Consider the following 56,103-nt stretch of genomic DNA (forward strand, 5'->3'; position numbering starts at 1 on the left):
ACCGCGAAAAGCTGCAGGAACGTCTTGCCAAGCTCGCTGGCGGCGTTGCCGTCATCCGCGTCGGCGGTTCGACGGAAGTCGAGGTGAAGGAACGGAAGGACCGCGTCGATGACGCGTTGCATGCAACTCGCGCCGCCGTCGAGGAAGGCATCCTTCCCGGCGGTGGTGTTGCCTTGCTGCGCGCGATCAAGTCTCTCGACAGTATCAAGACGGCCAATGACGACCAGCGGGTGGGCATCGATATTGTTCGCAGGGCGATCGAGGCACCGGTTCGTCAGATTGCCGAAAACGCAGGCGCCGAAGGTTCCATCGTCGTCGGCAAGCTCAGGGAGAAGACCGAATTCTCCTATGGCTGGAATGCTCAGACCAACGAATATGGCGATCTCTATGCCATGGGGGTCATCGATCCGGTCAAGGTCGTCCGGGCAGCGCTCCAGGACGCCGCGTCCATCGCCGGTCTGCTGGTGACGACCGAAGCCATGATCGCCGAGAAGCCGAGGAAGGAAACTACCGCTCCTGCAATGCCCCCCGGCGGAATGGACTTCTAGGCCATTAAATCGAGGCCCGTCCTTTCCGGCGCCGTTCGCTTACTTGCGGACGGCGCCGAGCCGCGCGAGGACTTCATTCGAGATTCCGTACCTCGAGATGACATCCCTGTTGTTCCGTAGGCCGCAGATTTCCCGCTGGATGAAGAAGGCCCAGACAGCATCTGAGGCCTTGTCGACGAGGGCCTCCCGGTCGATACACGCTGGCTGTTCGGATTTCCAGGCTGCCAGCGCCGCAAGAGCTGCCTCCACCTTGCGCCCATGGCGGCCAAGCGCGTCGGCGCGTTCGGATGCCAGCTCGTATTCCAGCACGTTGAAACCGGTCTCGGGTGATGCTTTAAACGAGTGCGGCGGACGAAAACTCAAGATTGGCCCCTTTTTGTTGGCGGACACTGCCAGCTTCCGGAGCGCGCCGTATCCAGTTTGGGTAACCGCACTTCGGTTTCTGCCGTTCAGCGCATAGTGGAAAAAATCGCTTTTCCCCACGATCCGAAACTCGCAGATTGCCACGTCGACCCTACATAGGGACGACTTGAACTCTTTTCTGTATCTAAATTCGATGCGAGCATAGGCTCGCGATCTGGAGGAAATTTGTCATGTCCCTGAAAAAGCAACTGTTGGGTATTGCCCTTGCGCTTGGTGTTTCGGCCAGCCTGGCTCAGGCGCAGGTTGTCGTTTCCTCGAAGATCGATACGGAAGGCGGTGTGCTCGGCAATATCATCCTTGCCGTGCTGAAGGCCAACAACATCGAGACCACCGATCGTATCCAGCTTGGCGCCACGCCCGTCGTTCGCAAGGCGATTGCGGCTGGCGAGATCGACATCTATCCCGAATATACGGGCAATGGTGCCTTTTTCTTCGAAAAGAGTGACGATCCAGTCTGGAAAGATCCCCAGAAGGCTTATGAAGCGGTCAAGAAGCTGGATTACGATGCCAACAAGATCGTCTGGCTGACGCCGTCTTCGGCCAACAATACCTGGGCGATCGCGATCCGTGAGGATGTCGCCGCGGCCAATAACCTGAAGACCCTCACGGATTTCGGCAAGTATGTTGCAGATGGCGGCAAGATCGTGCTCGCCGCCTCTTCCGAATTCGTCAATTCGGCCGCGGCGCTGCCGGCCTTCCAGACGACCTATGGATTCAAGCTGGAGCCGGAACAGCTCATCACCCTTTCGGGAGGTGATACGGCCGCGACGATCGCGGCGGCGGCGAACCAGACCAACGGCGCGAATGCCGCCATGGTCTATGGCACCGATGGCGGCATTGCGCCGTCCGGCCTTGTGGTCCTCGAAGACGACAAGGGTGTGCAGCCCGTTTACCAGCCGGCGCCGATCATCCGAGAAACGGTGCTGAAGCAGCATCCCGATATCGAGACCCTGCTGAAACCCGTCTTCGAAAAGCTCGACCTGGTCACCCTGCAGGACCTCAATGGCCGCGTGCAGGTGGGTGGCGAGCCCGCCAAGGCGGTTGCCGAGGACTTCCTGAAGAAGAACGGTTTCCTCAAGTAGTTCCTTTTCGGCCGGATTTCGTACCAACATGGGCCGGGCACGGCTCTTATCAGTCGCGAGGCAGGGGAGCGGTTTGAAGATTCGGTTCGACAAGCTCGGCATCGTTATTGCTCTTCTTGTTGCCTATGGAGCATTGGACGCATCCTTCGCGGTGCTCAAGCCCAACCGTATCGTGCAGGGGGAGGCAAAGATGATCCTTGCCGCTCTGCCGGCCTGGGCGGGATGGGGGTTGATTGTCGTATTGTTCCTTGCTGCGGCTGCTTCTCTGTTCCGGACGTCGCCATGGCTCAAGCTGGTTGCCGCGTTTGCGGCGCTTGTGGCCCTGGCGCTTGCGATCGGATCTGCTGCGAGTTTCCTCACACCGGCCGGCAATACCTATGCCCGCGTCTCGCCGGCCTCCGGCTTCTGGCTACTCCTGTTCGCCTTCATGCTTCTGGCGGCCGATGCGATCACGCGACTGAAGCCGCCGCCGTGGATGCGGGTCTTGTTCCTTGTCCTTACGGCCGGTGGCGTTGGCGCCATCCTGTTGTCAGGGAGCTGGAACGGACTATCGATCATGAAGGAGTATGCTGGCCGCACCGATGTCTTCTGGAGCGAGGCTGGCCAGCATGTGAGGCTGGCGCTTGGTTCGCTCGTCGTGGCCGCCGCGGTGGGCCTGCCGCTCGGCATCCTGTGTCACCGGGTGGCCGCTCTTCGGGCCGGCGTGCTCAACACCTTGAACCTTATCCAGACGATACCGTCGATTGCACTGTTCGGCATCCTCATCGGCCCCCTGGCATGGATTGCAGCGACGGTGCCGGGTGCTGCGGAAATCGGCATTCGAGGCATAGGAACCGCGCCGGCCTTCGTCGCGCTCTTTCTCTATTCGCTGCTGCCGGTGGTTGCCAACACGGTCGTCGGGCTTGCCGGCGTGCCGCGCGAGGCCAATGACGCGGCCCGCGGCATCGGCATGACGGATCGGCAGCGGCTCTTCCAGATCGAGTTTCCGCTGTCGCTGCCGGTGATCCTGACCGGCATCCGCATCGTGCTTGTCCAGAATATCGGGCTTGCGACGATTGCGGCGCTGATCGGCGGGGGCGGTTTCGGCGTCTTCGTCTTCCAGGGCATCGGACAGACGGCCATGGACCTCGTGCTGCTCGGCGCTGTGCCGACAGTGGCGCTCGCCTTCGCCGCAGCCGTCATCCTCGATGCGCTGATCGAAATGAATTCCCGCGTTCTGATCGGAGCAAGGTCAGCATGATCGAGATCGATGCCATCACCAAGCTTTATGACGATGTTGCCGTGGTCGATGACGTCTCGATGGTGATCGAACCGCGCACCGTCACGGTCGTGGTGGGCACGTCCGGTTCCGGCAAGACGACGCTTCTGAGGATGATCAACCGCCTCGTGGAGCCGAGTTCGGGTGCAATCCGGCTGGATGGTGAGGACAACCGCTCCATCCCTGGCCATGAACTGCGCCGCCGGATCGGCTACGCCATCCAGGGCCACGGTCTTTTTCCCCATCGCACTGTGGCAGAGAACATCGCGACCGTGCCGGGCCTGCTTGGCTGGGAGAAATCGCGGATCGATGCCAAGGTCGAGGAATTGCTGACGCTCTTCCAGCTTGACCCGAAAATGTTCGGGTCCCGCTATCCGCACGAGCTCTCCGGCGGCCAGCAGCAGCGCGTCGGGGTTGCCCGGGCGCTCGCGGCCGAACCAAATGTCCTCCTGATGGACGAACCCTTCGGGGCGCTCGATCCGATCATCCGCGCCAAGGCGCAGGACGACCTTCTGGCGATCCAGAAACATTTCGGCACGACCATCGTGCTCGTCACGCACGACATGGACGAAGCATTTTATCTGGCGGACAAGATCGCCGTGATGGACAAGGGCAGGGTACTGCAATACGGCCCGCCGGCGGAACTCGTGCGCGCGCCCGCGGCTCCCTTTGTCGAGACGTTGATCGGTGACATCGAGCGGCCGTTCCGGCTGCTGTCGGTCGCCAAGATCGGTGCGGCGGTGGAGCCGGGCGAGGCCGATGGCGAGCCGATTGGCGAGGACCGGACCCAGCAGGAAGCGCTTGCGGATCTGCTCTGGTCCGGCAGGAAGGCTCTGCCCGTCGTCTCCGCAAGCGGTGCGCCGATGGGGCGGGTCACGCTTGACGCCCTTCTGAAATGCGCCGCGAGGCCGCAATGAAAGTCTGGCTTCCGACGATCCTGAGGGGGCTGCTGCTTCTCGTTCTGGTCGCCTTCCTGGTGACGCCGGCAAGCTTCGAACCGCTCCTGAGGCCGTTGGTGCAGCCGAACGCGCCAGCGATCTACAACCAGGGCAGCCTGCTCGATCTCACGCTCCTGCACCTGAGGACCGTCTTCATCGCGACATTGGTGGCGACCGTCATTGCGGTGCTACTTGCGATCCTCGTCACCCGGCCGTTCGGGGCGGAGTTCCTGCAACTTTCCCGTAGCCTCGTGAATATCGGCCAGACCTTTCCGCCGGTTGCGGTGCTGGCGCTCGCCGTGCCCGCGGTCGGATTCGGTGAAAAGCCGACACTGATCGCGCTCTTCCTCTATGGCCTGCTGCCGATCTTCGAGAACACGCTGACGGGGCTCACCAACCTGCCGCGTTCGGTGATGGAAGCGGCACGCGGCGCCGGCATGACCGATTTCCAGCGGCTTCTTCAGATCGAATTGCCGCTGTCCTTGCCTGTCATCGTCGCGGGTATCCGGCTTTCGGTGGTCATCAGCCTTTCCACCGCGACGATCGGCTCGACTGTGGCAGCAAAAACGCTCGGCGAGGTGATCATTGCCGGGCTGCAGTCGAACAACCTTGCTTTCATATTGCAAGGGGGATTGATCGTCGGCGCCCTGGCGGTCCTGATCTATGACGGGCTTTCAGCGGCGGAGGCCATGCTGACGCGTCGGGCGGGCTCCACCTGATCTGCGCGCTTAGCCGTGGCTTGAATCCGTCGGGACGATCGCTTCGGCATCCTGTTTCAGGTTGCCGCGATGGAAAATGAAAAGGCCGGCGAGCACAATGATGCCCGCGCCGATCCAGGTCTGTACGTCAGGCAGATCATCGAAGAACAGCCAGCCGAGCACCACCGCCCAAAGAAGCAGCGTATATTGCAGCGGTGCAAGCACCGAGGCTGGCGCAAGCTTCAGCGAACGGGTGATCAGCAGATGGGCGATGCAGGCAACGATACCGAGCAGCAACAGCGCGAGCAGTTGGCCGAAGTCGAGTGGGCTCCAGTGGCCAATACTCAGAAAAATACCGGCGATTAGCGCCGCGATGGTTTGCCAGGTCACAAGCGTAGCATCCGAGGTCGCGCGCAGCCGGCGGTTCAAGACAAGCGTCAGGGCAAAGGAGAAACTGCCGATCAGTCCAAAGATCGACGGCCAGGACAGCATCGCCGAGGAGGGGCGCAAAGCGATGATAACGCCGACAAAGCCTATGAGAACAGCAAACCAGCGCCGCCAGCCGATCCGCTCTCCGAGCAGGAAATGCGAAAGCGCGGCAACATAGATCGGCCCGGCCATATAGAAGGTCATGACATCGGCAAGCGGCAGATAGACGACAGCGGCATAAAAGAGCGCGAGATCGCCGGTAGCGAAGACGACCCGCATTACCTGGAGTGTTGGACGCTCCACACAATAGAGCGCCGATATCGGCTGGCGGGCGAACATCGGGCCGAGCACGAAGAACGCGCCGAGCGAACGGATGACCAGGACCTGGCCGACCGAGAAGCTTGCAACCAGCCATTTACCCATGGCGTCGTTCAGCGAGAACATAAAATCGCCAAGCAGCATCAGCAGCACGCCGATCAGGATCACGTTGCCGCCGAGGGCGGAAGACACTCTTTTGTCCATGAGATTCGAGTGCTCCTCCGACTTCGATCCTTTGCAAGCTGCGGCTTAGCCGGCCAGCCTGCCTCCTTGCAAGGGTTTTGGCGCCCCGGTGGTCGTCGGGAAGCTGATCGGCAGACCCCGCAGGACACGGACTGCAAGAAATGCGAAGCATTCCGCCTCGACCGCATCGCCGCGCCAGCCGAACTGGTCGGCGGAAACGGCGGTCACGCCCGCGCGGCTTTCGAGCATCGCCATGATCGTCGGGTTGCGGCGGCCGCCGCCGCTGACGATCAGCCGTTTCGGGCGGTGCGGCAAAAGGTCGAGGGCCTTGCCGACGGCGGATGCCGTAAAGGCTGAAAGTGTCGCGGCCCCCGTCGCGTCGTCGAGTCCGTCCGCCATGGCGGCCGTGAAATCGAACCGGTCGAGCGACTTCGGATAAGGTGCCGTGAGATACGGGTGCTCCAGCAGCTTTGCGAGGCGTTCTTCATCCACCTTGCCGGAAGCGCCCAGTGCGCCGTCGCGGTCCATCTCGCCCAAACCGCGCATCTTCATGAAATCGTTGAGCGGCGCGTTGGCCGGGCCGGTGTCGAAGGCAATCACCAGATCCTTGCCGTCCCACCAGGTAATGTTGGCGACACCGCCGAGATTGAGCACGGCCGTATCGCCCGACGTATCCAGACTGCGCAGCAGGGCCGCGTGATAGGCCGCGGCGAGCGGCGCGCCCTGGCCGCCGGCCCGCACATCCGCCGTGCGGAAATCATAGGCGACCTTGGTGCCGAGGATCGAGGCCATGAGTTCCCCATCGCCAAGTTGGCGGGTGGCGCCGATCCGTTCCCTGGTAGGCGCACGGTGCAGCACGCTCTGGCCATGGAACCCGACGATGCCGATATCTGCCATAGTCAGCCCGGCGCTTGTCACAAGGTCTTTGACGGCCTGCGATTGGGCGCGGGTCAGAGCTTCTTCGGCCTTGCTGAAAATCGCTGGCTCCGGACCTTCGAAATTCCAGGCACGGGCCTGTTGCAAGGTCTCTTCGAGCAGCAAACGGATTTCTGGTGGGTAGGGGGCGAGCGTGTAGGCGCCAAAGGTGTCGATCGCTTCGCCGTCGGTCTTTAAGAGCGCGACGTCGATATTGCCATCGAGAACGGTTCCGGTCATCAGGCCTACAGCCCAGATTGGTTCCATGGCAGAATCCTCACGCTTGATTAATGAGATCGCCGACAGTCTGGCGAAGCGCCAGTATGCCGCTATCGGAATGGCGGGTCGGGTGGACGCGATTGGTGAGCAGTGTCCAGGCGCGACCCTTGTCGAAGTCGATCCAGAGGCCGGTGCCGGTGAAGCCTGTATGCCCGATCGTCGCGGGGCTGCAGGCATTGCCGCCCGACCATTCGGGATAGGGGTGCTCCCAACCATGGGTGCGGCGATTGGAGAGGGGCGCGCGCATGAGCGCGATGGCGTTTGCGGAAGCGCCTGTTCCGTTCAACAGGCTCTCGGCAAAATCGAGGACGGAAGAGACGGCGCCGAACAGGCCCGCATGGCCGGAGCCTTGCAGGGCAAAGCAGTTCTCGTCATGCACCTCGCCGCAAAGCACGCGATGCCGGAACTGGCAGTCCTCCGTCGCGGCCGTATTCTCCGGGTTGCCGGACCATGCAAAGCCCTGACCGGGGTCGAGGTTGCGGATCGTCTTGCCTGCCAGCCGCTCCAGCACGAAACCGAGCAGGATGAAGTTGATGTCCGAATAGGCTGGTGGACCGGGCCGCCACTCCCGCTGCAGGACGAAGGTGCGGAGGAGATCGGGATCGCGGCCATAGGTGTAGATCGGCTCGACGCCGGGGAAGGGCGTCTGGTGGCCGATGCATTGGCGGAAGGTCACTTTCCGTTCCCAGGCATCGGCATTGTACTGGCGGAAATCCGGCAGCAGCGCGGTGAGCGGCGCGTCGAGATCGATCACGCCTTCATCGGCAAGTTTCAGGATACGCGGCGTGGTGAAGATCACTTTGGTGAGCGAAGCGAGGTCGAACCAGGTGTCGAGCGTCATTGGCCGGACGACGGGAACGATCTGCGCCGAGCCGACCGCGCGCGTCACGCGGCCGTGTTTCAGGTCAACGATGCCGAGCACGCCGCCCGGGACGCGTTTCTGCGCGACCGACTTTTCCAGCGGCGCGAAGGCACGCTCGAAGGTGGCGATCAGCTTTGCATTGGCTGTTGTACGCATCCGGTTGTCCATGACCATCTCCTCACGCTTCCGCCCGTGCGCTGTGGTCCGGCCCGAAACTGCGCCATTCGGCAGGCGGCGGCTCGAAGCCCGGCGGCCGGACAAGCGAGGGGACTTGGCGCGTGTCGATCTCGAAATGCTGGTTGCGGTGATCGATGCTCGGCACGGCGGAAATCAGCCGCTTTGTATAGGAATGCCTGGGATTTGAAAGCACCGAAGCGGCATCGCCGATCTCGACGATCTCACCGGCATAGAGGACCGCAATCCGATGGGCGATGCGTTCCACCACCGCCATGTCGTGCGAGACGAAGAGATAGGCAAGCCCATATTCGCGCTGGAGATCGACCAGCAATTCGAGAACCTTCGCCTGCACCGAAACGTCGAGCGCCGAGACAGCTTCATCCAGCACCACCACGGAGGGATTGAGCATCAGCGCGCGGGCGATGCAGAGCCGCTGCCGCTGGCCGCCGGAGAACTGGTGCGGATAGCGTTCCAGACTATCCTCCGGCAGGCCGACGCGCTTCAGCAGTGCCTTCATCTTGTCGCGTGTTTCGGCATTGACGCGGCCGCCGGCGGCAATCACCGGTTCGGCGAGGATGCTGTCGATCCGAAGTCGCGGATTGAGCGAGGCATAGGGATTCTGGAACACCATCTGGACGCTCGGATCGGTCGCATCGGCGATGCTGCCCGTGTTGCTCGCGAAGCTGCCGCGGGTCGGCCTGACGAGGCCGAGAATGGCGCGCGCCGTGGTGGACTTGCCCGAACCGCTTTCGCCGACAATCGCCAGCGTCTCGCCGGGCATCAGGTCGAAGCCGACGTTTTCCACCGCGTGGACCGAGCCCGGCGAGCGACTGAGCAGGCCGCCCGTGACCTTGAAGCGCACCGTGAGGCCATCCACCGTCAGGGCAGCGGAACTGGCCTCCTCTCGGTGAAAATCGGAACGGACGGCTCGGCCGGATTCGAAATGCGGCACGGCACTCAAGAGATGCTGCGTATAGGGATGCTGTGGCCGGTCGAGAACATCATTCAGGGAGCCTTGCTCAACCGCTTTGCCAGCCTGCATGACCATGATCTTGTCGGCAATGCCGGCAACGAGACCGATGTCGTGGGTGATGAAGATCATCGCCATGCCGGTCTCGCGCTTCAATTCGCCGAGCAGCGCCATGATTTGCGCCTGCACGGTCACGTCGAGCGCGGTGGTCGGTTCGTCGGCGATCAAGAGGCGCGGATTGCAGGCGAGCGCGGTCGCGATCATGACGCGCTGGAGCATGCCGCCCGAGAGCTGGTTCGGGCAATATTTCAGGCGCCGGGCCGCGTCGGGAATGCGGACCCGGTCGAGCGCGTCCTTGGCGGCGGCCGTCGCCTGCCTACCGGTCAGGCCGTGGTGAAGGCAAAACGATTCCTCGATCTGCGTGCCGATGGTCAGCACGGGATTGAGCGAGGTCATCGGCTCCTGGAAGATCATGCCGATCTCCGAGCCTCTGATCTTTTCGAGCACGGGTTCGCTGGCCTGAGCGAGATCGAAGACGCTGCCGTCACGCCGTCTGAGGTTGATCGAGCCGTCGATGATGCGGCCGCCTCCGAAATCGACGAGACGGTTGATGGAAAGGGCCGTCACCGATTTGCCCGAGCCGCTTTCGCCGACGATCGCCAGCGTTTCTCCGGCATCTAGGTTGAAGCTGACGCCCTTGACGATTTCGTTTTTCATCGGGTCCCGCCCGAAGCCGACGCGCAAGGCCGAGACGGAGAGAAGCGGTGTCATGCAGGCCTGCTCCGCGTCTTGGGGTCGAGGATGTCGCGCAGCGCGTCGCCGAGCAGGTTGAAGCCGAGAATGCTCACCATGATCGCCAGCGCCGGGAAGATCAGCAGCCAGGGGGCCGTCTCCATGAGGTTGCGGCTGTCGGCCAGCATCAGGCCGAGCGAGGAGGCGGGCGGCTGGGTGCCGAGACCGAGGAAGGACAGGCCGGCTTCCGTCAGCAGCGACCAGGCGAGCGCCAGCGTGACTTGCACTGTCAGTGGCGCGACGAGGTTCAGGAGAAGGTGGCGGGTCAGGATATAGTATCGGCTCGAGCCGAAGGTGCGGGCGGCATCGACGAATTCGCGCGACTTGATGGAGAGCGCCGGGCCACGCACCACGCGGGTAAAGATCGGCGTATAGACGATCGCGATCGCCGCGATGCTCGTCCAGGTGCCGGGGCCGACGATAGCGATGATCAGGAGCGCCAGCAGAATCGCCGGAAAGGCGAGCAGCACGTCCATGACGCGCATGACGAGACCATCCCAGGCCTTGCCGAACCAGGCTGCGGTAAGGCCGAGCACGGAGCCGGCAAGCGTCGCAAGCGTCACCGAGCAGAAACCGACGAGGAAGGACTGGCCGACGCCTTTCATCAGCCGGCTCGCGACGTCGCGGCCGAAGAGGTCGGTACCCATCCAGTAGACCGCGTTCGGTGCATGCAGCCGGTCGATGCGGAATTGCTGCAGGGGATTGTGCGGAGTGACATCGAACATGCCGAGCAGTGCGACGACGATGTACATCACCACGATGGTGCCGCCGATCCTGCCGCTTGCATGAGAGAATATTGCACGCAGCATCGCCATCAGCCGCCTTCTCCGAGACGGATGCGGGGATCGAGCGTGGCATAAAGAAGATCGACGAGCAGATTGATCACCATGAAATTGAAGGCAATGAAGAGCACACAGCCCTGAACCAGCGCGTAGTCTCGCTGCAGAATCGCGTCGAGAACGAGGCGACCGAGGCCGGGCAGGGCATAGATCTGTTCGACAAGCACGGCGCCGCCGAGCAGGTAGCCGAATTCGACGCCACTCAGCGTGACGACCGGGATCAGGGCGTTCGGCAGTGCATGGCGCCAGATGACGCTGCGCTTCGGCACGCCCTTGCTGCGGGCCGTGCGCACATAGTCGTCGCTCAGCACATCCAGCATGGCTGAACGGGAAATGCGGGTGACGGAGGCCGCGAAGGCAAAACCGAGCGTCACGGCCGGCAGGATCATCTGGCCGAGATTGCGCAGCGGATCCGTCAAAAGCGGTGTGAACTCTCCCATGGTCGGCAGGATGCCGAAACCGGCCGACAGCGCATAGATGATCAACAGGCCGACCACGAAATTGGGTGTCGACTGGCCGATCATAGCGAAGATGCGAACGCCGAGATCGGACAGCTTCTCATTGCGAGTGGCTGCGAACACGCCAGCCGGCAGGCCGACGGCCAACGCGATGCACATGGACATCAAGGCGAGCTGCAGCGTCAGTGGAAAACGCTCCAGGATGACGCCGAGCACTGGCTTGCCATAGGTGACGGAAATGCCGAGATCGCCCTGAAAGACGCCGAGCAGCCAGTGCCAATATTGCACCAGGATCGGCTGATCGATACCGAAATAGCTCGCCAGGGCGTCTCTTTGAGCCGGTGTGAGAAGGCCGGCCTCCGTGCCAAGCATGGCGGTGATCGCATCGCCCGGCACCAGACGGATCGCCACGAAGACGAGGATGGAAACTCCCAGCATGACGAGCGGAAAGGTAAGCAGCCGTCGCGTCAGGTAACTCATGGGTGGACCAACCTCGTATTCGTCGTTGCAGGCATCAGGGCTGGATGCTGACCTTGCTCAGGCCGAACAGCGAGCCCTCCGGCGTCGGAACAAAGCCCTGAACGTTCTTCTGTTGCGCCGTATAGCTGTAGGACGTGTAGAGCCAGACCCAGGGCGAGACCTCAACGAGGTGCTTCTCAAATTCTGCGAAGATTGCCTTGCGCTTGGCGGGATCGGTTTCCTCGCGTCCTTTCTGCATCAGGCTGTCCAGCGTGTCATCGATATAGTTGGCGACTTTCTGCAGATTGCCGGCCCTGGTCCAGTAGCGGTTGTACATGGAGTAGGGATCGGCACGCCCGCCGTTCAGAGCGACGGCCATATCGAAATCGCCCTTCAGCCAGGCGTCGACATAGACGTTCAGTTCCATCATCTTGATGTCGAGTTTGACGCCGATCTCTGCGAGCTGCGACTGGATGACCTGCGCTTCGGCAGCCGCCGTCGCGGGTTCGCCATTGGCGGCGATGACGGTTGCCGAGAAGCCCTCCGCAAAACCCGCGTCGGCCATCAGCTTCTTGGCCTTTTCAACGTCGCGCTTGTAGCAGAAGAGCTGGCTGGCGTCGGTCGTGTAGCCCGGCATGGTCAGCGGGCCGGTCACTTTGCCTTCGCCGACGGAGGCCGTGTCGAGGACGTCCTGGCGGTCGATCGCGCAGGAAATTGCCTGCCGGACGGCAAGTTCGTTCATCGGCTTGCGGGACGGGTTCAGTTGGAGAACGTGATAGGCCAGCACCGGGGTGCGGTTGAGCGTCAGGTTTGCTTCCTTCGGCACGAGGGTGGCGACAAGCGGATCGTTCAGAAGCGCGAAATCGATCTGCTTGGTGCGCAGGGAAGCAAGAATTGCCGTTTCGTCCGGCAGGACGCTGATGTCGATGCCGTCGACTGCCACTTTCCCGCCGGCCCAATCCTTGTTGGCGGTGAGCATTTCCTTGGAGTTGGGGTCCCACTTTTCCAGCTTGAAGGGGCCGGAACCGAGCGCTTTCGTGCCGATCGAACCGGCAGCGATCTCGGCTGCAGGAACGATGGCCGCGTTGATGCTGGCCATTGCGGTCAGAAGCGGCACATCCGGCTGCGAGAGCTTGAAGACGACCGTCTTGTCATCGGGCGTCTCAATGCTGGCGATGGACCGGAAGTTGGCGCGTGCCGCGGCGGCCGTTTTCTCGTCGAGGACACGCTCGAAGGAAGCCTTCACATCCGCGGGGGTGACCGGTTTGCCGTCCTGGAATTTGGCATTCGGGTCGAGCTTGAAGGTCAGTTCCTTGCCGTCGGCGGAAAACTGCCACGAGGCTGCAACCGCAGGAACGAGCTGCAGATCCTTGTCGAAGCGCACCAGCGGCTCGTAGATCAGTTCAAGCAGGCGGATCGAAGAAAATGCAGTCTGCTTGTGCGGATCGAGACCCGTCGCGTCCTGCGACCAGGCCATGCGCAGTGTGGCCGCCGAAGCAGGAGTGGTTACGATCGCGGTCCCCAGTGCCGCGGCGAGTGCCAGGCCGGAAACCAGTCTTGTCGAAAAAATCCTTCCCATTTCCATTCTCCCTCTCGAGATTGTTGCCTTCCGCCGATCCGCTGCAAGCGACCGCGGCCTTCATTCAGCAGCTTTACGCTGTCTTCCCATTTATTGCTTTCCGAAGGAAGCCTCCGGCATTGTTAAGCGCTGTGCGAGCCGCATCGACATCCATTCCCGTAAGCTGGATCAGGATCGCCAGCTTGACGTCATTGCCGGTCAGGTCGAGGACGCGCCGCGCCTCTTCCGGTTCACAGCCGGTCGCCTGCATGACGATACGCGCGGCGCGCGCGACGAGCTTCTGGTTGCTCGCGTGCACATCGACCATCAGGTTCTGGTAGGTCTTGCCGATGCGGATCATGCTCGCCGTCGTCAGCATGTTGAGCACGAGCTTCTGCGCCGTGCCGGATTTCAGCCGCGTGGAGCCGGTCAGGATTTCAGGCCCGACCACCGGCGAGATGGCGATATCGGCGATTGCCGCGATCACCGACACCGGATTGCAGGACAGGGCAACGGTCTTGGCTCCAATTTCCCTGGCGTAGTTCAAGGCACCGATGACATAGGGGGTACGACCGCTCACAGCGATGCCGACCACGACGTCGTCCGCAGTCAGCCCGATGTCGACAAGGTCCTGACGGCCCTGATCGGGGTCATCTTCTGCTCCTTCGACGGCGTGCTGAAGGGCATGCGTGCCGCCGGCAATCAGGCCGACGACCATGCCCTCCGGCACGCTGAAAGTTGGCGGGCATTCCGATGCATCGAGGACGCCCAGACGTCCGCTGGTGCCGGCTCCGATATAGACGAGCCGCGCGCCCTTCTGGAACGCCTTGACGATCTCATCCACGGCCTCGGCAATCTCGGGGACTACTTTTTCGACTGCGGCAGGGACGCCCTTGTCTTCCTCGTTGATCTCCCGAAGCACGTCGATCGTCGGCAGGAGATCGATATCCATGGAACGGGGGTTGCGGCCTTCCGAAACGAGTCTCTCCAGTTCGGATATCAGTCGTGCGTCCGTCATGACCCTGCTTTCGAGATCCGGCCGAGGTTTTGCATTCCGCAATATCTGCGTCCTGCCGTCTCCTCGTCGCCCTTCGTTACGTTTCGTAAACGGTTAGGATTATCCATTCCTGGAGTCAATCGAAGAATGGAATATATTATTCCATTCTGGGCGATAAATTTCAGATCGACAATGGATCGCTCAGAGCGCTTCGGCGGCCTTGCGGGCGAGGATGATGGCGCCTGATACGGCATCGCCATCGGCGGGCTTCAGGCGGCGGCGGACGTCGGGCGCCAGCCAGGGTTCGAGCGGGGTCGAAAGGCCGCCAAGCAAGGTCACGCGCGGGGCACCGAGATCGAAGAGGGTGCGTACCAGCGTGTCGATCTGTTCCGCCGCACTCTGGACGATCCGGCGGCCGACGGAATCCCCCTGGTCCGCATGGCGCATGACCATGGGCGCGAGTGCTGCATAGTCCGTCGCGGTGGCGCGATCCATCCAGGCAACGGCCTCCATGGGATCGTCATGGAAGCGTTGCATGATCTCCGTCAGAAGGGCAGTCTTCTCTATCCGACCGTCATTGGCACGAAGCGCAAGCTGGATTGCCTTCAGTCCCAGATCCGCGCCGCTACCCTCGTCGGAGATCGGAAAGCCGTAGCCGCCGATGCGCAGGTTGCGCCCTTCCACAAAGCCCAGGCCGATCGAGCCGGTACCGGCGATCACGATCGCGCCGTCGCGGCCCGAATGCGCGCCGAGGCAGGCGCTCATGCCGTCGTTGACGAAATCCAGACTGGCGAAGGGGTGAGGGATCGCCTTCAGGGCCTCGAATACATCCCTGCGGCTCGCTCCCGCCAGGCCTATGCCGACATGGGTATAGGCGATCTCATCCTGGCCGAACCCGGCCTCATCAAGGGCGGCGTTGAAGGCGCGAGATATCGATGCCCAGGCTTCCTCGATGCCGAGCCGCGTGGTGGCGGGGCCTGAGAGACCTTGACCCAAAACCGCGCCGGAACCGTCCTCGACGCGGGCTCGGCAGCCGGTGCCGCCGCCGTCGACTCCCAGGAAATAGTGCGGAGTACCCGTCATTCGCTCAGCCGCTCGATGTCGGCGCCGCAAAGGCGGAGTTTGCGATCGAGCTGTTCGTAACCACGATCGAGATGATAAACGCGGTTGACGACGGTTTCCCCCTTGGACACGAGCCCAGCGAGAACGAGAGAAACGGAGGCGCGCAGGTCTGTCGCCATGACCTGGGCACCTTTCAGCGGTGCGCCACCGCGCACCAGCGCCGTCGTGCCCTGCAGTGCTATATTGGCGCCAAGCCGCATCAGTTCAGGCACGTGCATGAACCGGCTTTCGAACACGGTTTCGCGGATCAGCGAAGCGCCTTCCGCGCAGGCAGCCAACGCCATGAATTGTGCCTGCAGGTCGGTCGGGAAGCCCGGATAGGGTTCCGTGGTGATGTCGGTCGCTCTCAAAGGTCCGTCGCGCGAGACGACGAGACCGCGGTCGCTCGGCCAGACGCTGACGCCCATGGCCTCCAGCACCTGCACGACCGAGGCCATGTTCTCCAGCCGGGCGTTGATGAGCTCCAGCATGCCGCCGGTGATTGCTGCCGCCACCGCATAGGTGCCCGCTTCGATGCGATCCGGGATGCTGTGATGCTTAGCTGGCTGCCAGCTCGTCGAGCCTTCGACGAGTATGCGATGAGTGCCGGCACCCTCAATACGTGCACCCATGGCGATGAGACAGGCGGCGAGGTCGGCGACTTCCGGCTCCCGCGCGGCATTCAGGATCTCCGTTTCACCCTTTGCAGAGGTCGCCGCCATCATTGCGGTTTCGGTGGCGCCGACGGAAGGCGAGGCGAGCACGATGCGCGCTCCCTTGAGCCCGCCTGGTGCCGAAGCGACGATCAAGCCGCTTTCTACGTCGATATCCGCACCGAGCGCTGCCAGTGCCTTGATATGCATGTCGACTGGCCGAGCGCCGATGGCGCAGCCGCCCGGCATCGACACGCGAGCATGGCCGAAGCGGGCGAGTAACGGCGCAAGGACGAGCACAGTGGCTCGCATCTTGCGCACGGTATCGTAGGAGGTCTCCTTCGAGACAATTGCCTTCGGGTCGATAATAGTGGAATGGGGGGATCGGGTTATCTCGGCGCCATGCAGGCTGACGACGCCCAGCATGTTTTCCACGTCGCTCACCAAAGGAAGGTTGGTAAGTTCAACGGGATAGGGGCTGAGCAAGGTGGCCGCTATCTGCGGCAACGCGGCATTCTTGGCACCCGCAATGCTGACGGCGCCTTCCAGTCGATGCCCCCCCACAATCCGCAATCTGTCCATGACGAAACCTGCCGAAAAGGCGCGTAGAGCCTGAGTGATCCTATCCAGTTTCCGAAACTAAACCTCCGGGCGCTTCTGTCAATCATTTGGAATTTTTTATTCCCAAGTATGATGTAATCTGTGGTAATTCATGATGCCGTCGGTGGCAGAAAGGGTGTTGCAGCGGGATGCTGCGGTGTTATCTTTCGCGGCCTGATGGACAGGGTCGGTATCGCGAGGCTTCCGAAGAACGCATGTCAATCTTAAAGAAGATCAACGCGCAGCTTGATGCCATGGCGCCGGCAGACCGGCAGATCGGCCAGTTCATTCTCGACAATCCGGACCAGATGCTGAGGCTCTCTTCCGCAGCACTTGCCGCCGAGACCGGCCGCAGCCAGTCGAGCGTGGTGAAGTTCAGCCAGAAGCTGGGTTTTGCCGGATATCAGGAGCTGAAGCTCGCCGTCAGCGAGGCAAAGGCCCAGGAATGGCATGCGCCGCCCGGCATGATCCACGGCACGATCGAGGTCGGCGACAGCTATCTCACCATCCTGCAGAAGTTGATTGGCAGCAAGATGCTGTCGATGCAGCAGACACTCGCCGTCAACAGCGAGCCGGAGATCGAGCGGGCATTGACGGCACTCGACAAGGCGCGTCGCATCCATATGGCGGGCGTTGGCGCATCCTCGCTGGTTGCGCGCGATTTCTCCTATAAGCTGATGAAGCTCGGCCGCAACGTGTTGCATGACAGCGATAGTCACGTGCAGATGGCCAATGCCTCAACGCTCGGCAAGGAAGATGTGCTCTTCGCGCTCTCCTATTCGGGCACGAGCATCGAGACGTTGCGGATCGCCGAACTGGCGAGAGAGCGGGGAGCGACCGTCATCGCGGTCACCGGTCTCGACGGCGGCCCGCTCACGCAGGTGGCCAATATCCGGCTCTATACCGTCGCGGACGAGGAGCGCGTCCGCTCGTCGTCGATCACAGTGCGCGACGCGCAACTCATGCTGACGGACCTTCTATTCATCCTGCTCGTCCAGCGTCAGCCGGATGCCAACGAATATGTCCACAACAGCGAACTCGCGGTCTCGGTTCTGAAGGCTCGGTAACGGTTCTTAAAGCGGGTCGCAATCTTTCAGATTCGCTTGAGCCGCTTTAAGCTCTTGTTTTCATGCATGTCTTTATCGCAAAACCGCTGCACACTTTTGCGCGACATGCTTTAGGCGGTGAGTCGATGCTTCACGCGCATGACCTTGAAGAAGCCGTTCGGGAAGACGCGACGGATTTCCGCCACTTCGAAATCGCCACGGCGTTCAGCCCATTCGCAAATCCGGCCAATGCGGAAGGCAGAGCTCCAGCCGACCCGGTGAACGAGCGGAGCAACCGCTTCCTCGATCGCTCCTTGAAGGCCGCGTCCGTCGCCGAGCTTGCTGGCGATAATGATCTCTCCGCCGGGCCTCAGCACGCGGGCGCACTCATCGAGCGCCCGTTCCGGATCCGGGATCAGCGTGATGACGAAAGGCAGGCAGACGACATCGAAGGACTGGTCCGCAAACTGCAGCCGGTGCGCGTCCATCACATGCAATGCGCGGACATGGAAGAGCCGGCGACGGGCAACCTTTTCGCGTGCCTTGGCGATCATGTGTTCGGACAGATCGATGCCGGTGACGTTGCACTGTTGCGGATAGTAGGACAGGGCAAGTCCGGTGCCGACGCCCACTTCGAGAATATCGCGTCCGGCTTCGCCCGCAAGTTTTGCGACCGTTCGATGTCCGTCCCTCAATAGCCCTCGATAGACCCGGTCATAAACCGGAGCCCAACGTTCATACACTTTCTGCTGATGTTCGGCACTGTTGCGGATTTCACCCAAGATCGTCCCCTCCCGATAGTCCCGATTTCGAGTAAACTCAGGAGGAAGACGATAGTTCCTCTCCGTGGATGGGGCCCGCGCTGGCATCCGCGACTGTCTGCATCATTCGGCGCGCATGGCCTCAATGAATTTTCTCGCCTTTTCTGCGACGGATGCGATGTCTGTACCGGGTTTGTAAAGGGACGATCCGATGCCGAAACCGGCCGCACCTGCCTGAACGTAGGCGGGCATGTTTTCCGGCGTCACGCCGCCGACGGCAAGCACGGGAATCTCTTTTGGCAGCACGGCCTTCCAGGCCTTGATGATCAGCGGCGGGATCGCTTCAGCCGGGAAGGCCTTGATGCCGGTGGCACCGGCTTCGATCGCAGCGAAGGCTTCGGTCGGCGTTGCTACGCCAGGGAGGCTTACCATGCCGGCCGCGCGCGCGGCCTTGATGACGGCCGGGTTCGCGTTCGGAGAGATGATCACCTTCGCACCGGTTGCTGCGACATCAGTAACCTGAGTGGGGGTCAATACCGTGCCGGCACCGATCAGCGCCTTGTCGCCGAAACGCTTGACGAGCCTTTCGATGCTCTTCAGCGGTTCGGGAGAGTTGAGCGGCACTTCGATGATCCGCCAACCGGCCTCGATCAGGACTTCGCCGATGCTTTCAGCCTCTTCCGGCTTGATGCCGCGCAGGATGGCAACGAGATTGCAGGCCTTGAGCGCCTCTTCGAAGGTCATGTCGGGACTCCTTGTCACTTGGCGGCTTCGGCCGCAATCAGCAGGATACCGCGCTTGGCGGCATTATCGGGGCCAGGTTCGACGGTGAGATCGAAGAGCGGCGCGACGCGGCCGTAACGACTGTTCAACACATTGTTGCCGACGATGCCGATCGTCTCGCCGGCCTTGAACCAGCCGGCGGCGCGGGCCTGGCGGAACTCCGAGCCGATGATAAGGCCGGAGACGTAATCGAGAATGTTTTCGGGCTTCAGCCTACCGTCGAGGACGCCGGTGCGGGCGCTGAAGATCGCCGAGAGGAAGGCGTCGGCAGCAGCACTGTTGCTCGCTGCGAATTCCACGCCGCGCCCGAAGCTCTGCCAGTCGGGCTCAGCGCCGGGCACGGGATCCTGCGCCTTGGCAATGAAGGAGTGCTTTGTCAGCAATGCGAAGACCTCGCCGGTCGCATAGGTCTGGAAACTGTCGATACGGCCCGCCTTGATCCGCGCCCATTTGCTGTGAGTGCCTGGAAGCACGAGCGTCCGATCGCGATCTAGGCCGAAACCGACGATCTGGGTTTCCTCGCCGCGCATGACATCCGGAAAAGGCTTCGCCGCCGGATCGCGCATCCCCGGTAGAAAGGTGATGACAGCGCCGTTCTGCAATGTCAGCTTGCGCGTGCCAGCGGCGAGTTCGGCGACGCCGCCCGGCGTGTCGACATAGGGCACCTCGACCCAGCCGTTGCGGCTGGTGATCATGCCGGTTGCCAGTACCGGCAACGGGCCGTGGGCGGAGAACCATTCGCCGACCGCCTGCATCAGCGCCGCCTCGAATGCGCCGTCTTTGACGAACTGGATGCCGCCATTCGACGATTCCCGAGTATCGAGCGTTTCACCGGTTTCCGAGACCAGCATGGCGCGCAGCGAACTCGTTCCCCAATCGAGGATGATCGAGGTCGGTGTAGGCATATCAGATTCCTCCGGAAGCGATTTTCGCCTCCTCGATAGCCTGTGCCGCATCACCCTGTCGAGAGGCGACGCGGCGAAAACCGGCAGCAATGTCGGGTGTTACGAGAGTCGCTTCAGCATCGAAAAGTTCAAGTGCGGTCTTATAGCGTCCGGCGAGCGGCGTGTGGCCGACAATGCTGATCTTTCCGGATTCGTCTTCGCCCAGCGCTTCGGCGATTTCCGCGCCGATCATGAGGCCTGCGAGGTAGTCTGCGATCTCTTCAGGTCCAAGCTCGTCGAAGAGCACGAGGCTGCGGGCAGAAAAGATACGAGCGAGAATACGGCCGGGTAGGGCGCCTTGTTCACAGGCGGTCTGAACGCCGCGACGGAAGGCGTCCGGCCGTTCCTCATAGGTCGCAGGGATGAGCCGCGAGACGAGCGAATCCTTTTTCAGCAGATCAAGGATTTCGCCGGACATATAGGTCGTAATTGCGCTGATATGGCCGCCTTCCATCGTCACCCATTTGGCATGCGGGCCTGGCAGCACGAAGAGGCCGTCCGTTTCCGTGAGCCCGAAGAGCGATATTTCCTCGCCGCGCATGACGTCGGGCAGGGGTTTCGTCTGGGCGATGCCGGGCAGAAAGACGAGCGGCGGCAGGCCCTCCACGTGATGTGTGACGGCCTGAACGGAGAGATCGGCAGGCCCGACCGGAACCGGTGCGAAGGGGCTTTCGATCCAGCCGTTGCGGCTGGTGACCATACCCGAAAACAGGATCATTTCCGCCTTTTCGACCCAGTCGCCGAGTTCTTCACGGAGTGCCGCTTCGAAAGCGCCGTTTTTAACCCTGTTCGTACCGCGCGCGCTCTTCTTTTCGCCGAGCACGGTCTTGTCGTTGAGAAGCAGCGCGCGAAAGGCGGCGGAAGTCCATTCGATGGCAATATACATGGGGGAATGATCCTATAGGCGAGCTTGAGGTCAGTAGGCGGGTTTCACCGGGAACCAGTCCCTGCGTTCCGTATCGAGGTAGGCGCCGGCAATACCGGTGACACGGTATTTTTCGAGCTCACCGACATCCACTTCGACGCCGAGCCCTGGACCTTCCGGTACCTGAAAGCGACCATTCTTCAAGGCCGGGGGATTGGGGGAGATATCCCCGCCGAGATAGGCGCGTTCCGTGTCGATGGCGATCGACATATTCGGCAGCGAGGCGGCTAAATGGATATAGGCCGATTGGGAGAGCGCGAGTTCGGCGCCGGAATGCAGCGTCACAGGGACGCCGACCGATTCACAGATTGCCGCCGCCTTGATCGTCTGCCAGAGGCCGCCCGCCTCGTGCGGGTCGAGCAGTACCACATCGGCCGCGTTCGCCCGGACGATGTTGCCGACATCGGAGAGCGTATAGGCGCTCTCATCCAGCGCAATCGGCACGGCAGATCGGGCCACCAGTGCCGCATGGCCGGCGAGGTCGTCGAGTTCCAGCGGCTGTTCCACATAGGCGGGATCGAAGGCCTTCAGTTTTTCAAGCTGGCGCTTGGCGGTCGCGGGATTCCAGGCGCCGTTGACGTCGAGCCGCAGCGGATGGTCGCCGATCACCCTTCGCGCGGTTTCCGCGAGTGTGATGTCGCTTTTCTCGTCGAAGCCAATCTTCACCTTGAAGGTCGTATAGCCGAGATCGAGGAAGCGCTTCAGCCGTTCCGACAGGCCTTGCGGGTCGTTGGTGAAGAGATAGGCCGCAGCCTCGACATCCTGGCGCCAGCGACCGCCCCATAGGGCATACAGGGGAAGACCGGCCTGCTTGCCGAGCGCATCCCACATGGCCATTTCCATGGCGCAGATCGCCATCACTGCCGCACGCTTGTGGTGATAGAATCCGGCGCCCAGCACATGCCGGTGGAATCGCTCGGCATCGGCGATCGGATAGCCGATTGCCAGGGGCGCGACGATATCGGCGAAAACGGCTGGCACATTGGCTATCAGCGAAATCGTTTCACCCCAGCCGATGATCCCTGTGTCTGTCTCGATTCGGCAGATCAACCGGGTCGTGCCGATCCGCCGGCCCGAACCCCAGAGGATATCCTCGGTGAAAGGCATACGGACCAGCCAATGGTCCACTTTGGTAATACGCACAATATCCTCCCGTCCGGGCCTCTTCAGCGGCCGCTTCAGTTTCGTTATTGACATGGAACTTAGTTCCAAGATAACTCTCTTGGCAAGAGCGAGGCGGCATGCTGTGCGTACAGGCGAGAGACGGCGCCGCTTGGGAGAGGACATGGCCAAGGTACAATTGGAGACGATCGAGAAGGATGTTGCGAACGATGCGCAGGGCATACCTGGCGTCCAGGCGTTGACGCGTGGCATCCAGATCGTCGATGCGGTGGCGGCTGAAACCCGGGGGCTGCGCTTCACCGAACTGCTCGACCAGACCCAGTTGCCGAAGGGCACTCTGCACCGGCTGCTTCAGGCGCTTGTCGATGAGCGGCTGCTCGCTTTCGATGCGCGCGACCAGGTCTACAGATTGGCCCCGCGGCTCTTTCAGTGGGCGCATAAGGTCTGGGACAATTTCGATCTGCGCGGCGCGGCCGAACCGGAGCTGGCGCGGCTTCGCGATCTTACCGGTGAGGCGATCCGCCTCGGGGTGCTGGATGGCGATAGCATTCTTTATATCGACCAGCGGGAGGTGCCGCAGCCGCTCCGCCTCAACAACGGCGTCGGTTCGCGTGCCGCGCCTCATGCGAGCGGCCTCGGCAAGGCGATCCTGGCGCATTTGTCGCTTGAAAAGCGCCGGGCGCTGCTCGACGGTATTGAGCTCGAACGCTTGACGCCGAACACGATCGTCAATCCGGAGGAACTCAGCCGACAGCTCGACCTCACCAAGGCGCGCGGCTACGCGGTTTCGGTGGACGAGCAGCATATCGGCATTTCCTCGGTCGCGGCTCCTGTCCTCAACCATCGCGGTGAGCCGATCGGCGCGATCGGCATCATCGGGCCATCGTTCCGCCTTCCCGTCGACCGACTGCACGCTTTCGGCCGCGACGTCATCGAGGCAGCACGCCGCACCTCCGGCAATTTTGGAGAATTCCCCATGTCGCTTGCGGTCAAGCCGCGCCCTCTCGGTCCCGATCGCGCCGATGTGCGCTGCGTCATTCCGGCAAGCACGTTCCTCGGCGAGGGTCCGCATTGGTCGCCGGAGCACAAGAAGCTCTATTTCGTCGATATCCTGGCGCCTGCGATCCATATCGGCGATCCGGCTAAAGGCACTTATACCTCCATGCAGGTGCCGGAACTGATCGGCTTCGTGATCCCTCGCGCGCGCGGCGGCTTCGTTGCCGCCATGCATGGCGAGATCCGCGGTATCGATCTTGCAACCGGCGATATCACGACGATCTCGCGGCCTGAATCCGACCGCCCCGGCAATCGCTTCAACGACGGCAAATGCGATCGTCGCGGCAGGCTATGGGCCGGTACGCTGGCGATCGACACGACGCCGGACCAGGGGCGGCTCTGGAGGATCGACCCGGACGGTCGGTCACGGGAGATGGATCGCGGTTTCCACGTCTCGAACGGCCTTGGCTGGAGCCCGGACGACCGTACCTTCTACTTCACCGATACCAACCGGCAGACGGTCTATGCCTATGATTTCGATATCGAAAGCGGGGAGATCGCCAACCGCCGGACCTTTGTTACGGTGCCGGAGGCCGAGGGCAAGCCGGACGGCATGACGGTCGATGCGGAAGGTTTCGTCTGGATCGCCCATTGGGACGGGTGGTGCGTCACCCGCTACGATCCCGAGGGCAAGGTGGAGCGGGTCGTCAATCTGCCCGTGCCGCGCCCGACGAGCTGCGTTTTCGGCGGACCGGACATGCAGACCCTGTTCGTCACCTCGGCGCGCATCCGGCTTTCGGCCGCACAACTCGCGGAAGCGCCGCTTTCCGGCAGCGTGTTTGCCATCGATACCGGCATCAAGGGCCAGCCCGCGCAGATGTTTGCAGGCTGAACAGGACGACATGGGAAGAGATTGGGAAAGAGGAACCCATGGCCAAGCTTGAATTGAAGAATATCCGCAAATCCTTCGGTTCGGCAGAGGTGCTGAAGGGCATCGACCTGACCGTCGAAGACGGCGAATTCGTCGCCTTCGTTGGCCCATCCGGCTGTGGAAAATCGACGCTTTTGCGTCTCATCTGCGGCCTTGACGAGATCACGTCCGGCCAGATGGCGATCGACGGCGAGTTGGTAAACGATGTGCCGCCAGCCAAGCGCGGCATCGCCATGGTTTTCCAATCCTATGCGCTTTATCCGCACATGACGGTGGCGGAGAATATGGGGTATGCGCTGCGGCTTGCCGGCATTTCGAAAGAGGAGATTGCCGCCCGCGTCGCCAAGGCGGCTCAAAAGCTGCGTATCGACCCTTATCTGGAGCGCAAGCCACGCCAGCTTTCCGGCGGTCAGCGCCAGCGCGTCGCGATCGGCCGCGCGATCGTACGCGAGCCGCGCATCTTCCTGTTCGACGAGCCGCTGTCGAACCTCGATGCGGCGCTGCGCGTCGAGATGCGCATCGAGATCGCCCGGATGAAGGAAACCCTCGGCACGACCATGGTCTACGTCACCCATGACCAGATCGAGGCGATGACGCTCGCCGACAAGATCGTCGTTCTGAATGCGGGACGTGTCGAGCAGATCGGTTCACCGCTTAACCTCTACAACAAACCGGTCAATCGCTTCGTGGCGGGCTTCATCGGCAGTCCGAAGATGAATTTTCTGAAACTCGAAGCCAGAAAAGCCGAGGGCATCTTCAGCGTGCCCGGGGGCGACGTGCGTTTGCCGCGCAATCTCAATGCTGCGCCCACCGAAATCGGCATCCGGCCGGAGCATGTGGAACTCGTGAGCCGCGGTGCACCGGATTCGCTGGCCGGCACGGTCACCATCACCGAACATCTCGGCAGCGATACCTACGCCTATGTGGCGCTGGAAGGTTCGGAAGAGATGGTCGTGGTGCGGCTTTCCGGCGACCGGGCCGTCAACCGCAACGAGCCGATCGGCGTTCATGTCGATCCGGCGATGATCCATGTCTTTTCCGCCGATGGCCTGTCGCTTGCGTCCGCGCGTCCCGTCGCCCTGGAGGCCGCATGACCATCCACCCCGAACTCATCGAAAAGGTTCATGTCGAGGTCGCGACCTATCCGAGCCTCAGGGGCAAGGGCGTGCTGATCACCGGCGGCGGCTCGGGCATCGGCGCCTCTCTGGTCGAGCATTTCTGCGCCCAGGGCTGCAAGGTCGGCTTCCTCGAACTGAACGCCGATGTTGCGGCCGAGACGGCGGAAAAGATCGGCGGGAAGACCGGCAATGAACCGCTCTATCGTGCGGCGGATCTGCGCGACATCGATGCGCTGAAAGCGGGCGTCGAAGCGCTGCGGTCCGGGATCGGGCCGATCCGGGCTCTCATCAACAATGCCGGCAATGACGACCGCAGGCCGCTGGAAGAGGTGACGCCGGAATATTGGGATGAGCGATTCCAGACCAATCTACGCCATCAGTTTTTTGCGGCGCAGGCCGTCGTGCCTGAGATGGCGGAAACCGGGGGCGGGTCGATCATCAACATGGGCTCGATCTCCTGGATGCGCGGTGCAGCAGGTCTGATCTTCTACACGACGGCCAAATCCGCCGTCATGGGCATGACCAAATCGCTCGCCCGCGAGCTCGGCACCCGCAACATCCGCGTCAATTCAATCGCGCCCGGCTGGGTGCTGACCGAGCGCCAGGTGGAGCGCGCCAAGCGTGTCTATCAGGGTAAGTTTTCCGAATATCTCGAGGTCCAGTGCCTCAAGGAGCATCTGCTGCCGCCGGATATTGCCCGTATGGCGCTCTTTCTGGCGGCGGACGATTCCCGCCTCATCACAGGGCAGACATTCATTGTGGACGGGGGCGTCGTATAGGGGAGCCAAGCGGTTGCCGGCGCTCGACGCTTGACCTTTTTTGGGTTGAAACAGAGTTCCATCATCGTTTTATTGGGAGGATCTGATGAACAGCATAACCAGACTGATCGGTACCGCGGCGATCGCGCTTGCGCTCGGTACCGGTGCCGTCAAGGCAGCCGATTTGAGCTTCATGAGCTTTACCTATGCGGAGGAGGCCAACAAGGCGATCGTGCAGGGCGTCCTGGATGATTTCCAGAAGACGGACAAGCTGACGGTCGAGCCGCTCGGCTTCACCTGGGGCGACATGCAGAAGAACATCTTTTTGCGCGCCCGCTCCAAGACGTTACCCGATATCGCCCAGCTCTCCGAACGTTGGCTGCCGACCTTCGCGAGCCTCGACAATCTGGTCGACCTGAACACTGTCTACGGCAAGGACAAGCTCGAAGCCGCCTTCGCTCCGGATGCGCTCGCCATGGGCAATATCAACGGCAAGCAGTTGGCAGTGCCGCTTCTGTCCGGTTCGATCGGCATGGTCGCCAACAAGGAAGTGCTCGCCAAAGCCGGCATCAACGAAGCGCCGAAGACCATCGACGACTTCAAAAAGGCGCTCGTTGCGGTGCGAGACAAGGTGCCGAACTCGGTCCCCTACACGATGGCGACCAAGAACAATGGTTCGATCCTGATCGACTTCATGGTCTGGAACTGGGTCCACGGTGGCCGCATTATCGATGACGCCGGCAAGGTCGTGGTCGACAGCCAGCAGGGCCGCGACGCGCTGAACTTCATGGTCAGCCTGATGAAGGATCGCCTGGCCGCTCCGGAAATCGATCGCCCGGATTCTCGCCGCCTGATGGCGCAGGGCGCCTCCGCCTTCTATCTCGACGCGCCGCAGACCCGCACCTTCCTTCGCGACTTCTCCGGTAAAGGGGAAGCATTCGACGCCAATGTCCTGCCTATGCCGACGCCGGTTCTGAAGGCGGGCGACAAGCCGGTGTCTGTTCAATGGGGCCATCTCCTGGTGCAGTTCGCGGCCGGCGGCAAAGGCAAGGCGGATGATCCGGCCGACAAGTTCCTGACGTACCTCCTTTCGGACAAGGTGCAGACGGACCTTCCGCTGAAGATGAGCGCGCTGCCGGTCACCAAGTCCGCACGCGAGGCGGTTGCCAGTGACGCCTATCTCAAGAACTGGTCGGCGGCGACGGGGGATGCCCGCCGCAACGAGGTCGGCATCTGGTCGAATGCGGCGGAGCTTACGCAGATCATCGGAGAGGAAGTGCAGGGCGCGCTGCTTGGCCAGAAGTCCATAGACGATGCTGTCAAGTCGATGCAGGCGCGTCTGACCACCAGCATGGAAAAGGCCAAGAAGTCGGAATAGTTGCCCGGGGTTTGCCCCTCACCCTAACCCTCTCCGCGACTACGGGGAGAGGGGACGTGCTCCGAGCGGCGCTGGAGAACGATGGAAACAATGCGGCATATGTCCTTCTCCCCGCGAGCGGGGAGAAGGTGGCGGCCGCCGGATGAGGGGCGCTTCATGCGCAACCCGCTGGCAGCCAGATACAAGACCAACAGGAAATGACCTCATGGCCGTGATCGAAAACAATCTCGAAGCCTATCCGGTCTCACCGCATGCGAACCGGGGAGGCTTGAAAGCCGGGCAGAGCCGGATGGGTCTCCTTTTGCTCCTGCCGGCGGCGATGGCCTTCTCGGTGGTCATCCTCTATCCGTTCCTTTCCGCGCTCGGCCTGTCGCTCTTCGAATTCACCGTCGAGATGATGGAGCCACGCTATATCGGCTTCGAGAACTTCGCGAAAATCGCGAGCGATCCGGACGTATGGGCGGCCTTCTGGACGACGGCGATCTACGTGACGCTGACGACGCTCGGCACGCTGGTTGCCGGACTCGGCTGGGCGCTGATCATGAACCAGCCCTTTGCCGGCCGTAGCGTGTTGCGGTCGCTGTCGCTGTTACCCTGGGTTCTGCCCTCGACGGTCAGCGCCTTCGTCTGGGGCTGGATTTTCAACGCACGCTACGGTGTGCTGAACGCCTTCCTGATGGAACTCGGCCTCATCGATTTCCCGCAGGCCTGGCTCTCAACGCCGCAAGGCGCCATGCTCGCGGTGGTTCTGACCAAGGTCTGGCTCTCCATCCCCCTCTTCATGTCCTTCTTCCTCGCCGGGCTGCAGAATCTCGACAAGGAGCAGATCGATGCGGCCAGGGTCGACGGCGCCGGAAACTTTGCAGTTCTGCGCGACCATATCCTGCCGCATCTGCGCCCGGTGCTGATCATCGTCGTGGTGCTCGGGGTGATCGGCAATCTGCAGCAGTTCGACACCGTCTACGCGCTGACCGGCGGCGGTCCTGTGCGTGCGACGACGGTGCTTTCCGTCGAGGTCTATCGCCGGGCCTTCGAGCAATGGGACATCGGTTATGCCTCCGCCGTCGGCGTGCTCTGGGTCGCTTCTCTGCTGCCGCCGGCCTTCCTCTATCTGCGCATGCTTGTGAAGGGAAACTGATATGTTCGACCTCTCCTCACGCTCCGCAAAGATCGTCTTCTTCGCTGCTCTCGCAGTGATCGGCTTCTTCCTGTTTTTCCCGCTCTATTGGCTGGTGATCTCGTCGCTGAAGGCGAATGCCGAACTCTATCAGGTCGTGCCGACGCCGTTCCCGACTGTGCCAAGTCTCGAACATTTCATCCGGGCGCTGACTGCCGGCAAGCTGCCGATGTACCTGATGAACAGCCTGATCACCTCGACCTGCAGCGCCGCGCTGGTCACGCTGCTGTCGCTCTATGCCGGGTTCAGCTTTGCCAAATACCGCTATATTGGCCGGCAGCCGGTGATGCTGTTCATGCTGTCGGCGCAGATGTTTCCCTTCGGTCTGCTGCTGATCTCCATCTATCCGCTGATGAGCGAACTGAACCTGCTTGATACGCGACCGGGGCTGATCCTGAGCTACATCGTCTTTGCGCTGCCGGTCTCGACCTATATGCTCTACAGCTATTTCTCCCAGGTGCCGGACGAGCTGATCGACGCCGCTCGGGCCGATGGGGCAAGCGATCTCCGTATCTTCCACACGATCGTCATTCCGATCTCGATCCCGCCGATCGTTACCGTTTTCCTCTATTCCTTCATGTGGTCCTGGAACGACCTTCTCTATTCGATGACGCTGATCGTCTCCGAGGACAAGCGCACGATCGGGCCGGGCCTGCTTCTCACCTATCTCAACGAGGTCAATTCCGACTGGGGCGGCGCTATGGCGGCATCGCTGATCGCGTCCGCACCCATCGTTGCGGCCTTCATGTTCCTCCAACGTTACTTCATTCAAGGCGTCACCGCCGGAGCAGTCAAATGACCAAACCTTTAGCCGGAGCTTTCCCCGTTCTTCCCACGTTATTCCGCGATGACGGTTCGATCGATGAACAGGACTTTCGGTCGATCATCGACTTCGCGCTCGAAAGCGATGTCGACGGCGTCGTTTATCCGGGTGTTGCGAGCGAGGTGGATACGCTGACGCCCGAGGAACGCAAGCGGCAGGTAGAACTGCTGGCGGAACGGATCGGCGGGCGTGTTCCGATCATCATCGGTGCCAGCGATCCGGATCCGAAGGCGGCGGCTAAGCACGTGGCGCAGGCGGCCGAGATCGGGGCAGCGGCAGCCATGGTTATGGCGCCGTTGTCGCTCGGCAACGATATTGCGGCACAGACGGCCTATTTCAGAGAGGTGGCGGCCAATGCCGGCGTGCCGATCATGCTGCAGAACCAGCCGAAGCCGATCGGGGCGGGACTGACGCCGGAAGAGGTGGCGGCGATCGCCAACGCCGTGCCGGAAATCCGCTACGTGAAGGAAGAGACCGCCCCCTGCGGCCAGCATCTCACCCGCATCAAGGCGGCCGCCAACGGTTCGCTGGATGCGATCTTCGGCGGGGCCGGCGGGCGCTACATTACCGACGAACTGGCGCGCGGTGCTGCCGGCACCATGCCGGCCGCCGAGCTTGCCGATATCCATGCCCAGATGATCCATGCCTGGCAGAAGGGCGATGTCGCGACCACGCGAAAACTCTACAACGTCTCGCTGCCGCTCCTGAACTTCCAGGCGATTTTTCGCATGCGCATGACCAAGGAAGTGCTGCGGCGCCGTGGTGTCATCAAGCACACGTTCGTGCGCGGCAAGGGGCCGAAATTCGACGAGGGCGACGCCAAGGAACTGGCGCTGCTTCTGGCCGAGGCCGATCTGCCCTATACCAATCATAAACCGAACTGAGCCGGGACCATGCCGAAAAACGTCGTCGATGCGATCGTCTCGGTGGAGACTTTCATCATCTCCATTCCGCGCGAAGTGCCCTATCTCGGACCGCTGAAGGAAGGCGAGGCGATCAACGAGCGTGGCTATCTGATCCGCAAGGGCAACCGCACCATTTATCCCTCGACCGATATGACGCTGCTCATTAAGGTGATCGGCGAAAGCGGCAAGATCGGTTGGGGCGAGTGTTACGGCATCGTGGCTCCCGAGGCGACCAAGGCGATCATCGACGACGTGCTCGGGCCGGTCATCATCGACCGTGATCCGGGCGATGCGGCGGTCATCCACGAAGATCTCTACGACCTGATGCGGGTGCGTGGCTTCTTCGGCGGTTACTATCTCGATGCGCTGGCGGGCGTCGACATTGCACTCTGGGATCTCGCGGGCAAGAATCTCGGTGTGCCGGTCTCGACGCTGCTCGGAGGACGGCGGCATGACGCGATACGCGCCTATGTCTCCGGCCTTCCGAAGGCGACGCTGAAGGAGCGTTGCGATCTTGCTGCCTATTGGGTCGGCAAGGGCTACAAGGGCATCAAGTTCGCGGCGGTGGTTTCCGAAGAGGATATCGTCAAGGAGATGGCGGCGTTGCGCGAGGCCGTCGGCCCGGATATCGACCTGATGGTCGACCTGCACTGGAAGTTCGAGGCGGGCGAGGCGATCCGCATCATCCGCCGTCTGGAGCCCTATAATCTCTATTTCGCGGAAGCGCCGGTGCAGCCGGAAAATCTCGAAGGCCAGGCGCGGGTTGCGGCCGGCATCGGCGTGCCGCTGGCACTCGGCGAGGAGCTGCGGACCACTTACGAATACCGGCCGCGCTTCGAGGCGCGTGCCATGAGCATCGTGCAACCGGAAATGGGCCATACGGGCATCACGGAATTCATCCGCATCGGCCAGATGGCGCAGGCTTTTCACATGAACATCATGCCGCATGCTTCGATCAGCGTCGGCATCTTCATGGCGGCCAGCTTGCAGGCCGCGTCGGCGCTGCAGAGCGTGCCCTATCACGAGTACCAGCACTCGATCTTCGACCGGAACCTCACCTATACGAGAGGCGACATGGCGTCAGGCGAGGGCACCTATGTCGTGCCAACCGGCGTCGGCCTCGGCGTCGAGCCGAAGGAAGAAGTGTTCGAGTTCGCCATCCGGCGGTGACTGCCTCCCCACTGGCAAGACGACATTGAATTTCCGCCTGTGGAGCGCCATTTTAGGGGCAAATCCCAAACCGAAGGAGGAAAGCATGACGACGACTACCGAACGGGCCGTCCTGGCAGGCGGTTGTTTCTGGGGCATGCAGGACCTGATCCGACGTATGCCGGGCGTGATCTCGACGCGCGTCGGTTATAGCGGCGGCGACGTGCAGAACGCGACCTACCGCAATCACGGCACCCATGCCGAGGCGATCGAGATCATCTTCGATCCGGCCAAGACGAGCTATCGCGATCTCCTGGAGTTCTTCTTCCAGATCCACGATCCGACTACCAGGAACCGCCAGGGCAATGACATCGGAACGAGCTATCGTTCGGCAATCTTCTATGTCAGTGATGAACAGAAGCGTATCGCAGAAGACACGATCGCCGATGTGAACGCCTCCGGTCTGTGGCCGGGCAAGGTGGTGACGGAAGTAGAGCCGGTCGGCGATTTCTGGGAGGCGGAACCGGAGCATCAGGACTATCTGGAGCGCTATCCCAACGGCTATACCTGCCATTTCCCGCGCCCGAACTGGAAGCTGCCGAAGCGCTCCAGTGTCGCTGCCGCTGAATAGCCGGTCATATCCGAACAAGAAAAGGCGCTGCCGTTTCGCGACGGCAGCGCCTTTTTGTTTGAGCCGATCCTATCAGGCGAGCGTGTATGCAGTCTTCACGACGGTGAAGAACTCGGCCGCATATTTGCCCTGCTCGCGCGGACCGAAGGAGGAAGCCTTGCGGCCGCCGAACGGCACGTGGAAATCGACACCGGCCGTCGGCAGGTTGACCATCACCATGCCGGCTTCCGAGTTGCGCTTGAAATGGGTGGCGTATTTCAGGCTCGTCGTAGCGATGCCGGCCGAGAGGCCGAACGGCGTGTCGTTGGCGACGGCCAAGGCTTCCTCATAGTTTTTCACTCGGATGACCGATGCGACCGGTCCAAAAATCTCCTCGCGCGAGATACGCATCTGATTGGTGGCCTCGGTAAAGAGGGTCGGCTGTAGATAGAAGCCGGGCGTGTCGCGCTTGATGACCTCGCCGCCATAGGCGAGCCTGGCGCCTTCCTGCTTGCCGATCTCGATGTAGTCGGTGTCCTGCTTCAACTGCTTGTCGTCGACGACCGGGCCGATATGGGTGCCGGCTTTCAGCGCGTTGTCGACGTTCAGCGTCTTCAGTTTTTCCGTCAGAGCCGCCACGAACTTGTCGTGGATACCTTCCGTCACGATGAGACGCGAGGAGGCGGTGCAGCGCTGGCCGGTTGAGAAGAAGCCGGAATTGGCGGCGGCTTCGACGGCGACGTTCAAATCGGCGTCATCGAGAATGACCATCGGGTTCTTGCCGCCCATTTCGAGCTGGAACTTGCGGTTATGTTCGATCGAGGCCATGGCGACACGCTTGCCCGTGCCGGTCGAGCCGGTAAAGGTGATGCCGGCGAGGTCCGGGCTGTCGAGCATTGCCTGCCCGACGACCGAGCCGCGGCCCATGACCAGGTTGAGCACACCCTTCGGCAGGCCGGCGCGGTGCAGGATGTCGACGATCGCCCAGGCGCAGCCGGGCACGAGATCGGCCGGCTTGAAGACGACGGTGTTGCCGTAGCAGAGCGCCGGCGCGATCTTCCAGGCCGGAATGGCGATCGGAAAGTTCCACGGCGTGATGATGCCGATGACGCCGAGCGGTTCGCGGGTGATCTCGACGCCGATGTTCGGGCGGGCGGACGGCACCACTTCGCCGGTCAGGCGGAGCGTTTCGCCGGCGAAGAAATCGAAGATCTGGGCGGCGCGGGTGACTTCGCCGATCGCTTCGGGAAGGATCTTGCCTTCCTCGCGGGCGAGAAGTGCGCCGAGCTCTTCCTTGCGGGCGAGGATTTCGTCGGAGGCCTTTCTGAGGATCGCGTGGCGCTCGAGAATGCCGGAGCGCGACCAGGCCGGGAAAGCAGCCTTGGCGGCGGCGATCGCTTGTTTCGCGTCTTCCGCGCTGCCCTGGGCATACATGCCCACCACGTCATTGGTGTCCGACGGGCTGATGTTCTTCGATGCCTCGGAGCCGACCCATTCGCCGGCGATCAAGTTCTGGTAGATGGTCATGGACCTCTCCTTTCATGTGAAAGGCCCCGCCTGGGGCGGGACCGGCAGGAAATGATATGCTTCGCGCTTATCTGAACAGGCTCGGCAGCCAGAGCGAAAGAGCCGGGATGTAAGTCACCGCCATCAGTACAGCGATGCTGGCGCCGAAGAAAGGCCAGATCGTTCGCATTGCTTCACGGATCGTAATGCCGCCGACAGCGCAGCCGACGAACAGCACCGTTCCGACAGGCGGCGTATTCAAACCGATGCCGGCATTCAGGATCATGACGACGCCGAAATGCACCGGGTCCACGCCGAACGCCTTGACGACCGGCAGCAGGACAGGTGTCGAGATGATGACCAGCGGCGCCATATCCATGAAGGTGCCGAGAATCAGAAGCGCGATGTTGATGACGAGAAGCACGATGATGGGATTGTCCGATATGGCGCGGATCGTGCCGATCATCAGCGTCTGCACCTGCAGGAAGGCCATCAGCCAGGCGAAAGAGGCGGCGGTACCGATAACGAGCAGGACCATGGCAGTGGTGCGCACTGCGCCCATCACCGCTTCGATGAATCCTGCCCAATCGAGCTCCCGGTAGACAAGCATGGCGACGAGAAAGGCGTAAAGGACCGCAATGCAGGAACTTTCCGTCGCCGTGAAAACGCCGGAGCGGACTCCTCCGAAAATGATGCCGATCAGGAGGATTCCGGGAAAGGACGCGAGGAGATAGTAGCCCAGACGCGCGATACCCGGAAAGGGTTCGGATGGATACCCCTTGCGGCGTGCCACGATATAGGCGGTCACCATCAGCGCGGCCGCAAGCAGCAGGCCCGGTACAATTCCGGCCGTGAAGAGATCGGCAACAGAAACATTGCCGCCCGCTGCGATGGAATAAAGGATCATGTTGTGGGATGGCGGGATCATCAGCGCGATAATCGCGGCATTTACCGTCACGTTTACCGCGTAATCCCTGTCATAGCCGCGTGCTGCCATCTGCGGAACCATCAGTCCGCCGACGGCGGAAGCATCCGCGACGGCAGAGCCGGAGATCCCGCCGAACAGCGTCGAGGCGACGATGTTGACCTGGCCCAGGCCTCCTCGAAGGTGGCCGACGAGGCCCGCCGCAAAGCGGATGAGCCGGTTGGCGATGCCACCGCGCACCATCAGGTCGCCGGCGAAGATGAAGAACGGGATCGCCATCATCGCAAAGACATTCATGCCGGAATTCAGCTGCTGAAAGACGACGATCGGCGGCAGACCCAGGTAGAGCACGGTTGCGAACGAAGCGATGCCGAGGCAAAAGGCGATCGGCATGCCGATCAGCATGAGGGCCGTGAAGGACCCGAAAAGAATAGCATAGGCCATCACACGGCCTCCTGAACAACGATATCAGCCGGGATTTCTTCGCCGATTGCGACGTCGACGAAACGTTCGAGGGAAAAGAGGGCGATCATCGCGCCGCCGACGATCATGGGGAAGAAATCGGTGCCACCCGGCCAGCCGAGAACCGGAATCGTGGCGGACCAGGTGCCGATTGCAAGCAGCGCCGAATAATAGGTCATGCCAATGCCAAACAACACGATCAGGCCGAGGCTTATGAGGTCCATGGCCTTCTGAATCGCCGGCGGCATGGCATAGCGCACGATATCGAGCCCAAGGTGCACGCTTTCCCGCACACCGACAGCGGCACCCAGCATAATGAACCACGACATGAGGTAGAGCGAGAGCGGTTCAGACCAACTTGGCGAGTCGTTCAGGACGTAGCGGCCAAAGACCTGCCAACCGACGATGAGAGTCATTGCGACGATGCCGAGACCGGCGATGTAAAGCGATAAACGGCTGAGCACGCCCAGAACGGGTCGGATAGTCAGCATGAAATTCCTCATGGTCCTTCCTCCTTGCCAGCTGTCCGCTGACCGCCGGCATGCAAAAAGGCCGGCCCTCATGTTGAGAGCCGGCCTTCAGTTCTGGATTACTTCACGTCCTGGATGCGCTGCAGAAGATCCTTCATTTTCGGATCTGTCACGAAGCGGTCGTAGACCGGCTTCATTGCCGCGGCGAACTCGTCCTTGTTCACCTTGATGACATTTGCGCCACCGGCGCGGACCTTTTCTTCGGACGACTTTTCGCGGGCCGTCCACAATTCACGCATCTTGCCGACCGAATCCTTGGCGGCCTGGCGGACAATCTGCTGATCTTCCGGCGAAAGCTTGTCCCAGGAGAGCTTCGAGATGACTAGGATTTCCGGGTTCAGCGAATGCTCGGTCAGTGTGTAATTCTTGGCCACCTCGTAGTGACGCGCCGATTCATAAGACGGCCAGTTATTTTCAGCGCCGTCGACAACTCCGGTTTCCAGAGAGGAATAGACTTCGCCCATCGGCATCGGGGTCGGGTTGGCGCCGAAAGCCTCCATCATGGCAATCCAGAGATCGGACTGCTGGACGCGGATCTTCATGCCCTTGAGATCGGCAAGCTTCTCGATCGGCCTCTTGGTCGTGTAGAACGAACGCGCCCCGGAGTCGTAATAGGCAAGACCGATCAGGCCATGCGGCTCGAAAGCCTTGAGGATTTCGTCGCCGATCGGGCCGTCCACGACATTGTGCATATGCTCGGTGGAGCGGAACAGGAAAGGAAGACCGAGGACGGTCGTTTCCGGTACGAGGTTGTTGAACGGCGCAGCATTGACGCGGTTCATGTCGATGACGCCGAAGCGGGTCTGTTCGATCGTATCCTTTTCCTGACCGAGGACGGCGTTGTTCATGACCTGGATCTGGATGCGGCCGTTGGTGCGTTGAGAAACCAACTCACCCATATATTTCACTGCATCCACGGTCGGATAGCCATCCGGATGGATATCGGCGGAGCGCAGCGTGATCTCCTGCGCATGGACGGTGGTCGCAGCCAGCGCAAGGCCAAACGCCAAGCCCAGCATTTTGGTGAGTTTCATGTCTTCCTCCTCTGATAAAAAGATTCCGAAGCGCTCTGCTCCGGTAAGGTCCGGCTATTCCGGCTTCCAGCCGGGAAGGCCGTAAAGCTCTTGCGGGTTTTCCACGAGGGCTCGATGGCGTGCCGCTTCGTCCGGAAGCCAGCCAAGCACCGTGTCGGTCAGTGCCGCGTCATCGGGGTAATCTGCCTGTTCGCGGGCAAGATTGTGCGGCCAGTTGGTGCCCCAGACGATGCGTTCCGGTGCGTATTTGGCGATTTCGCGAGCAACGGCTGCGACATCGGCATAATCCGGGCCGCCAGCCTTCGAAGATTCATAGACGCCGGCGAACTTGAACCAGCAGTTGCCGCCGTCGATCAGCCGCTTGACGGCGTCGATCTGCGGACTGTCGGGCGTTACGCCGGAGAAGAACTTGCCGTGATGGTCGAAGACCCAGCGGGATTTCAGTCTCCCGAGGCGCTCCTCATGATCGAGGATGTGGCTGCCGTCGAACTGGACCGCTATCATCCAATTCCGCGAGGTGGCCTTGGCATCGACCGCTTCGAGCTCGCTCAAATCTACGGCGCCACCCGGCAAATCCATGATGCGCGCGCCGACATTGCCGGCGGCAGAGAGGCGGTCGAGTTCCTCTTCCGACGTCGCGCTGTCGATGACGCAAACGCCGCGGGCGATCGAACCGAATTCTGCAAGGCAGGCGTTGAGATTGGAATTATCGCGCTGCTGGGCATTGCCCTGGGTGACAATGACCCGCTCGATACCGAGCCAGCGCATCAGTTCGAGATATTGAGCAGGCGTCGGCAGTTCTCCCTCCGGAAGACCCGGGCCGCCGGGCAGGGAGGGAAAGCCCGGCAAATAGGCATGCATCTGTGTATCGACCGCGCCCTTCGGCAGCCTGGTCTTGGGAGGATTGCCGGAAAGGGGGCGGGCGAGCATCAGATGTCTCCCATGCGGAATTCTGCGAGCGCGTCGCGATTGATCTCGATCCCGAGGCCTGGGCCGTTCGGAATGTCGACCACGCCGCGCTCGTGTTCGATCGGCGTTTTGATCACCGCCTGACGGAATGGATTGTGGGTCCGGTCGAATTCGAGGATCGGTTCGATCGGGTTGACGCGAACCGGGCTCGGGATCATTGCCGCCATGAATTGCAGCGCGGCGGCGATATGGACGGCTGTACCCCAGACGTGCGGCACGACGCGAACGCCGTGGAGCGCTGCGAGATCGGCGACCCGCTTGGCCTCCGTAAAGCCACCAACGCCGGCGAGATCGGGCTGGAGGATGTCGACGGCACGGGTTTCCACCGGTTCGCGCATGCCCCAGCGGCTATGCCACGTTTCGCCGCCGGCAACCGGGATCGGCTGCCTGGCCCGGACTTCGCGATAGGCGGCGAGCTGTTCCGGCACGACAGGTTCTTCAAACCAGTCGATGCCATATTCAGCGGCCGCGTTGCCGAGCTTGATCGCCTCGACTGCGTCATAGCCGTGGTTGGCGTCGATCATCAGCCGCATGTCGGACCCGGCCGAATCGCGCACGGCATGGATGACGCGCAAGTCTTCCTCGACACCGAAGCCGATCTTGATCTTGGTGGCGTGAAAACCCTCATCCCGATAACGGGCGACGTCCGAGGCATTATCCTCCACACGGTCGACGCCGTCACGCTTGAAGCTGCCTGTCGCGTAAGCCCTGACGCTCTCGCGGAAACGACCGCCGAGCAGGATCGATACCGGCACGCCGAAATGCTTGCCCTTGATGTCCCAGAGCGCAATGTCGACGCCGGAAAGAGCGGTCACGGCTAGACCGCGCTGGCCCTGGTCGCGCAATGCATTGTAAAGCCGCGCCCAGATCTTCTCCGTTTCGAGCGGATTCTCGCCGATCAACCAGTTTGCGTAGGTCGCAACAATCGCGGCATTCGGCCGGGCAGGGCCTAAGCATTCGCCCCAGCCGACCGTGCCGTCGTCGCACTCGACTTCGACGAGCACATGCGCGCGGCGATCAAAGCGCATGGAGGCGCTCTCGAAGGCGACATCGAGCTTATGTTCGAGAAGATGAGTGCGAACCGACGCGATCTTCATGAGGTCACCGCTTGTGAGAGCCGATAAGCTTCAGGAGCATCTGCTCCTCTTCAGCCGTCAGGTCGTCGAGTGGTGGGCGGACCTTGCCGGCATCGAAGCCCTGCAGGCGCACACCGGCCTTGATGGCGGCGACAGCATAACCCTTGCGGCGGCTGCGGAGCGCCATGAAGGGATAGAAGAAGTCTATCAGAATTTCCTCGCAGCGTGTGCGGTTGCCGGCGCGCAAGGCCTTGTAGAACTCGACCGCAAGTCCTGGCACAAAGTTGAAGACGGCGGACGAATAGGTGGTGAAGCCGGCGCCGAGATAGGCTTCCGCGAAAAGTTCGGCGGTCGGCATGCCGCCGAGATACATCAGCCGGTCGCCCATGGTAGCGGTGATCTGCCGGACGAGCCCGATATCGCCGGTGCCGTCCTTGAAGCCGACGAGGTTCGGGCACTCGTCGCAGAGCCGCTTCAACGTGTCGACCTGAAGCACCGAATTGTCGCGGTTATAGACCATAACGCCGATGCCGACCGACTGGCAGATGCGCTTCACATGCTCGTAGAGACCTTCCTGCGGTGCGTCGATCAGGTAGTGCGGCAGGAGCAGAATGCCATCGGCGCCGGCCTTCTCGACGGCCTTGGCAAGCTCGACACCCACATGCGTGCCGAAACCGCAACCGGACACGATTGCCGTCTTGCCGGAAGCCTCCTTGGCCGCCTTGACGATTCCGGGAATTTCGCCGGGTGAGAGCGAGAAGAATTCGCCCGTGCCGCCCGCGGCAAACAGGACCGGCGCCTCGAAACCCGACAGCCATTCGATATGGCGTTGATAGCTTTCCGGCTGGAACTGGCCTTCCTTATCGAAATGGGTCACGGGAAAGGACAGAAGGCCGGTGCCGAGCACCGTCTTGATTTCTTCGGGCGTCATAGTGCGGATTTCCTCTGTAAGTGTCTCCTCCAGACGAAATTGTCGTACAGATTGTGCGGACTTGTGTCAACAAGTCATCTTACAGATCCCCTGAGCTCTCTGAGGAGTGCCCGATAGCGCAGTTGCGAGCCGCGCAGGTGCCGCCGCATGGCCTCGCGCGCGCCTTCCTCGTCGCCATTGGAAATCGCAGCAACGATGGCGTTGTGCTCGTCGTCGAGCAGCTTGATATAGGCGGCTTGATCGGTTTCCGAATCGTCGGGGCGAAGCGCTGCACGGGGAATGAGGTTGCGACCGATCATGGTCAGAAATTCGCGGAAGCGGGGGTTGTTGGTCGCTTCGGCAATGGCGAGATGCAGCGCAAAGTCGGCCTCGCTGGTCGGCTGCGAGGCTTCCAGACAGGCTCGGACGGCGTAGTGACGGTCGAGGATGACCTCTTCCTGGGCTGGAGAGCGGCGGAGGGCCGCAAGCCCGGCGGCCTCGACTTCCACGGCTGTCCTCAACTCCAGAAGCTCGATCATGGAGGAAACGCGCGCAAGGTCGATGTTCGACAAAGACAGCATGGGCGCCTTGGCAGAGGTGGGCGGTTCCAGCACGAAGACGCCTGCGCCCTGACGGGCTTCGACGAGACGGTCGGCGCGCAGCGCCGCGATCGCTTCGCGCACGACCGTGCGGCTGACGCCGTGGGCTTCTGTCAGCTGCGCTTCGCTTGGCAGGCGCGAGCCCGGTGGAAACTGGCCGGCGGTGATTGCCTGGCGCAACACATCCCCGAGCTTGGAGACCAGCGTCTTCGATCCCTTGCCGGTATCGGTTTTCGTTTCAACGCTCATCTGCCTTCTCCTTGCTCTGCGGCGCATGACACAATGGCACTGGCTCCTATGTCAAGTTGGGCATAGAGGGCGAACCGTGTCGGACTTGTTGACCGGTGTTCATCGACATGTATGATAAGCGATGCGACTTGTCACGAACAAGTTGAATCGCAGCGGTCGACCTGCCGCTTTCGGAGGATTGATTCTTGAAGAGACTTTTGATCACCGGTGCAGCCGGCGGACTCGGCCGCGCCATGCGCAGCCGTCTTGCCGGTTTCGCCGAGACGCTTCGCCTGTCGGATATCGCCGATCTCGGCACTGCGGCCTCGCATGAGGAGATCGTCACGTGCGATCTCGGCGATGCGGCTGCGGTCATGAAGCTGGTCGAGGGCTGTGACGGCATCCTTCATCTCGGTGGTATTTCCGTCGAAGACAAGTTCTCAAAAATCCTCAATGCCAATCTGCTCGGCCTTTACAACCTCTACGAGGCCGCACGCGCCCACGGCCATCCGCGCATTCTGTTTGCGAGTTCCAATCACGTGGTCGGCTTCTACCGGCAGGACGAACATATCGATGCCAAGGCTCCGATGAGGCCGGACGGTCTCTATGGCGTTTCGAAATGCTTCGGGGAGGCGCTGGCCCGCATGTATTTCGAAAAATTCGGCCAGGAAACGGCACTTGTCAGGATAGGCAGTTGCTTCGAAAAGCCGGTCAACCACCGCATGCTGTCCGGCTGGATGTCCTATGACGATTTTGTGTCGCTGATCGACTGCGTCTTCCGAGCCCCCATGCTCGGCTGCCCTGTCATCTGGGGCATTTCGAACAATGACAGCAAGTGGTGGGATAATTCCCATGCGGCTTATCTCGGCTGGAAGCCGAAGGACAATGCCGAGATTTATCGCGCCGAACTAGAAGCGACCATAGAGCGGCCGGCGCCGACTTCCGCCATGGCGGTCTACCAGGGTGGCAAGTTCGTCGAGGATCCGATTTTTGCCGAGGACTGAGCCGGTCTTGCCAGTTCTTGTTTCCGGCCTCTGAACCCACCACATCAGCTCCTTCTACGACCTTCTCCCTTCCGAGAGGGTGTTTTCCGGAGTTCTTGTCATGGGATTTATCGATATCAATCCTCCAGTCCCTGAGGATGGCGCCTTGCTCGACGCCTATTCGGAGACTGTCGCCGGTGCGGTCGATCGCGTCGGTCCCGCCGTCAGCCGCATCGAGCGGCTTGGCGATCAGGGACATGGATCGGGTTTCGCCATTTCGCCGGACGGCCTGATCATCACCAATCATCACGTCGTAGCCGATGCAAAGGCCGTGCGCATCCGCAGTGCGAATGGTGCAGTCGGGCAGGGCAGCGTACTCGGCCGCGACCCGGACACCGATATCGCGCTGGTGCGCGCCGACATGGACGTACAGGCCTGGGCACGGCTTGGCGATTCCCAGAAATTGCGGCGCGGCCATATCGCGATCGCAATCGGCAACCCGCTCGGCTTCGACTGGTCGGTTACCAGCGGCGTGGTTTCGGCTCTCGGCCGGTCGATGCGTGCCTCGACCGGCAGGCTGATCGAAGACGTGGTGCAGACCGATGCGGCGCTCAACCCCGGCAATTCCGGCGGGCCGCTGGTTTCGGCTTCGGGCGAGGTCGTGGGCGTCAATACGGCGGTGATTCGCGGCGCGCAGGGCATCGCTTTTGCCGTCGCGTCCAACACCGCCAACTTCGTGGTGTCCGAAATCCTGCGTTTCGGCCATGTGCGGCGCGCTTTCATCGGCATCGTCGTCGATACGATCATGCTGCCGCGTCGGATCGCATTGAAGGCGGGCATGACGCAGGAAACGACGGTGCGTATCCGTCGTATCGATCCCGGCAGTCCGGCCGATCGGGCGGGTCTGAAGGAGGGCGATTTCATCCTGGCGATCGACGGCCAACCCGTCGCGGGCGCAGACGACCTGATCCGTTTGCTCGACGGAACGCGGATTGGCCAGGAGATGCAGATCTCCGTCTACGATCTCGATTCGCAGATCGTCGGCCGGGTGCTCGTCCCCGCGGCGCGGCCCAAGAACTGATGCCTCCGGTTCAGGACAGGCGATTCCTGAGCCGCTCCGTCATGGTCGGATCGAAGCCAAGTGCGCTCATATAACCCTGGATGCCGCCATAGTTCGTGTGAATATGGTCGAGAGTCCGGCGCATGCTGCGCGGCTCCGAGGCCAGCACGATATCGAGCAGGGCAGGTGCCGCGCCGCGGCCGAGCGCGCGCTCCCGAAGCCGGCCGATGAGCGGGCCGGATATGGTCGCCGTCAATGCATAATCCTCGATGATGCTCGCCTCGTCGACACCGGCATTGGCGAGCAGCAGGGCGGAGATAACGCCGGTGCGGTCTTTGCCGGCGCTGCAATGGAAAAGCACGGTGCCTTCCGGCGCATTGGCGATCGTCCCGAGTACTTCGGCGATCGCCGGCCGGCATTCGTCGATCGCCTGGCAGTAACGGTCGCTCATGTCGAAGCCCGATGTGGTATCCGCCATCATTTCCACCGGCGCCAGCGCGGAAAACAGCGGCGTGTTGTGATAGCGCACTTGGGCATGTCGGGCGAAGGGATTGATCTCTGTTGCGAGTTCATGGGCGTTGCGCAGGTCGATGACCGTCGTCAGGCCGTGGTCCAGCAGAATTCCGATGTCCGCAGGGCCCAGGCGATGCAGCGCGTCGCCGCGCAGGATGGAGCGCCAGCGGGTCAGGCTGCCGGTCACCGTCGGATAGCCGCCGAGGTCGCGGACATTGTGGGCGCCTTCCAGCGCGATCAGGCGTTCGCAAGCAAGCATATCAGCGGATTCCGGATTTCATGAACGATTCGATGACGTGACGCTGCAGGATGAGGTAGATGACCAGGATCGGCAGGCTGGCGAGTGCTGCGGCCGCCATCAGTGGCCCCCAGAGATTGCCTTCCTGGGTCATGAACATCTGCAGGCCGATCTGGACGACCGAGTTTTCCGGTTTGCGCGAGAGAAGCAGCGGCCAGAAATATTCGTTCCAGGCGGAGATGAAGGCGATGATCGCAAGTGAGGCGATCGGCGCCCCCATGTTCGGCGTGACGATCTGCCAGAGGATGCGCCAGCTCTTCGCCCCATCGATCCGTGCCGCCTCCAGGATCTCGGTCGGGAAGGAGCGCATGGAATGATAGAGCAGAAGGATCGCGAAGGCCGCCACGGCATTGGGCACGACGAGGCCGGTCAGCGTGTCGAGCAGGCCAAGCCGTGAGGCAAGCACGTAGTTCGGGATCATCGTCACCTGAAAGGGCACAAGCCAGGAGAGCGCGATGAGGCCATGTACGAGACCGGCAAGCCGCATGCGCCAACGCACCAGCGCATAGGCCGTCAGCAGGCCGGTGAGCACCTGCAGCGCCGCCGTCGCCGCCGCGACGATCGTGGTGTTGGCGAGCATCTGGAGCATCGGAATGCGGGTCAGCACGAAGACGTAGTTTTCGAGAGACGGGTTCGACGGCCAGGGCAGGGTTGAGAAAATCTCGTTCTCAGGCCGGAGCGAAGTGACGATCATCCAGTAGATCGGGAAGATCGACAGGACCGACAGAAGGATCATGATGCCATGCACGGCAATCCTGCGAGCGGTCCCTTCATTCTGCGAAAGGGGCACAGGAGGCTGGTTGTCGGGGGCGTCAATTGTCATATACCGCAAACCTCTTCATGAGCCACAGGCAGCCCGCCGCGATGACTGCGAAACCGGCAAAGGCGATCATGCCGGCCGCCGAACTCCAGCCGGCCGACAGGGTCTGGAAGCCGTATTCCCAGAGCAGATAGAAGATGTTGGTGGTCGATTTGAGCGGGCCGCCATTGGTCAAGACGTTGATATAGGCGAAGCTCCATTGCGCGCCGAAGAGGATCGTCATCATCGAGAGGAGCAGGATGGTCGGCGACAGGAGCGGCAGGCGAATATCACGGATGACCCCCCAGCCGGTGGCGCCGTCGATGCGGGCCGCCTCGATATAGGAGGGGTTGATGCCGGCATTCGCGGCGGAAAAGAGCAGCGTCGAGAAACCGATCAGCTTCCAGCCGGTGATCCAGGTGAGGGTCGCCAGCGCGTATTTCGGATCGGTCAGGAAGCCGATGCGGCCGAAACCGAGCTGTTCGAGGCCAAGCGTGACGAGCCCCTGGTCCTCGTTGAGAAGCCAGCGCCAGAGCACGGCGGCGACCACCGGGGCTACGATCATCGGCACGAAGATCAATGCGCGGTAGACCGTCCGGGCGCGGCCGGTGAGATCCTGCGTCCAGATCGCCACAAAGAGCGGGATGACCACCGACATGGGGAAGAGGCCGAGGATATAGAAGAGCGTATTCCAGAGTGCCGCTCGCATTTCCGGAAGCGCCAGCAGGCGTTGATAGTTGGCGAGGCCGACATAGCGCTGCGGCGCGGTCGGCAGCATGTTCCACTGGTAGAAGGAAAGCTGGAAGGCCTCGACCAGCGGCACATAGGTCCACATCATCAGGAGGATCAGTGCCGGGGCCAGGTAAAGCCAGGGTAGAACGGTGAAGACGTTTTGCTCGCGCTTCGTCGGAGAACTCGGCGCAAGGGCGAGCGGCCTTGCGAGATCGGCCTGGATATCGGTCATGACACGTGTCCGTATGCAGTTTGTGGTGCCGGGCAGGCGTGAGAGCCGCCCGGCATCTCCTGGTATTCGCCTGCTGTCAGGGCATCAGGCTCTGGCCTTCGTCCTGGGCTGTCGTAAGAACGGCTGAAGGATCGCCGGTGCCGAACACGGCCTCGCGCACCGAGTCCATCATCATCTTCTCGACCTGCCGGTAATTCGGGCCGGGGAAGGCGATATTCGCCGTCAGGTGATCGAGCTGTTTCAGGTTGGCGCGGAACATCGGGTTTTCCTTGACCCAGGAGGCGAGATAGTTCGGGTCGTCGACGATATCGAGGCGTAGCGGCAGATAGCCGATCTTGCTGGTGATGACCGTATAGGCCTCCTTGCTCGTCAGGAATTTCAGGAGTTCATAGGCAGCACGCTGTTTCTCCGGATCCTTGCTGAAGACGTAGAGAGCGCTGCCGGAATTGGTGGGTGCGGTCGGCTTGTCGCCGAAGGAGGGCATCGGCGCCATGCGCAGGTCGAACTTGTCCTTGGCCGCCTTCTTGTAGCTGCCATAGACCGCGCTGGTATAAAGGAACATGCCGAGATTGCCGGCGGCGAAGGTGTCGGAGGGGCTTGCGACGTCGATCTTGGCGTGCGCACCGCTTTCGACCATGCCGCGCAGCATCTTCACGGCATTGGCGGCATTCGTATCCGCGAAGGTGAGCTTGTTGCCGTCGCGCACCTTGCCGCCGTTCGACATGACGATCGCCTGATAGACGAAAGTGCCGTCGACCGGGCCGTAGGCGCCCGGGAAGAAGCCGTTCTTGCCGGTCTTCTCCTTGATGGCACGCCCGGCCGCATCGACGTCAGTCCAGGTCTTCGGCGGATTGTCCGGATCGAGGCCTGCCTGTTTGAAGAGGTCGGCATTGTAATAAAGGATCGGCGTCGAGAACGTGTAGGCGAGACCATAGGTCTTGCCGTCGACCTTGCCGAGTTCCAGGCCTTTCGGGATCATGCCGGCGAGGTGGGCCTTCAGTTCTTCGGGGCTCACCATGTCTTCCAACGCATTGGCGCCGAGATCGCTGGCGATGTAGATCAGGTCGCGGAAAACGAGTTGGGCGACGTCCGGCTGGCGGCGGGCGACGATATCGGCCTGCACGCGGGACATGATCTCGTTCGAGGGAACGGCAATCGTCTCGACCTTGATGTTCGGGAACTTCTTCTCGAACGTGGCAAGGAGCTCCTTGGTGGCATCGGCACCGGCGCTCGCCGAAGCAAGGTTGTAGTTGTAGAAGCTGATCGTCACAGGCTTGTCGATCGCGGCCGGCATCTCGGCCAAGGCGCCGAGCGGCGTCATGGCAACGCTTGCGAGCGTCGCCATGAGCTTGAGTGTGGTTCTGCGCAGCATTTGGGTTTTCTCCCGGGTGAGGGTTATTCCGCGGCGACGGGTGTTGCCCGCGCCATCAGCATTTCGAGCGGATAGGTGTTGAGTTCGGCGCGGTCCGACGGCAGCGGCACGAAGGCCATGGTGAGGCCGGACGACCGGATCGTGCCGATGCCGAAAGAGGCGCCGCGCACCATGCGCAGGATGTCCGTGCGCAGGATATCGGTTGCGGCATGCTGGCCGGTTCCCACCACGACCGGTATGCCATGCCAGAAGGAAACGCGGTCGTGATGGATATGGCCGCTCAGGATGCCGATGATATTGCGGCCTTGCAGCAGTTTCCGGAAGCGCTCCGATTGCGGGAAGTGGATTGTGCGCCAATGTGTTGCATCTGGTTCCTCACCCAGTGCAGGAGGATGGTGGACGACGATCAGCTTCGGCAGGTCAGGATGGCTGTCGAGCGTCGAGGCGAGCCAGTCGAACTGTTCCGGATCGATCGTGCCGCCGATGAGGCCGGGCGTGGACGAGTCGATCGCAATGATATGGATGCCATCGACGACGGCATCGTGATCGTAAGGTGCATCCGGATCGTCGGTCTCGATGCCCATGCCTTCGTAGAAACCCGGTCGGGTATCGTGATTGCCGAGTGCATAGATGACCGGCATGTCGAGTTTCGCGTCGATGATCTCCTTCATCCGGCGGTAGCTTTCCGCATCGCCGCGATTGGTGAGGTCGCCGCTGGCGATCACGAATTGCGGTTTCGGTGTCACGGTCACGACGAGGTCGAGGACCTGGTTGAGCGTTTCCAGCGTGTCGCTGTGCAGGTGGTCGTCGTCGGCGGTGCCGATATGCAGGTCGGTCAGGTGAATGAATGTGGTTTCGCGGCGCATCGGATGCCTCCATGGATGACGTCTCGGCAGCGGACGAGGGAATGCCTGATCGTTTCCGCCTGTGGGAGGACCGATAGAAGGACTTTGTTTCGCAGGAGTGACGGAATTCGAATGCCGTTCGAAACGGGGACAGGAGGCGCGGCGGGCGGTAGGCTCGAAACTTCAGGCTAACCGGCGGAACATCGGGGCGATCACCTCGACCATGCGGGTGATGACGATTTCGGGATCGTCGAGGTTCATCCGGTAGTTGGTCAGCACTTCGGTGCGCGAGCGGCTGCGGGTGACCTGCGAGCGAATTCCAAGGGCGCAATTGAGCCGCCAGCCGATATCCACTTCGTCAAGCCAGGGCGCGATCCGCTTCAGGTGCGGAATGAAAGCCCGATGATGCTCCACATTGTCGATGATCCGGCGATAATGCGGTGCCTGTTCCCGGTGCGTCTTCGCCATGGAGGTGAAATGAGACAGGACCGGATAGCTGGAGGTCGGGTCGAGGCTCCACCGGATAGAAGGGCCGACAAGCGCCGCGATGACTTCTTCGAGATTGGGCGGATCGGGCGCCCTGCGGTCGATCGCCTTCTGAAGCAGTCTGAGCCGCTCGGCATTCAGCCGGCGATAGACCCGTTCCGCGACGGCGGCGACCAGCTCCTCCTGCGAGCCGAAATGATAGGCAATGGCAGAGGGCGTTGCGTTCGCCTCGATGGCAATGCGCCGCGCAGTCAGATCCTCCAGGGCTTCGGCTTCGCAAAGCAGATGCTCGCAGGCATCCATCAGCCTCATGGCGGTAAGATTGGCGCGGCCGTGCATGAACGATCACCCTCGACTGCGCCAGCTTAGGCATGGTTTGTGTAGGGTCGATGACAGCGAAGCGTCATGCTGGTATCTGAAGTGGAACTTTAGCTCTCGGCGGCTATTCATTCTGACAAGAGCTTTCGAGGATCTTGTGAAATCAAGCATTCGACTTCATTGGCTGGTCGGTTATCTGGTGTTGGCGCCGCTATCCGCTTTGGCGCAAACCACCTGGCAGCCGATCGAACAGATCCAGACCTATCCGATCACCGGCGATTCCGGAATCGACCTTTATGCTTCGATCGGACAGCGTGGCCCCAAAGTGGGCAGAGAGGTTCGTGCCATCGCGCATACCAATTTCAAACTCACCTGGACGCGAAAATACGAACCGCAACCTGGCGGCGCCTGCACCCTGGTTTCAGCAAAGCCGAAGCTGATCATTACTTATGTATTGCCCAAGCCTGCTTCGCCGCTTTCTTCGGATCTCAAGCGGAAATGGGATATCTTCATCACCGGCGTCCGCAAACACGAACAGGTGCACGGTGTCACCATCGTCGACATGGTGAGGGAGATCGAGCGGGTTAGCGTCGGCCTGAGCGCCGCCAATGATCCAAAATGTTCCAAGGTGAGGGCTGATCTGCAGGCGAAACTCGGCGAGATTTCCAAGGCGCAACGAAAGCGCAGCAGCGATTTCGACCGGATGGAGATGAGCGAGGGCGGCAATGTCCACCAGCTCATCCTCAATCTGGTGAACGGGCGCTGAGGCGGTCGCGGCGGGCTCCTTCCGCATCGGGTTGACGGCCTCTACGCAAAGAGGTCAGGCGACTTTGTTCTGCAGGTAATTGATGACCGCGTCGGCGATCAGCGTCTTATGGCGTTCCATGGTCGCACGTTCCGAAAGGTCGCGGCGGAAGATCGTGCCGAACGTGTAGCGGTTTGAAACCCGAAAAAAACAGAAGGCGCTGATCAGCATGTGAATGTCGATCGGATCAGCCTTGCGGGTGAATACGCCTTCGGCAATGCCGCGCTCCAGGATTGCGGCGATGGTCTCGATAACCGAGACGTTCAGGTCGCGGATCGCTTCCGAACGCAGCATATGGGCGGCGTGGTGAATATTCTCGATGCTGACGAGGCGCACGAAATCCGGATTGGCCTCGTCATGATCGAATGTCGTCGAGATCAGCACCCGCAGAGCCTGTTCCGGCGGCAGGTTGGCAAGTTCGAGATCGGCCTCCAGCGTGCGGATCTTGCGATAGGCCCGTTCCAGCACCGCGAGATAGAGACCTTCCTTGCTGCCGAAATAGTAGTAGATCATCCGCTTCGAGGTGCGCATCTTTTCCGCGATCGCATCGACACGTCCGCCAGCGAGGCCGTGGGTTGAAAATTCCTCCGTCGCGACCTCCAGGATATCTTCCTGAGTTCGTTGCGGATCGTTCTTCCTACGGTTTTCGTGTTTCGGCGCCATCCCAAAAAGTCGCTTTCATTACCCTTCTGTTCCGCCTCTCCATGCGAAGCGCGTTCCAAGGGTCTAGGTTGTCCACACCGGATTTCCGTATTTTTCCAAAGTCATAGCGAGCTTGTTCGCCACTTTCAATAGATCGAGCTTGACATACTCACTAGTTCGTACATTTTAGCGATCGTGTCAGTGACCCCTGAGGAGGCGGTTCTGGCGAAGGCTCTTGCCAAGCCCAAGGATCGGGTAACTGCTATGTCGGTTTCCCCGATGTCCGTCGCGACAAGGCCTTGGGAGGATTGGAAATGACACGGATCATCGATTTCTACTTTTTTGCGCTGAAGGTCGTCATCGCTCTGCTTCTGGCGGGCATGGTCATACTGGTCTTCGGCAATGTTGTCCTGCGCTACGCCTTCAACCAAGGCATTACCGTCTCTGAGGAGCTGTCGCGTGTCTTCTTTCTCTGGCTGACGTTCCTGGGGGGCGTCGTTGCCATGCGCGAGCACGGCCATCTCGGCGTCGATTCGCTCCTGAAGCGCCTGCCGCCGGCGTCTGCGAGAATTGCAGTGCTTCTGGGGCAGGGACTGATGCTCGTGGCGACCTGGCTGATGATCAGCGGAAGCTGGACGCAGACGCTGATCAACCTGCCCACGACCATGCCCGCAACCGGCATATCCATGGGCTGGTTCTACGGCGCAGGCATCGCCTTCGGTGTCCCGACCTTCCTCCTCATCCTCTGGGATGCGTTTCAGGTGGCGACCGGCCGCATCGATATCGCGACTGCGCAGCTGGTGCGCGACAGCGAGGACGAGATCGCTCTCGATAGTCATCCGGAAACTGCCGTTGCCGGTAGCGGGACCAAGGCCTGAGGAGAGGATCGATGACGCTCACAATTTTCCTCGGCGCGCTTCTCGGCCCCATGGCGCTCGGCGTACCGATTGCCTTCGCTCTCATCCTCAGTGGCGTGGCGCTGATGATGTATATGGACATTTTCGACGCTCAGATCGTCGCACAGAACGTGCTGAACGGTGCCGATAGCTTCCCATTGATGGCAGTCCCGTTCTTTCTGCTGGCTGGCGAGGTCATGAACACCGGCGGTCTCTCGAAGCGCATCGTCAATCTCGCCATGGCAATGGTCGGCCATGTGCGCGGCGGTCTTGGCTTCGTGGCGATCTTTGCGGCTTGCATACTCGCAAGCCTTTCCGGTTCCGCGGTGGCGGATGCCGCAGCGCTCGGCGCGTTGCTTTTCCCCATGATGCTGAAGTCCGGTCATGATCCTGCCCGCGCTGGGGGGCTTCTGGCATCGGCTTCGATCATCGGCCCGATCATTCCGCCATCGATCGGCTTCATCCTCTTCGGCGTCATCGGCGGCGTGTCGATCACGAAGCTCTTTCTTGCCGGCATCGTGCCGGGTCTTCTGATCGGGCTTTCGCTTTGTGTCACGTGGCTGGTCGTCGCCCGCAAGGAGCAGTTCGAACTGCCGCCCAGGCAGAGCCGCGACGTGCGGATCAAAGCCTTCGTCGACAGCATCTGGGCGCTGCTGCTGCCCGTTTTCATCATCGTCGGCCTGAAGTTCGGCGTCTTTACGCCGACCGAAGCAGGAGTGATTGCGGCCGTCTATTCGCTGTTCGTTTCGATGGTCGTCTATCGCGAGCTCAAGCCGTCGCAGCTTTTCCATGTGTTTGTCTCGGCGTCCAAGATCACCGCCGTGGTGATGTTCCTGGTCGCCTGCGCGGCGGTTTCCGCCTGGCTCATCACCGTCGCTGACGTGCCGGGTGATCTCGTCAGGCTGCTCGACCCGTTGATGGACAACCAGACACTGCTCTTGATCGCCATCATGGTGATGGTCGTCCTCGTCGGCACGGCTATGGACATGACGCCGACCATTCTCGTCATGACGCCTGTTCTGATGCCGATCATCAAGCAGGCGGGCATCGACCCGGTTTATTTCGGCGTATTGTTCATCATCAACAATTCGATCGGTCTTATTACGCCGCCGGTCGGCACGGTGCTCAACGTCATCTGCGGCGTGTCGAAACTTTCCATGGAAAAGCTCGTGAAAGGCGTCATGCCCTTCATGATCGCGGAACTCATCGTGCTTTTTCTGCTCGTCCTGTTTCCGGAACTGGTGACCGTGCCCGTCACCTGGTTCGGGCATTGAGGCGAGCGATTTTTTCAAAGTGCATGTCAACCGGCCGTGGGGAGGTCCCGGCCAATAGTGGGAGGAAAGCATGTTCAACAAGATGATGAAACTGGCGCTCGGAATCACCATTCCGGTGCTTCTGTTCACCGGCACGGCTTCTGCCGAAATCCGCTCGCATACGCTGAAATTCGCCGCGGCCAACAGCAAGGGCCATCCACAGGTCACCGGCATGGAGAAGTTCGCCGAGATCGTCAAGGAGAAGAGTGGCGGAAAGATCGAGGTCAAACTGTTTCCCGGCGGCGTGCTCGGCGGCGATGTACAGACCGTGTCAGCGCTGCAGGGCGGCGTGGTTGAGATGCTGGTGCTGAATGCCGGCATTCTGGCAAGCAATGTGAAGGACTTCGGCGCAGTCGACCTGCCGTTCCTGTTCAACAGTGGCGAAGAGGCTGACAAAGTCATGGATGGCCCTTTCGGCAAGAGCCTGATCGACAAGCTGCCACCGGCCGGCCTTGTCGGGCTTGCCTACTGGGAGCTTGGTTTCCGCAACCTCACCAACAACCGCCATGCGGTTGCCAAGCTTGAGGATATCAAAGGGCTGAAGATCCGCACGCTACAGTCGCCGATCCCGATCGAACTGTTCAACAGCCTCGACGCGAACGCCGTGCCGCTGCCTTACACCGAACTTTATACGGCACTCGAAACCGGTACCGTGGACGGGCAGGAAAATCCGTTCGCGAACATTCTCAATGCCAAATTCTATGAGGTGCAGAAGTACCTGACCGTCACCCGCCATCAGTACAATCCGCAGATCGTGCTGGTCAGCAAGAAGTTCTGGGATGGCCTCAATGACGAAGAGAAAGCGGTCCTCCAGTCCGCCGCTGTGGAGGCGCGCGATTTCCAACGCAAGGTTTCCCGTGAGGCCGATGCCAAGGCACTCGATGAAATCAAGGCGACGGGCATGCAGGTCACTGAGCTCAGCCCCGAAGAGACGCAGAAGCTGCGTGATGCGGTGAAACCGCTGATCGACAAGTTCAGCGCCGATATCGGAGCGGATAGCGTTTCCCTGCTCTTCAAGGAACTTGAAGCCGCCCGCAAGTAACGCGATCCGCCGGCTCGTTTCGCGGCGAGCCGGCTCATTCATTCACATGAGGCTTGAGTGCTATGGCTGAGACACTGCTGAAATCTTTGAAGGCCGGGCTGATCGGTTCCGGCATCCAGGCCTCATTGACGCCGGCGATGCATGTCAAGGAGGGGGCGGCTCAGGGCCTTCGATACGAGTACGAGTTGATCGATCTTGCCCAGCTCGGTCTGACGCCGGCTGCCTTGCCGCAACTGCTGAACGATGCCGAGGCGAGGGGACTCTGCGGCCTCAATATCACCCATCCCTGTAAACAGGTGATCATTCCTTATCTCGATGAGCTTTCCGACGAGGCGCGCGCGCTCGGTGCTGTGAACACGGTGGTGCTGAGGAACGGCAAACGCTTCGGTCACAACACGGACTGGTGGGGTTTTGCCGAGAGTTTTCGTCGCGGCCTGCCGGGAGCCGATCTCGACGCCGCGCTCCAGATCGGCGCGGGTGGCGCCGGTGTCGCGACAGCTTTTGCCATTCTTTCACTCGGCCTTAAGACGCTAACGGTGTTCGATCGTGAACCGGAACGCGCCCTGCAACTGGCTCAGAACATGTCGTTGCTTTTCCCGGAGGCGACAATCCGGGCTTCGGATGATATCAGCGACGCCATGCGAAACTCAGCGGGTCTGATTCACGCTACACCGACCGGCATGGCAAAATATCCCGGTATTCCGCTGTCGCCGGACCTGCTTCAGCCCCGTCATTGGATCGCCGAGATCGTTTATTTTCCGCTTGAAACGGAGCTTCTGCGGGAGGCGAAAAAGCGCGGATGCCGCATACTGGACGGCGGCGGCATGGCTGTGTTCCAAGCCGTCGGGGCGTTTCGCCTGTTCACCGGTATCGAGCCGGATGCGGCCCGCATGCTCGAACATTTTCGCAGCATGACGATTTGACGGCGATATGCTTCAAGCCTTGCCGGTCACGTAATTGCGCATGACATCGCCGAGCTTGGCGAGGTTGGCTTCCCCCGGCACGGAGAGATGCCCGCGCAAGGGCAGGAGACTTTTGGCGATTGTTTGGGCATAGGTCTAGCGATCCTTGTCCGGCTCACTATAGTGGCCGGGCCGCGCTTCAGCGGCATCATCCTCCGCTCGCCAGAAACGCCCAAGGTAATTTCCCATGACGCTTGCCATTTCCGCCCAGGACATAGACGACGAGGCCCTGATCGAGGAGCTGAAACGCTGGGTCGAGATCGAGACCCCGACCTCCAATGCTGAGGCTGTCAATCGGCTTGTCGATCGCGTCGAGATCCTGGGAAGGGAAGCCGGTCTTGATACGGAACGGCTGCCGGGCACGCTCGGCTTCGGCGACATCCTCGCGGTGCGCTCGCCGCGTCCGGCCGGCAGCAACGAAAAGACGGTGCTCATTCTCGCGCATCTCGATACGGTTCATGCCGTCGGCGTCATCAACAATCAGCTTCCGCTGCGGCAGGAGGGCGACAAGCTCTATGGCCCCGGCATCTATGACATGAAGTCGGGGGCGCTGATGGCGCTCGAAGCCATGAAACTTGCGGTCAGGAAGGGAAGCAAAATGCCGATCGACCTGATCTTCGTGCCGGACGAGGAAATGGGAAGCCTGTCTTCTCGTACCTTCATGGAAACCGCGGCGAAGAATGCAGGCTATACTCTGGTGGTCGAGCCTGCGCGCGATGGCGGCAAGGTCGTGGTCGCCCGAAAGGGGGTCGCCATGTACGATATCACCGTGCAGGGACGTGCGGCGCATGCGGGCGCGAGGCCACAGGATGGACGCAGCGCGATCCGCGCCGCTGCACGGCTGGTGCTGGAACTCGAGGCGCTCAACGACACAGACCGTGGCGTCACGGTCACGGTCGGCACGATCCAGGGCGGCACCGGCCGCAATACGGTGCCGGCCGAATGCCGGCTACAGGTCGACGTCCGTGTGCCGAACGATCAGGTCGCCGAGGAGATCACCGGCAAGATCGATGCCATGAAACCCGTCGATCCGGATATCACCTTCGAGATTGCCGGCAAGATGAACAGGCCGCCCTTTGCCCAATCGGAAGAGGGGAAGCGTTTGTTCGAAGCGGCGGCCAAGATTGCAAGCGACCTCGGCATTGCTCTGGAAGGCATGGCGACGGGTGGTGGGTCTGACGGCAATTTCACGGCGGCACTCGGCGTGCCGACCCTCGACGGCTTGGGGGCGGACGGTGCCGGACCGCATACGTTCAACGAGCATATTTTCCTGAGCAGCGTTGCGCCGCGCACGGCGCTGCTTGCCAATCTGATGATCTCACTCGAAGCGAAGTAGATCTATGCCGGCAGCTTGACGTCAAGCGAGTTGCGAATGCGGCCTTTGCCGATCTCGATGACGTGCCGCATGGCGATGATTGCCTTTTGCGGGTCGCGTGAGGCAATGGCGTGCGCGATCCTGAGGTGATTGGAGGCGACTTCATCGATCATCTCCGGTGAGGATGCCGGTGACGAGAGCTGGAAGGATATTGCCAGCGCCGCCTCGATCAGCGCGCTTGCCGAACGCATGAACGGATTGCCGGACATGCGGGCGATGGCGAGGTGGAATTCCAGGTCCACCTTGGCGATGGTTTCCGGCGTATGCGAGAGATTGTCGAACTTCGCTGCAATCGCATAAAGTGCGACGATATCGTCACTCGTGGCGCGTATTGCCGCCGCAGCGGCGGCTGCCGGCTCCAGAGCCATACGCATTTCCGCAAGATGTTCGATGAACTCGAAATCGAGGCCTGATTCGAAGCGCCAGCCGAGCACGTCCGAATCGAAGAAATTCCAGCTCGCCTTGTCCAGCACGCGGGTGCCGACCTTGGCTTTGGGCTCTACCAGGCGTTTTGCGGCGAGCGTCTTCATGGATTCGCGCAACACCGTGCGGGAGACACCAAAGCGGGCGGAAAGTTCCGCATCACCTGGCAGCAATGAACCTTCCGGTATCTTGCCGGATACGATGCCGCGGCCGAGTTCCGCCACCACATGCGCGTGGTTGCTGCGGCGCTTTCGCCCACTGATCGTGGTTTCCAGAAGACCCAATCAAACCCCCTTCAGCCGGCCCTCGGCCAGCTTCCTGTTTGAATACCAGATGATCGCACGCTGCAAGACGATGAAGACGAAGAGCAGGAAGCCGATGACGATTTTCGTCCACCAGGACGACAAGGTGCCATCAAAGACAATGTAGGTTTGGATCAGTCCCTGGATCAAGATACCCACGAACGTGCCTGCAACAAGGCCGACGCCGCCCGTCAGTAGCGTACCGCCGATCACGACGGCTGCGATCGCATCGAGCTCGACGCCGACTGTCGCCAAGGAATAGCCGGACGAAGTGTAGAGCGTGTAGGCAATGCCGGCGAGGCCGGAAAGAAAGCCCGAAAGTGCATAGATGCCGACGGTCGTTGAACCCACCGGCACGCCCATCAGCTCCGCCGATTGCTGGTTCCCGCCGATCGCATAGACATTGGCGCCGAAACGGGTGCGTCCGGCGACGAAAGTGCCGACGATGAAAACCAGCAGCATCAGCATGGCAAGCGCGGTCAACCGGCCGCCTCCCGGAAACC

At 61.4% G+C, this 56,103-nt stretch carries 56 protein-coding genes (1 of these 56 only partly in view); 23 read left to right on the plus strand and 33 right to left on the minus strand.

Features of this window, described 5'->3' with window-relative positions; translation table 11 throughout:
- Positions 1-548, plus strand: a 548-nt coding sequence (locus tag ABK249_RS15545; protein ID WP_348863233.1) for a TCP-1/cpn60 chaperonin family protein, incomplete at its 5' end; no start/stop codon positions are given.
- Between the two features lie 39 nt (positions 549-587).
- Here the strand turns inward: ABK249_RS15545 and ABK249_RS15550 are convergent.
- The gene (locus ABK249_RS15550) at positions 588-911 is read right to left on the minus strand and encodes a DUF6665 family protein (protein ID WP_348863384.1); all 324 of its coding nucleotides are present in this window, start codon (positions 909-911) and stop codon (positions 588-590) included.
- Positions 912-1,141: 230 nt separating this feature from the next.
- Between ABK249_RS15550 and osmF the strand changes: the two genes are divergently transcribed.
- Genes osmF through ABK249_RS15570 form a run of 4 tightly spaced genes read left to right on the plus strand, consistent with a single transcriptional unit; the run spans position 1,142 to position 4,968 of the window.
- On the plus strand, positions 1,142-2,053 hold the full coding sequence (gene osmF, locus ABK249_RS15555; RefSeq protein WP_348863234.1) for a glycine betaine ABC transporter substrate-binding protein OsmF: 912 nt from the start codon (positions 1,142-1,144) through the stop codon (positions 2,051-2,053).
- A 28-nt stretch (positions 2,054-2,081) separates the two neighbouring features.
- Positions 2,082-3,293: an ABC transporter permease gene (locus tag ABK249_RS15560; protein ID WP_348863236.1), complete on the plus strand. Its 1,212-nt coding sequence runs from the start codon at positions 2,082-2,084 to the stop codon at positions 3,291-3,293.
- Positions 3,290-4,228: an ABC transporter ATP-binding protein gene (locus ABK249_RS15565; RefSeq protein WP_227703175.1), complete on the plus strand. Its 939-nt coding sequence runs from the start codon at positions 3,290-3,292 to the stop codon at positions 4,226-4,228. The genes ABK249_RS15560 and ABK249_RS15565 overlap by 4 nt, the downstream gene beginning before the upstream one ends.
- Positions 4,225-4,968: an ABC transporter permease gene (locus ABK249_RS15570; RefSeq protein WP_348863238.1), complete on the plus strand. Its 744-nt coding sequence runs from the start codon at positions 4,225-4,227 to the stop codon at positions 4,966-4,968. The genes ABK249_RS15565 and ABK249_RS15570 overlap by 4 nt, the downstream gene beginning before the upstream one ends.
- Positions 4,969-4,977: 9 nt before the next feature.
- Here the strand turns inward: ABK249_RS15570 and ABK249_RS15575 are convergent, their stop codons facing one another.
- The 10 genes from ABK249_RS15575 to murA all read right to left on the minus strand — a co-directional run bounded on the left by ABK249_RS15575 (position 4,978) and on the right by murA (position 16,519).
- Positions 4,978-5,898, minus strand: coding sequence for a DMT family transporter (locus ABK249_RS15575; RefSeq protein ID WP_348863240.1), 921 nt, complete (start codon positions 5,896-5,898; stop codon positions 4,978-4,980).
- Positions 5,899-5,943: 45 nt separating this feature from the next.
- A complete protein-coding gene (locus ABK249_RS15580) occupies positions 5,944-7,059 on the minus strand; it encodes an anhydro-N-acetylmuramic acid kinase (RefSeq protein ID WP_348863242.1) in 1,116 nt (371 codons plus the stop codon).
- A gap of 10 nt (positions 7,060-7,069) precedes the next feature.
- Complete coding sequence (locus tag ABK249_RS15585; protein ID WP_348863244.1) at positions 7,070-8,101, minus strand: serine hydrolase domain-containing protein; 1,032 nt, start codon at positions 8,099-8,101, stop codon at positions 7,070-7,072.
- Positions 8,102-8,111: 10 nt separating this feature from the next.
- Positions 8,112-9,851: an ABC transporter ATP-binding protein gene (locus ABK249_RS15590; RefSeq protein WP_348863246.1), complete on the minus strand. Its 1,740-nt coding sequence runs from the start codon at positions 9,849-9,851 to the stop codon at positions 8,112-8,114.
- The gene (locus tag ABK249_RS15595; RefSeq protein WP_348863248.1) at positions 9,848-10,687 is read right to left on the minus strand and encodes an ABC transporter permease; all 840 of its coding nucleotides are present in this window, start codon (positions 10,685-10,687) and stop codon (positions 9,848-9,850) included. The genes ABK249_RS15590 and ABK249_RS15595 overlap by 4 nt, the downstream gene beginning before the upstream one ends.
- Positions 10,687-11,649 (minus strand): ABC transporter permease, encoded by a 963-nt coding sequence (locus ABK249_RS15600; protein ID WP_348863250.1) that lies wholly within the window; start codon positions 11,647-11,649, stop codon positions 10,687-10,689. The genes ABK249_RS15595 and ABK249_RS15600 overlap by 1 nt, the downstream gene beginning before the upstream one ends.
- 34 nt (positions 11,650-11,683) lie before the next feature.
- A complete protein-coding gene (locus ABK249_RS15605) occupies positions 11,684-13,207 on the minus strand; it encodes an ABC transporter substrate-binding protein (protein ID WP_348863252.1) in 1,524 nt (507 codons plus the stop codon).
- Positions 13,208-13,280: 73 nt separating this feature from the next.
- Complete coding sequence (murQ, locus tag ABK249_RS15610) at positions 13,281-14,204, minus strand: N-acetylmuramic acid 6-phosphate etherase (RefSeq protein WP_227703166.1); 924 nt, start codon at positions 14,202-14,204, stop codon at positions 13,281-13,283.
- A 180-nt stretch (positions 14,205-14,384) separates the two neighbouring features.
- Positions 14,385-15,266 (minus strand): glucosamine kinase nucleotide-binding domain-containing protein, encoded by an 882-nt coding sequence (locus ABK249_RS15615; protein WP_227703165.1) that lies wholly within the window; start codon positions 15,264-15,266, stop codon positions 14,385-14,387.
- Positions 15,263-16,519 (minus strand): UDP-N-acetylglucosamine 1-carboxyvinyltransferase, encoded by a 1,257-nt coding sequence (murA, locus tag ABK249_RS15620; RefSeq protein ID WP_227703164.1) that lies wholly within the window; start codon positions 16,517-16,519, stop codon positions 15,263-15,265. Before murA ends, ABK249_RS15615 begins: the two co-directional genes overlap by 4 nt.
- 233 nt (positions 16,520-16,752) lie before the next feature.
- Here murA and ABK249_RS15625 point away from each other — a divergent pair, with 233 nt between their 5' ends.
- Positions 16,753-17,604: a MurR/RpiR family transcriptional regulator gene (locus ABK249_RS15625; protein ID WP_037147763.1), complete on the plus strand. Its 852-nt coding sequence runs from the start codon at positions 16,753-16,755 to the stop codon at positions 17,602-17,604.
- A gap of 110 nt (positions 17,605-17,714) precedes the next feature.
- Here the strand turns inward: ABK249_RS15625 and ABK249_RS15630 are convergent, their stop codons facing one another.
- From ABK249_RS15630 to ABK249_RS15650, 5 genes are all read right to left on the minus strand, one after another.
- Complete coding sequence (locus ABK249_RS15630; RefSeq protein ID WP_227703163.1) at positions 17,715-18,365, minus strand: class I SAM-dependent methyltransferase; 651 nt, start codon at positions 18,363-18,365, stop codon at positions 17,715-17,717.
- A 102-nt stretch (positions 18,366-18,467) separates the two neighbouring features.
- Complete coding sequence (locus ABK249_RS15635) at positions 18,468-19,088, minus strand: 2-dehydro-3-deoxy-6-phosphogalactonate aldolase (RefSeq protein WP_348863255.1); 621 nt, start codon at positions 19,086-19,088, stop codon at positions 18,468-18,470.
- Positions 19,089-19,102: 14 nt separating this feature from the next.
- Positions 19,103-20,032 carry a 2-dehydro-3-deoxygalactonokinase gene (locus tag ABK249_RS15640; RefSeq protein WP_348863257.1) on the minus strand — a complete coding sequence of 310 codons (930 nt, stop codon included), beginning with the start codon at positions 20,030-20,032 and terminating at the stop codon, positions 19,103-19,105.
- A 1-nt stretch (position 20,033) separates the two neighbouring features.
- Positions 20,034-20,957 carry a 2-dehydro-3-deoxygalactonokinase gene (locus tag ABK249_RS15645; RefSeq protein WP_348863258.1) on the minus strand — a complete coding sequence of 308 codons (924 nt, stop codon included), beginning with the start codon at positions 20,955-20,957 and terminating at the stop codon, positions 20,034-20,036.
- A gap of 30 nt (positions 20,958-20,987) precedes the next feature.
- Positions 20,988-22,139 carry a mandelate racemase/muconate lactonizing enzyme family protein gene (locus ABK249_RS15650; RefSeq protein WP_348863259.1) on the minus strand — a complete coding sequence of 384 codons (1,152 nt, stop codon included), beginning with the start codon at positions 22,137-22,139 and terminating at the stop codon, positions 20,988-20,990.
- Positions 22,140-22,281: 142 nt separating this feature from the next.
- Here ABK249_RS15650 and ABK249_RS15655 point away from each other — a divergent pair, with 142 nt between their 5' ends.
- The 9 genes from ABK249_RS15655 (at position 22,282) to msrA (ending at position 31,984) form a co-directional block, all read left to right on the plus strand.
- Positions 22,282-24,006 carry an SMP-30/gluconolactonase/LRE family protein gene (locus ABK249_RS15655; protein ID WP_348863260.1) on the plus strand — a complete coding sequence of 575 codons (1,725 nt, stop codon included), beginning with the start codon at positions 22,282-22,284 and terminating at the stop codon, positions 24,004-24,006.
- 38 nt (positions 24,007-24,044) lie between these two features.
- Complete coding sequence (locus ABK249_RS15660) at positions 24,045-25,139, plus strand: ABC transporter ATP-binding protein (protein ID WP_227703157.1); 1,095 nt, start codon at positions 24,045-24,047, stop codon at positions 25,137-25,139.
- Positions 25,136-25,942 carry an SDR family NAD(P)-dependent oxidoreductase gene (locus tag ABK249_RS15665; protein ID WP_348863261.1) on the plus strand — a complete coding sequence of 269 codons (807 nt, stop codon included), beginning with the start codon at positions 25,136-25,138 and terminating at the stop codon, positions 25,940-25,942. Before ABK249_RS15660 ends, ABK249_RS15665 begins: the two co-directional genes overlap by 4 nt.
- 85 nt (positions 25,943-26,027) lie before the next feature.
- Positions 26,028-27,299, plus strand: coding sequence for an ABC transporter substrate-binding protein (locus ABK249_RS15670; protein ID WP_348863262.1), 1,272 nt, complete (start codon positions 26,028-26,030; stop codon positions 27,297-27,299).
- Between the two features lie 205 nt (positions 27,300-27,504).
- Entirely contained in the window at positions 27,505-28,437 is a 933-nt protein-coding gene (locus ABK249_RS15675) for a carbohydrate ABC transporter permease (RefSeq protein ID WP_348863263.1), read from the plus strand.
- A gap of 1 nt (position 28,438) precedes the next feature.
- Entirely contained in the window at positions 28,439-29,275 is an 837-nt protein-coding gene (locus tag ABK249_RS15680; RefSeq protein ID WP_348863264.1) for a carbohydrate ABC transporter permease, read from the plus strand.
- Positions 29,272-30,183 (plus strand): dihydrodipicolinate synthase family protein, encoded by a 912-nt coding sequence (locus tag ABK249_RS15685; RefSeq protein WP_227703153.1) that lies wholly within the window; start codon positions 29,272-29,274, stop codon positions 30,181-30,183. The genes ABK249_RS15680 and ABK249_RS15685 overlap by 4 nt, the downstream gene beginning before the upstream one ends.
- Positions 30,184-30,192: 9 nt before the next feature.
- Positions 30,193-31,374 (plus strand): mandelate racemase/muconate lactonizing enzyme family protein, encoded by a 1,182-nt coding sequence (locus ABK249_RS15690; protein ID WP_227703152.1) that lies wholly within the window; start codon positions 30,193-30,195, stop codon positions 31,372-31,374.
- 85 nt (positions 31,375-31,459) lie between these two features.
- A complete protein-coding gene (msrA, locus tag ABK249_RS15695; protein ID WP_210053138.1) occupies positions 31,460-31,984 on the plus strand; it encodes a peptide-methionine (S)-S-oxide reductase MsrA in 525 nt (174 codons plus the stop codon).
- 72 nt (positions 31,985-32,056) lie between these two features.
- Here the strand turns inward: msrA and ABK249_RS15700 are convergent, their stop codons facing one another.
- From ABK249_RS15700 to ABK249_RS15735, 8 genes are all read right to left on the minus strand, one after another.
- Positions 32,057-33,490, minus strand: coding sequence for an aldehyde dehydrogenase family protein (locus ABK249_RS15700; RefSeq protein WP_348863265.1), 1,434 nt, complete (start codon positions 33,488-33,490; stop codon positions 32,057-32,059).
- 67 nt (positions 33,491-33,557) lie between these two features.
- On the minus strand, positions 33,558-34,838 hold the full coding sequence (locus ABK249_RS15705) for a TRAP transporter large permease (RefSeq protein WP_037147746.1): 1,281 nt from the start codon (positions 34,836-34,838) through the stop codon (positions 33,558-33,560).
- On the minus strand, positions 34,838-35,359 hold the full coding sequence (locus tag ABK249_RS15710) for a TRAP transporter small permease (protein ID WP_227703149.1): 522 nt from the start codon (positions 35,357-35,359) through the stop codon (positions 34,838-34,840). Before ABK249_RS15710 ends, ABK249_RS15705 begins: the two co-directional genes overlap by 1 nt.
- Before the next feature lie 86 nt (positions 35,360-35,445).
- Entirely contained in the window at positions 35,446-36,420 is a 975-nt protein-coding gene (locus tag ABK249_RS15715; RefSeq protein WP_348863266.1) for a TRAP transporter substrate-binding protein, read from the minus strand.
- 54 nt (positions 36,421-36,474) lie between these two features.
- Entirely contained in the window at positions 36,475-37,350 is an 876-nt protein-coding gene (locus ABK249_RS15720; protein WP_348863267.1) for an amidohydrolase family protein, read from the minus strand.
- Complete coding sequence (locus ABK249_RS15725; RefSeq protein WP_348863268.1) at positions 37,350-38,486, minus strand: mandelate racemase/muconate lactonizing enzyme family protein; 1,137 nt, start codon at positions 38,484-38,486, stop codon at positions 37,350-37,352. The genes ABK249_RS15720 and ABK249_RS15725 overlap by 1 nt, the downstream gene beginning before the upstream one ends.
- A gap of 4 nt (positions 38,487-38,490) precedes the next feature.
- The gene (gene kdgD, locus ABK249_RS15730; RefSeq protein WP_348863269.1) at positions 38,491-39,396 is read right to left on the minus strand and encodes a 5-dehydro-4-deoxyglucarate dehydratase; all 906 of its coding nucleotides are present in this window, start codon (positions 39,394-39,396) and stop codon (positions 38,491-38,493) included.
- Between the two features lie 74 nt (positions 39,397-39,470).
- The gene (locus ABK249_RS15735) at positions 39,471-40,223 is read right to left on the minus strand and encodes a FadR/GntR family transcriptional regulator (RefSeq protein ID WP_348863270.1); all 753 of its coding nucleotides are present in this window, start codon (positions 40,221-40,223) and stop codon (positions 39,471-39,473) included.
- A 185-nt stretch (positions 40,224-40,408) separates the two neighbouring features.
- On the opposite strand from ABK249_RS15735, the gene ABK249_RS15740 reads away from it, so the two are divergent.
- Positions 40,409-41,206, plus strand: a complete 798-nt coding sequence (locus ABK249_RS15740; protein WP_348863271.1) for an NAD-dependent epimerase/dehydratase family protein — start codon at positions 40,409-40,411, stop codon at positions 41,204-41,206.
- A gap of 100 nt (positions 41,207-41,306) precedes the next feature.
- On the plus strand, positions 41,307-42,266 hold the full coding sequence (locus ABK249_RS15745; protein WP_227703142.1) for a S1C family serine protease: 960 nt from the start codon (positions 41,307-41,309) through the stop codon (positions 42,264-42,266).
- Positions 42,267-42,276: 10 nt separating this feature from the next.
- Here the strand turns inward: ABK249_RS15745 and ABK249_RS15750 are convergent, their stop codons facing one another.
- The 6 genes from ABK249_RS15750 to ABK249_RS15775 all read right to left on the minus strand — a co-directional run bounded on the left by ABK249_RS15750 (position 42,277) and on the right by ABK249_RS15775 (position 47,861).
- The gene (locus tag ABK249_RS15750; RefSeq protein ID WP_348863272.1) at positions 42,277-43,017 is read right to left on the minus strand and encodes a tyrosine-protein phosphatase; all 741 of its coding nucleotides are present in this window, start codon (positions 43,015-43,017) and stop codon (positions 42,277-42,279) included.
- A gap of 1 nt (position 43,018) precedes the next feature.
- Positions 43,019-43,879, minus strand: a complete 861-nt coding sequence (locus ABK249_RS15755) for a carbohydrate ABC transporter permease (protein WP_348863273.1) — start codon at positions 43,877-43,879, stop codon at positions 43,019-43,021.
- Positions 43,869-44,819 carry a carbohydrate ABC transporter permease gene (locus ABK249_RS15760; RefSeq protein WP_227703139.1) on the minus strand — a complete coding sequence of 317 codons (951 nt, stop codon included), beginning with the start codon at positions 44,817-44,819 and terminating at the stop codon, positions 43,869-43,871. Before ABK249_RS15760 ends, ABK249_RS15755 begins: the two co-directional genes overlap by 11 nt.
- A gap of 76 nt (positions 44,820-44,895) precedes the next feature.
- On the minus strand, positions 44,896-46,191 hold the full coding sequence (locus ABK249_RS15765) for an ABC transporter substrate-binding protein (protein WP_348863274.1): 1,296 nt from the start codon (positions 46,189-46,191) through the stop codon (positions 44,896-44,898).
- Between the two features lie 23 nt (positions 46,192-46,214).
- A complete protein-coding gene (locus ABK249_RS15770; RefSeq protein ID WP_348863275.1) occupies positions 46,215-47,057 on the minus strand; it encodes a metallophosphoesterase family protein in 843 nt (280 codons plus the stop codon).
- 162 nt (positions 47,058-47,219) lie between these two features.
- The gene (locus ABK249_RS15775; protein ID WP_348863276.1) at positions 47,220-47,861 is read right to left on the minus strand and encodes a TetR family transcriptional regulator; all 642 of its coding nucleotides are present in this window, start codon (positions 47,859-47,861) and stop codon (positions 47,220-47,222) included.
- Positions 47,862-47,997: 136 nt separating this feature from the next.
- Here ABK249_RS15775 and ABK249_RS15780 point away from each other — a divergent pair, with 136 nt between their 5' ends.
- Positions 47,998-48,606: a DUF922 domain-containing Zn-dependent protease gene (locus ABK249_RS15780; RefSeq protein ID WP_348863277.1), complete on the plus strand. Its 609-nt coding sequence runs from the start codon at positions 47,998-48,000 to the stop codon at positions 48,604-48,606.
- Positions 48,607-48,660: 54 nt separating this feature from the next.
- Here ABK249_RS15780 and ABK249_RS15785 read toward each other — a convergent pair whose 3' ends face one another.
- The gene (locus tag ABK249_RS15785; RefSeq protein ID WP_227703134.1) at positions 48,661-49,308 is read right to left on the minus strand and encodes a TetR/AcrR family transcriptional regulator; all 648 of its coding nucleotides are present in this window, start codon (positions 49,306-49,308) and stop codon (positions 48,661-48,663) included.
- A 293-nt stretch (positions 49,309-49,601) separates the two neighbouring features.
- Between ABK249_RS15785 and ABK249_RS15790 the strand changes: the two genes are divergently transcribed.
- The 5 genes from ABK249_RS15790 to ABK249_RS15810 all read left to right on the plus strand — a co-directional run bounded on the left by ABK249_RS15790 (position 49,602) and on the right by ABK249_RS15810 (position 54,836).
- Positions 49,602-50,165, plus strand: a complete 564-nt coding sequence (locus ABK249_RS15790; protein ID WP_227703133.1) for a TRAP transporter small permease — start codon at positions 49,602-49,604, stop codon at positions 50,163-50,165.
- Positions 50,166-50,176: 11 nt separating this feature from the next.
- The gene (locus ABK249_RS15795; protein WP_227703132.1) at positions 50,177-51,457 is read left to right on the plus strand and encodes a TRAP transporter large permease subunit; all 1,281 of its coding nucleotides are present in this window, start codon (positions 50,177-50,179) and stop codon (positions 51,455-51,457) included.
- Between the two features lie 70 nt (positions 51,458-51,527).
- Positions 51,528-52,538 (plus strand): TRAP transporter substrate-binding protein, encoded by a 1,011-nt coding sequence (locus ABK249_RS15800; RefSeq protein ID WP_227703131.1) that lies wholly within the window; start codon positions 51,528-51,530, stop codon positions 52,536-52,538.
- Positions 52,539-52,600: 62 nt separating this feature from the next.
- Complete coding sequence (locus ABK249_RS15805) at positions 52,601-53,461, plus strand: shikimate dehydrogenase (protein ID WP_348863279.1); 861 nt, start codon at positions 52,601-52,603, stop codon at positions 53,459-53,461.
- A 226-nt stretch (positions 53,462-53,687) separates the two neighbouring features.
- Entirely contained in the window at positions 53,688-54,836 is a 1,149-nt protein-coding gene (locus ABK249_RS15810; protein ID WP_348863280.1) for a M20 family metallopeptidase, read from the plus strand.
- A 2-nt stretch (positions 54,837-54,838) separates the two neighbouring features.
- Here the strand turns inward: ABK249_RS15810 and ABK249_RS15815 are convergent, their stop codons facing one another.
- Positions 54,839-55,582: a FadR/GntR family transcriptional regulator gene (locus ABK249_RS15815; protein WP_227703128.1), complete on the minus strand. Its 744-nt coding sequence runs from the start codon at positions 55,580-55,582 to the stop codon at positions 54,839-54,841.
- A protein-coding gene (gene yjfF, locus ABK249_RS15820) for a galactofuranose ABC transporter, permease protein YjfF (RefSeq protein ID WP_348863281.1) crosses the window boundary here: on the minus strand, positions 55,583-56,103 show its 3' portion. It continues 466 nt past the right edge of the window; 521 of the gene's 987 nt are visible here — the last part of the coding sequence; its start codon lies off the right edge, out of view — the gene reads right to left on this strand; it ends in the stop codon at positions 55,583-55,585. It lies immediately after the preceding gene.

Origin of the sequence: Neorhizobium phenanthreniclasticum, from assembly GCF_040066075.1 — a bacterium.
In the GTDB taxonomy this organism is placed as follows: Bacteria; Pseudomonadota; Alphaproteobacteria; order Rhizobiales; family Rhizobiaceae; genus Neorhizobium; species Neorhizobium petrolearium.

Excerpts from the sequence above, each read along its gene's own strand:
- osmF (WP_348863234.1), top strand. The coding sequence starts at position 1,142 with ATGTCCCTGAAAAAGCAACTGTTGGGTATTGCCCTTGCGCTTGGTGTT.
- ABK249_RS15560 (WP_348863236.1), top strand. The coding sequence starts at position 2,082 with ATGGGCCGGGCACGGCTCTTATCAGTCGCGAGGCAGGGGAGCGGTTTG.
- ABK249_RS15565 (WP_227703175.1), top strand. The coding sequence starts at position 3,290 with ATGATCGAGATCGATGCCATCACCAAGCTTTATGACGATGTTGCCGTG.
- ABK249_RS15570 (WP_348863238.1), top strand. The coding sequence starts at position 4,225 with ATGAAAGTCTGGCTTCCGACGATCCTGAGGGGGCTGCTGCTTCTCGTT.
- ABK249_RS15575 (WP_348863240.1), bottom strand. The coding sequence starts at position 5,898 with ATGGACAAAAGAGTGTCTTCCGCCCTCGGCGGCAACGTGATCCTGATC.
- ABK249_RS15580 (WP_348863242.1), bottom strand. The coding sequence starts at position 7,059 with ATGGAACCAATCTGGGCTGTAGGCCTGATGACCGGAACCGTTCTCGAT.
- ABK249_RS15585 (WP_348863244.1), bottom strand. The coding sequence starts at position 8,101 with ATGGACAACCGGATGCGTACAACAGCCAATGCAAAGCTGATCGCCACC.
- ABK249_RS15590 (WP_348863246.1), bottom strand. The coding sequence starts at position 9,851 with ATGACACCGCTTCTCTCCGTCTCGGCCTTGCGCGTCGGCTTCGGGCGG.
- ABK249_RS15595 (WP_348863248.1), bottom strand. The coding sequence starts at position 10,687 with ATGGCGATGCTGCGTGCAATATTCTCTCATGCAAGCGGCAGGATCGGC.
- ABK249_RS15600 (WP_348863250.1), bottom strand. The coding sequence starts at position 11,649 with ATGAGTTACCTGACGCGACGGCTGCTTACCTTTCCGCTCGTCATGCTG.
- ABK249_RS15605 (WP_348863252.1), bottom strand. The coding sequence starts at position 13,207 with ATGGGAAGGATTTTTTCGACAAGACTGGTTTCCGGCCTGGCACTCGCC.
- murQ (WP_227703166.1), bottom strand. The coding sequence starts at position 14,204 with ATGACGGACGCACGACTGATATCCGAACTGGAGAGACTCGTTTCGGAA.
- ABK249_RS15615 (WP_227703165.1), bottom strand. The coding sequence starts at position 15,266 with ATGACGGGTACTCCGCACTATTTCCTGGGAGTCGACGGCGGCGGCACC.
- murA (WP_227703164.1), bottom strand. The coding sequence starts at position 16,519 with ATGGACAGATTGCGGATTGTGGGGGGGCATCGACTGGAAGGCGCCGTC.
- ABK249_RS15625 (WP_037147763.1), top strand. The coding sequence starts at position 16,753 with ATGTCAATCTTAAAGAAGATCAACGCGCAGCTTGATGCCATGGCGCCG.
- ABK249_RS15635 (WP_348863255.1), bottom strand. The coding sequence starts at position 19,088 with ATGACCTTCGAAGAGGCGCTCAAGGCCTGCAATCTCGTTGCCATCCTG.
- ABK249_RS15640 (WP_348863257.1), bottom strand. The coding sequence starts at position 20,032 with ATGCCTACACCGACCTCGATCATCCTCGATTGGGGAACGAGTTCGCTG.
- ABK249_RS15645 (WP_348863258.1), bottom strand. The coding sequence starts at position 20,957 with ATGTATATTGCCATCGAATGGACTTCCGCCGCCTTTCGCGCGCTGCTT.
- ABK249_RS15655 (WP_348863260.1), top strand. The coding sequence starts at position 22,282 with ATGGCCAAGGTACAATTGGAGACGATCGAGAAGGATGTTGCGAACGAT.
- ABK249_RS15660 (WP_227703157.1), top strand. The coding sequence starts at position 24,045 with ATGGCCAAGCTTGAATTGAAGAATATCCGCAAATCCTTCGGTTCGGCA.
- ABK249_RS15665 (WP_348863261.1), top strand. The coding sequence starts at position 25,136 with ATGACCATCCACCCCGAACTCATCGAAAAGGTTCATGTCGAGGTCGCG.
- ABK249_RS15670 (WP_348863262.1), top strand. The coding sequence starts at position 26,028 with ATGAACAGCATAACCAGACTGATCGGTACCGCGGCGATCGCGCTTGCG.
- ABK249_RS15675 (WP_348863263.1), top strand. The coding sequence starts at position 27,505 with ATGGCCGTGATCGAAAACAATCTCGAAGCCTATCCGGTCTCACCGCAT.
- ABK249_RS15680 (WP_348863264.1), top strand. The coding sequence starts at position 28,439 with ATGTTCGACCTCTCCTCACGCTCCGCAAAGATCGTCTTCTTCGCTGCT.
- ABK249_RS15685 (WP_227703153.1), top strand. The coding sequence starts at position 29,272 with ATGACCAAACCTTTAGCCGGAGCTTTCCCCGTTCTTCCCACGTTATTC.
- ABK249_RS15690 (WP_227703152.1), top strand. The coding sequence starts at position 30,193 with ATGCCGAAAAACGTCGTCGATGCGATCGTCTCGGTGGAGACTTTCATC.
- msrA (WP_210053138.1), top strand. The coding sequence starts at position 31,460 with ATGACGACGACTACCGAACGGGCCGTCCTGGCAGGCGGTTGTTTCTGG.
- ABK249_RS15700 (WP_348863265.1), bottom strand. The coding sequence starts at position 33,490 with ATGACCATCTACCAGAACTTGATCGCCGGCGAATGGGTCGGCTCCGAG.
- ABK249_RS15705 (WP_037147746.1), bottom strand. The coding sequence starts at position 34,838 with ATGGCCTATGCTATTCTTTTCGGGTCCTTCACGGCCCTCATGCTGATC.
- ABK249_RS15710 (WP_227703149.1), bottom strand. The coding sequence starts at position 35,359 with ATGAGGAATTTCATGCTGACTATCCGACCCGTTCTGGGCGTGCTCAGC.
- ABK249_RS15715 (WP_348863266.1), bottom strand. The coding sequence starts at position 36,420 with ATGAAACTCACCAAAATGCTGGGCTTGGCGTTTGGCCTTGCGCTGGCT.
- ABK249_RS15720 (WP_348863267.1), bottom strand. The coding sequence starts at position 37,350 with ATGCTCGCCCGCCCCCTTTCCGGCAATCCTCCCAAGACCAGGCTGCCG.
- ABK249_RS15725 (WP_348863268.1), bottom strand. The coding sequence starts at position 38,486 with ATGAAGATCGCGTCGGTTCGCACTCATCTTCTCGAACATAAGCTCGAT.
- kdgD (WP_348863269.1), bottom strand. The coding sequence starts at position 39,396 with ATGACGCCCGAAGAAATCAAGACGGTGCTCGGCACCGGCCTTCTGTCC.
- ABK249_RS15735 (WP_348863270.1), bottom strand. The coding sequence starts at position 40,223 with ATGAGCGTTGAAACGAAAACCGATACCGGCAAGGGATCGAAGACGCTG.
- ABK249_RS15745 (WP_227703142.1), top strand. The coding sequence starts at position 41,307 with ATGGGATTTATCGATATCAATCCTCCAGTCCCTGAGGATGGCGCCTTG.
- ABK249_RS15750 (WP_348863272.1), bottom strand. The coding sequence starts at position 43,017 with ATGCTTGCTTGCGAACGCCTGATCGCGCTGGAAGGCGCCCACAATGTC.
- ABK249_RS15755 (WP_348863273.1), bottom strand. The coding sequence starts at position 43,879 with ATGACAATTGACGCCCCCGACAACCAGCCTCCTGTGCCCCTTTCGCAG.
- ABK249_RS15760 (WP_227703139.1), bottom strand. The coding sequence starts at position 44,819 with ATGACCGATATCCAGGCCGATCTCGCAAGGCCGCTCGCCCTTGCGCCG.
- ABK249_RS15765 (WP_348863274.1), bottom strand. The coding sequence starts at position 46,191 with ATGCTGCGCAGAACCACACTCAAGCTCATGGCGACGCTCGCAAGCGTT.
- ABK249_RS15770 (WP_348863275.1), bottom strand. The coding sequence starts at position 47,057 with ATGCGCCGCGAAACCACATTCATTCACCTGACCGACCTGCATATCGGC.
- ABK249_RS15775 (WP_348863276.1), bottom strand. The coding sequence starts at position 47,861 with ATGCACGGCCGCGCCAATCTTACCGCCATGAGGCTGATGGATGCCTGC.
- ABK249_RS15785 (WP_227703134.1), bottom strand. The coding sequence starts at position 49,308 with ATGGCGCCGAAACACGAAAACCGTAGGAAGAACGATCCGCAACGAACT.
- ABK249_RS15790 (WP_227703133.1), top strand. The coding sequence starts at position 49,602 with ATGACACGGATCATCGATTTCTACTTTTTTGCGCTGAAGGTCGTCATC.
- ABK249_RS15795 (WP_227703132.1), top strand. The coding sequence starts at position 50,177 with ATGACGCTCACAATTTTCCTCGGCGCGCTTCTCGGCCCCATGGCGCTC.
- ABK249_RS15800 (WP_227703131.1), top strand. The coding sequence starts at position 51,528 with ATGTTCAACAAGATGATGAAACTGGCGCTCGGAATCACCATTCCGGTG.
- ABK249_RS15805 (WP_348863279.1), top strand. The coding sequence starts at position 52,601 with ATGGCTGAGACACTGCTGAAATCTTTGAAGGCCGGGCTGATCGGTTCC.
- ABK249_RS15810 (WP_348863280.1), top strand. The coding sequence starts at position 53,688 with ATGACGCTTGCCATTTCCGCCCAGGACATAGACGACGAGGCCCTGATC.